The organism is Ruegeria sp. H3 (assembly GCF_056533095.1).
This window is the reverse complement of the sequence record NZ_JBQFOD010000004.1, coordinates 1-56,034: the sequence shown is the minus strand read 5'-3', so window position 1 is coordinate 56,034 and position 56,034 is coordinate 1. Positions and strand designations below refer to the sequence as shown.

General features: G+C 57.2%; 57 protein-coding genes (1 of these 57 only partly in view). 24 read left to right on the top strand and 33 right to left on the bottom strand.

Annotation, left to right across the window (positions count from 1 at the left end):
* On the bottom strand, positions 1-754 hold the 5' portion of the coding sequence (locus tag ACR0JE_RS06360; protein ID WP_480543704.1) for a ribokinase. 119 nt of this gene lie to the left of the window's left edge; 754 of the gene's 873 nt are visible here — the first part of the coding sequence; its start codon is at positions 752-754; its stop codon lies off the left edge, out of view.
* 3 nt (positions 755-757) lie between these two features.
* Positions 758-3,013 carry an NADP-dependent malic enzyme gene (locus ACR0JE_RS06355; RefSeq protein WP_480863549.1) on the bottom strand — a complete coding sequence of 752 codons (2,256 nt, stop codon included), beginning with the start codon at positions 3,011-3,013 and terminating at the stop codon, positions 758-760.
* Positions 3,014-3,174: 161 nt separating this feature from the next.
* On the opposite strand from ACR0JE_RS06355, the gene mutS reads away from it, so the two are divergent.
* A complete protein-coding gene (gene mutS, locus ACR0JE_RS06350; protein WP_480863732.1) occupies positions 3,175-5,787 on the top strand; it encodes a DNA mismatch repair protein MutS in 2,613 nt (870 codons plus the stop codon).
* A gap of 58 nt (positions 5,788-5,845) precedes the next feature.
* On the opposite strand, the gene ACR0JE_RS06345 is transcribed toward mutS, so the two are convergent.
* Complete coding sequence (locus ACR0JE_RS06345) at positions 5,846-6,409, bottom strand: nucleotide exchange factor GrpE (RefSeq protein WP_170534249.1); 564 nt, start codon at positions 6,407-6,409, stop codon at positions 5,846-5,848.
* A 10-nt stretch (positions 6,410-6,419) separates the two neighbouring features.
* Positions 6,420-7,484: a heat-inducible transcriptional repressor HrcA gene (gene hrcA / locus ACR0JE_RS06340; RefSeq protein ID WP_170534251.1), complete on the bottom strand. Its 1,065-nt coding sequence runs from the start codon at positions 7,482-7,484 to the stop codon at positions 6,420-6,422.
* Positions 7,485-7,596: 112 nt separating this feature from the next.
* Here hrcA and rph point away from each other — a divergent pair, with 112 nt between their 5' ends.
* From rph to ACR0JE_RS06320, 4 genes are read left to right on the top strand one after another with little or no spacing between them, the layout of a single operon-like run.
* Positions 7,597-8,310: a ribonuclease PH gene (rph, locus tag ACR0JE_RS06335; RefSeq protein WP_480863548.1), complete on the top strand. Its 714-nt coding sequence runs from the start codon at positions 7,597-7,599 to the stop codon at positions 8,308-8,310.
* Complete coding sequence (rdgB, locus tag ACR0JE_RS06330) at positions 8,307-8,921, top strand: RdgB/HAM1 family non-canonical purine NTP pyrophosphatase (RefSeq protein ID WP_480543706.1); 615 nt, start codon at positions 8,307-8,309, stop codon at positions 8,919-8,921. The genes rph and rdgB overlap by 4 nt, the downstream gene beginning before the upstream one ends.
* Positions 8,911-10,065, top strand: a complete 1,155-nt coding sequence (gene hemW / locus ACR0JE_RS06325; protein WP_480863547.1) for a radical SAM family heme chaperone HemW — start codon at positions 8,911-8,913, stop codon at positions 10,063-10,065. Before rdgB ends, hemW begins: the two co-directional genes overlap by 11 nt.
* Before the next feature lie 4 nt (positions 10,066-10,069).
* Positions 10,070-10,423: a YbaN family protein gene (locus tag ACR0JE_RS06320; RefSeq protein ID WP_480863546.1), complete on the top strand. Its 354-nt coding sequence runs from the start codon at positions 10,070-10,072 to the stop codon at positions 10,421-10,423.
* On the opposite strand, the gene ACR0JE_RS06315 is transcribed toward ACR0JE_RS06320, so the two are convergent.
* From ACR0JE_RS06315 to ACR0JE_RS06285, 7 genes are all read right to left on the bottom strand, one after another.
* Positions 10,413-11,309 (bottom strand): ParB/RepB/Spo0J family partition protein, encoded by an 897-nt coding sequence (locus tag ACR0JE_RS06315; protein ID WP_480863545.1) that lies wholly within the window; start codon positions 11,307-11,309, stop codon positions 10,413-10,415. The two genes, ACR0JE_RS06320 and ACR0JE_RS06315, sit on opposite strands and share 11 nt — an antisense overlap.
* A 21-nt stretch (positions 11,310-11,330) precedes the next feature.
* Positions 11,331-12,134 (bottom strand): ParA family protein, encoded by an 804-nt coding sequence (locus ACR0JE_RS06310; RefSeq protein WP_353008488.1) that lies wholly within the window; start codon positions 12,132-12,134, stop codon positions 11,331-11,333.
* A complete protein-coding gene (gene rsmG, locus ACR0JE_RS06305; RefSeq protein WP_480863544.1) occupies positions 12,127-12,747 on the bottom strand; it encodes a 16S rRNA (guanine(527)-N(7))-methyltransferase RsmG in 621 nt (206 codons plus the stop codon). The genes ACR0JE_RS06310 and rsmG overlap by 8 nt, the downstream gene beginning before the upstream one ends.
* Positions 12,744-14,612, bottom strand: coding sequence for a tRNA uridine-5-carboxymethylaminomethyl(34) synthesis enzyme MnmG (gene mnmG / locus ACR0JE_RS06300; protein WP_480863543.1), 1,869 nt, complete (start codon positions 14,610-14,612; stop codon positions 12,744-12,746). The genes rsmG and mnmG overlap by 4 nt, the downstream gene beginning before the upstream one ends.
* 12 nt (positions 14,613-14,624) lie before the next feature.
* Positions 14,625-15,911 (bottom strand): tRNA uridine-5-carboxymethylaminomethyl(34) synthesis GTPase MnmE, encoded by a 1,287-nt coding sequence (gene mnmE / locus ACR0JE_RS06295; RefSeq protein ID WP_480863542.1) that lies wholly within the window; start codon positions 15,909-15,911, stop codon positions 14,625-14,627.
* 30 nt (positions 15,912-15,941) lie between these two features.
* Positions 15,942-17,213, bottom strand: a complete 1,272-nt coding sequence (gene rho / locus ACR0JE_RS06290; RefSeq protein WP_170656900.1) for a transcription termination factor Rho — start codon at positions 17,211-17,213, stop codon at positions 15,942-15,944.
* 122 nt (positions 17,214-17,335) lie between these two features.
* On the bottom strand, positions 17,336-17,785 hold the full coding sequence (locus ACR0JE_RS06285; protein ID WP_480863541.1) for a CopD family protein: 450 nt from the start codon (positions 17,783-17,785) through the stop codon (positions 17,336-17,338).
* Between the two features lie 404 nt (positions 17,786-18,189).
* On the opposite strand from ACR0JE_RS06285, the gene ACR0JE_RS06280 reads away from it, so the two are divergent.
* From ACR0JE_RS06280 to dnaQ, 4 genes are read left to right on the top strand one after another with little or no spacing between them, the layout of a single operon-like run.
* The gene (locus ACR0JE_RS06280) at positions 18,190-18,789 is read left to right on the top strand and encodes a Maf family protein (protein ID WP_480863540.1); all 600 of its coding nucleotides are present in this window, start codon (positions 18,190-18,192) and stop codon (positions 18,787-18,789) included.
* Positions 18,786-19,619: a shikimate dehydrogenase gene (locus ACR0JE_RS06275; RefSeq protein WP_480863539.1), complete on the top strand. Its 834-nt coding sequence runs from the start codon at positions 18,786-18,788 to the stop codon at positions 19,617-19,619. Before ACR0JE_RS06280 ends, ACR0JE_RS06275 begins: the two co-directional genes overlap by 4 nt.
* Positions 19,616-20,209, top strand: coding sequence for a dephospho-CoA kinase (gene coaE / locus ACR0JE_RS06270; RefSeq protein WP_480863538.1), 594 nt, complete (start codon positions 19,616-19,618; stop codon positions 20,207-20,209). Before ACR0JE_RS06275 ends, coaE begins: the two co-directional genes overlap by 4 nt.
* Positions 20,202-20,924: a DNA polymerase III subunit epsilon gene (gene dnaQ / locus ACR0JE_RS06265; protein ID WP_480863537.1), complete on the top strand. Its 723-nt coding sequence runs from the start codon at positions 20,202-20,204 to the stop codon at positions 20,922-20,924. Before coaE ends, dnaQ begins: the two co-directional genes overlap by 8 nt.
* A gap of 24 nt (positions 20,925-20,948) precedes the next feature.
* On the opposite strand, the gene secB is transcribed toward dnaQ, so the two are convergent.
* Together secB and ACR0JE_RS06255 are read right to left on the bottom strand one after the other, a co-directional pair.
* Positions 20,949-21,449, bottom strand: coding sequence for a protein-export chaperone SecB (gene secB / locus ACR0JE_RS06260; protein ID WP_170534282.1), 501 nt, complete (start codon positions 21,447-21,449; stop codon positions 20,949-20,951).
* A gap of 54 nt (positions 21,450-21,503) precedes the next feature.
* A complete protein-coding gene (locus tag ACR0JE_RS06255) occupies positions 21,504-22,004 on the bottom strand; it encodes an FxsA family protein (RefSeq protein WP_480826167.1) in 501 nt (166 codons plus the stop codon).
* Positions 22,005-22,112: 108 nt separating this feature from the next.
* On the opposite strand from ACR0JE_RS06255, the gene ACR0JE_RS06250 reads away from it, so the two are divergent.
* The 3 genes from ACR0JE_RS06250 to ACR0JE_RS06240 are packed head-to-tail and all read left to right on the top strand — an operon-like array spanning position 22,113 to position 24,396.
* A complete protein-coding gene (locus ACR0JE_RS06250; protein WP_170534284.1) occupies positions 22,113-22,772 on the top strand; it encodes a Tim44/TimA family putative adaptor protein in 660 nt (219 codons plus the stop codon).
* On the top strand, positions 22,769-23,809 hold the full coding sequence (mltA, locus tag ACR0JE_RS06245) for a murein transglycosylase A (RefSeq protein ID WP_480863536.1): 1,041 nt from the start codon (positions 22,769-22,771) through the stop codon (positions 23,807-23,809). The genes ACR0JE_RS06250 and mltA overlap by 4 nt, the downstream gene beginning before the upstream one ends.
* Positions 23,809-24,396: a Smr/MutS family protein gene (locus tag ACR0JE_RS06240; RefSeq protein WP_480863535.1), complete on the top strand. Its 588-nt coding sequence runs from the start codon at positions 23,809-23,811 to the stop codon at positions 24,394-24,396. Before mltA ends, ACR0JE_RS06240 begins: the two co-directional genes overlap by 1 nt.
* Here ACR0JE_RS06240 and ACR0JE_RS06235 read toward each other — a convergent pair.
* The 3 genes from ACR0JE_RS06235 to hslU all read right to left on the bottom strand — a co-directional run bounded on the left by ACR0JE_RS06235 (position 24,393) and on the right by hslU (position 28,121).
* Positions 24,393-25,613 (bottom strand): MFS transporter, encoded by a 1,221-nt coding sequence (locus ACR0JE_RS06235; protein WP_480863534.1) that lies wholly within the window; start codon positions 25,611-25,613, stop codon positions 24,393-24,395. The two genes, ACR0JE_RS06240 and ACR0JE_RS06235, sit on opposite strands and share 4 nt — an antisense overlap.
* Positions 25,610-26,713, bottom strand: a complete 1,104-nt coding sequence (locus ACR0JE_RS06230; protein WP_480863533.1) for an alpha/beta hydrolase — start codon at positions 26,711-26,713, stop codon at positions 25,610-25,612. The genes ACR0JE_RS06235 and ACR0JE_RS06230 overlap by 4 nt, the downstream gene beginning before the upstream one ends.
* 100 nt (positions 26,714-26,813) lie before the next feature.
* Positions 26,814-28,121: an ATP-dependent protease ATPase subunit HslU gene (hslU, locus tag ACR0JE_RS06225; protein WP_480863532.1), complete on the bottom strand. Its 1,308-nt coding sequence runs from the start codon at positions 28,119-28,121 to the stop codon at positions 26,814-26,816.
* A 188-nt stretch (positions 28,122-28,309) separates the two neighbouring features.
* On the opposite strand from hslU, the gene ACR0JE_RS06220 reads away from it, so the two are divergent.
* A complete protein-coding gene (locus ACR0JE_RS06220) occupies positions 28,310-29,551 on the top strand; it encodes an MFS transporter (protein WP_480863531.1) in 1,242 nt (413 codons plus the stop codon).
* On the opposite strand, the gene hslV is transcribed toward ACR0JE_RS06220, so the two are convergent.
* The gene (hslV, locus tag ACR0JE_RS06215) at positions 29,543-30,100 is read right to left on the bottom strand and encodes an ATP-dependent protease subunit HslV (RefSeq protein ID WP_170334334.1); all 558 of its coding nucleotides are present in this window, start codon (positions 30,098-30,100) and stop codon (positions 29,543-29,545) included. The two genes, ACR0JE_RS06220 and hslV, sit on opposite strands and share 9 nt — an antisense overlap.
* 197 nt (positions 30,101-30,297) lie before the next feature.
* Here hslV and ACR0JE_RS06210 point away from each other — a divergent pair, with 197 nt between their 5' ends.
* Positions 30,298-30,492, top strand: a complete 195-nt coding sequence (locus ACR0JE_RS06210; RefSeq protein ID WP_170453333.1) for a DUF1127 domain-containing protein — start codon at positions 30,298-30,300, stop codon at positions 30,490-30,492.
* 61 nt (positions 30,493-30,553) lie between these two features.
* On the opposite strand, the gene ACR0JE_RS06205 is transcribed toward ACR0JE_RS06210, so the two are convergent.
* The 10 genes from ACR0JE_RS06205 to regB all read right to left on the bottom strand — a co-directional run bounded on the left by ACR0JE_RS06205 (position 30,554) and on the right by regB (position 43,166).
* Complete coding sequence (locus ACR0JE_RS06205; protein WP_480863530.1) at positions 30,554-30,916, bottom strand: Lin0512 family protein; 363 nt, start codon at positions 30,914-30,916, stop codon at positions 30,554-30,556.
* Complete coding sequence (locus ACR0JE_RS06200) at positions 30,913-31,263, bottom strand: Lin0512 family protein (RefSeq protein ID WP_480863529.1); 351 nt, start codon at positions 31,261-31,263, stop codon at positions 30,913-30,915. Before ACR0JE_RS06200 ends, ACR0JE_RS06205 begins: the two co-directional genes overlap by 4 nt.
* A gap of 75 nt (positions 31,264-31,338) precedes the next feature.
* Positions 31,339-31,659: a thioredoxin gene (gene trxA, locus ACR0JE_RS06195; RefSeq protein ID WP_170534304.1), complete on the bottom strand. Its 321-nt coding sequence runs from the start codon at positions 31,657-31,659 to the stop codon at positions 31,339-31,341.
* A 60-nt stretch (positions 31,660-31,719) separates the two neighbouring features.
* Positions 31,720-35,079: a double-strand break repair helicase AddA gene (gene addA / locus ACR0JE_RS06190; protein ID WP_480863528.1), complete on the bottom strand. Its 3,360-nt coding sequence runs from the start codon at positions 35,077-35,079 to the stop codon at positions 31,720-31,722.
* Positions 35,076-38,000: a double-strand break repair protein AddB gene (gene addB / locus ACR0JE_RS06185; RefSeq protein WP_480863527.1), complete on the bottom strand. Its 2,925-nt coding sequence runs from the start codon at positions 37,998-38,000 to the stop codon at positions 35,076-35,078. The genes addA and addB overlap by 4 nt, the downstream gene beginning before the upstream one ends.
* Positions 37,993-38,679 (bottom strand): nucleotidyltransferase family protein, encoded by a 687-nt coding sequence (locus ACR0JE_RS06180; protein WP_480863526.1) that lies wholly within the window; start codon positions 38,677-38,679, stop codon positions 37,993-37,995. Before ACR0JE_RS06180 ends, addB begins: the two co-directional genes overlap by 8 nt.
* A complete protein-coding gene (locus tag ACR0JE_RS06175) occupies positions 38,676-39,680 on the bottom strand; it encodes an aminoglycoside phosphotransferase family protein (protein WP_480863525.1) in 1,005 nt (334 codons plus the stop codon). The genes ACR0JE_RS06180 and ACR0JE_RS06175 overlap by 4 nt, the downstream gene beginning before the upstream one ends.
* On the bottom strand, positions 39,677-40,150 hold the full coding sequence (gene tsaE / locus ACR0JE_RS06170) for a tRNA (adenosine(37)-N6)-threonylcarbamoyltransferase complex ATPase subunit type 1 TsaE (protein WP_480863524.1): 474 nt from the start codon (positions 40,148-40,150) through the stop codon (positions 39,677-39,679). Before tsaE ends, ACR0JE_RS06175 begins: the two co-directional genes overlap by 4 nt.
* Positions 40,151-40,191: 41 nt before the next feature.
* Positions 40,192-41,700: a PAS-domain containing protein gene (locus ACR0JE_RS06165; RefSeq protein WP_480863523.1), complete on the bottom strand. Its 1,509-nt coding sequence runs from the start codon at positions 41,698-41,700 to the stop codon at positions 40,192-40,194.
* A gap of 68 nt (positions 41,701-41,768) precedes the next feature.
* Positions 41,769-43,166, bottom strand: a complete 1,398-nt coding sequence (regB, locus tag ACR0JE_RS06160; protein ID WP_480863522.1) for a sensor histidine kinase RegB — start codon at positions 43,164-43,166, stop codon at positions 41,769-41,771.
* A gap of 90 nt (positions 43,167-43,256) precedes the next feature.
* On the opposite strand from regB, the gene ACR0JE_RS06155 reads away from it, so the two are divergent.
* From ACR0JE_RS06155 to ACR0JE_RS06145, 3 genes are all read left to right on the top strand, one after another.
* Entirely contained in the window at positions 43,257-43,880 is a 624-nt protein-coding gene (locus ACR0JE_RS06155) for an SCO family protein (RefSeq protein ID WP_480863521.1), read from the top strand.
* Positions 43,881-43,963: 83 nt separating this feature from the next.
* Positions 43,964-44,518: an ActR/PrrA/RegA family redox response regulator transcription factor gene (locus tag ACR0JE_RS06150; RefSeq protein ID WP_480543736.1), complete on the top strand. Its 555-nt coding sequence runs from the start codon at positions 43,964-43,966 to the stop codon at positions 44,516-44,518.
* 232 nt (positions 44,519-44,750) lie between these two features.
* Entirely contained in the window at positions 44,751-45,977 is a 1,227-nt protein-coding gene (locus ACR0JE_RS06145; protein ID WP_480863520.1) for a CapA family protein, read from the top strand.
* Between the two features lie 14 nt (positions 45,978-45,991).
* Here ACR0JE_RS06145 and ACR0JE_RS06140 read toward each other — a convergent pair whose 3' ends face one another.
* Positions 45,992-46,585, bottom strand: coding sequence for an HD domain-containing protein (locus tag ACR0JE_RS06140; RefSeq protein WP_480863519.1), 594 nt, complete (start codon positions 46,583-46,585; stop codon positions 45,992-45,994).
* Positions 46,586-46,793: 208 nt separating this feature from the next.
* Here ACR0JE_RS06140 and ACR0JE_RS06135 point away from each other — a divergent pair, with 208 nt between their 5' ends.
* From ACR0JE_RS06135 to ACR0JE_RS06125, 3 genes are all read left to right on the top strand, one after another.
* On the top strand, positions 46,794-47,108 hold the full coding sequence (locus ACR0JE_RS06135; protein ID WP_480500812.1) for a hypothetical protein: 315 nt from the start codon (positions 46,794-46,796) through the stop codon (positions 47,106-47,108).
* Between the two features lie 104 nt (positions 47,109-47,212).
* Positions 47,213-48,601, top strand: coding sequence for an adenosylhomocysteinase (gene ahcY, locus ACR0JE_RS06130; RefSeq protein ID WP_480863518.1), 1,389 nt, complete (start codon positions 47,213-47,215; stop codon positions 48,599-48,601).
* A 13-nt stretch (positions 48,602-48,614) separates the two neighbouring features.
* Positions 48,615-49,364, top strand: a complete 750-nt coding sequence (locus ACR0JE_RS06125) for an extensin-like domain-containing protein (RefSeq protein WP_480863517.1) — start codon at positions 48,615-48,617, stop codon at positions 49,362-49,364.
* A gap of 31 nt (positions 49,365-49,395) precedes the next feature.
* Here ACR0JE_RS06125 and ACR0JE_RS06120 read toward each other — a convergent pair whose 3' ends face one another.
* Positions 49,396-50,472, bottom strand: a complete 1,077-nt coding sequence (locus ACR0JE_RS06120) for an L-dopachrome tautomerase-related protein (protein WP_480863516.1) — start codon at positions 50,470-50,472, stop codon at positions 49,396-49,398.
* Between the two features lie 92 nt (positions 50,473-50,564).
* Between ACR0JE_RS06120 and ACR0JE_RS06115 the strand changes: the two genes are divergently transcribed.
* The gene (locus ACR0JE_RS06115; protein ID WP_480863515.1) at positions 50,565-51,455 is read left to right on the top strand and encodes a LysR family transcriptional regulator; all 891 of its coding nucleotides are present in this window, start codon (positions 50,565-50,567) and stop codon (positions 51,453-51,455) included.
* 115 nt (positions 51,456-51,570) lie between these two features.
* Positions 51,571-51,912, top strand: a complete 342-nt coding sequence (locus tag ACR0JE_RS06110) for a DUF2853 family protein (protein WP_170534337.1) — start codon at positions 51,571-51,573, stop codon at positions 51,910-51,912.
* A gap of 228 nt (positions 51,913-52,140) precedes the next feature.
* Here the strand turns inward: ACR0JE_RS06110 and ACR0JE_RS06105 are convergent, their stop codons facing one another.
* The 4 genes from ACR0JE_RS06105 to tsaD are packed head-to-tail and all read right to left on the bottom strand — an operon-like array spanning position 52,141 to position 54,890.
* Entirely contained in the window at positions 52,141-52,563 is a 423-nt protein-coding gene (locus ACR0JE_RS06105; RefSeq protein ID WP_480863514.1) for an EVE domain-containing protein, read from the bottom strand.
* Positions 52,563-52,832: a YciI family protein gene (locus ACR0JE_RS06100; protein WP_480863513.1), complete on the bottom strand. Its 270-nt coding sequence runs from the start codon at positions 52,830-52,832 to the stop codon at positions 52,563-52,565. Before ACR0JE_RS06100 ends, ACR0JE_RS06105 begins: the two co-directional genes overlap by 1 nt.
* Position 52,833: 1 nt before the next feature.
* On the bottom strand, positions 52,834-53,796 hold the full coding sequence (locus ACR0JE_RS06095) for an NAD(P)H-dependent glycerol-3-phosphate dehydrogenase (protein ID WP_480863512.1): 963 nt from the start codon (positions 53,794-53,796) through the stop codon (positions 52,834-52,836).
* The gene (gene tsaD / locus ACR0JE_RS06090) at positions 53,793-54,890 is read right to left on the bottom strand and encodes a tRNA (adenosine(37)-N6)-threonylcarbamoyltransferase complex transferase subunit TsaD (protein WP_480863731.1); all 1,098 of its coding nucleotides are present in this window, start codon (positions 54,888-54,890) and stop codon (positions 53,793-53,795) included. The genes ACR0JE_RS06095 and tsaD overlap by 4 nt, the downstream gene beginning before the upstream one ends.
* 130 nt (positions 54,891-55,020) lie before the next feature.
* Here tsaD and ACR0JE_RS06085 point away from each other — a divergent pair, with 130 nt between their 5' ends.
* Complete coding sequence (locus ACR0JE_RS06085; RefSeq protein ID WP_480863511.1) at positions 55,021-55,701, top strand: uroporphyrinogen-III synthase; 681 nt, start codon at positions 55,021-55,023, stop codon at positions 55,699-55,701.
* Positions 55,702-55,755: 54 nt separating this feature from the next.
* Positions 55,756-56,025 carry a hypothetical protein gene (locus ACR0JE_RS06080; RefSeq protein ID WP_480863510.1) on the top strand — a complete coding sequence of 90 codons (270 nt, stop codon included), beginning with the start codon at positions 55,756-55,758 and terminating at the stop codon, positions 56,023-56,025.
* The last annotated feature ends 9 nt before the right edge of the window (positions 56,026-56,034 follow it).

Below are 56,034 nucleotides of genomic sequence, written 5' to 3'. Positions count from 1 at the left end.
TACCCCGATCCATTCCCGCCAGCACGTAGCCGGTGAAAGTATCGCCTGCCCCGGTTGTATCCACGGCCTGCACCTTATGCGCAGCAAAATCGACCGGATCGCAGCCTTGCTGTAGATACCGCGCGCCCTTGGACCCAAGCGTCACGATCACATGTCGTACAGGCAGTTCGGCCGCACTTAGACCTGTTTCCTGTTTCAACTGTTCAGCTTCAACCTCATTCAGGATCAGGAAATCCAGATAGGGCAGCACGGCCTGAACCGCCTCGGCCTCGAACGGGGCAGCTGCATAGCAAACGGTCAGACCAAGCTCGCGCGCCATGCGGGCGGCCTCGACCTGTGCGTTGGTTTCATTCTGAAAAACAAGCAGATCGCCGGTGTTGGCAGACGCAAGCGCCTGCCCGATCTGTCCATCTTCAAGCGCGTGATTGGCGCCCGGATACAGAATGATCAGGTTCTCACCCTGCGCATCGACCGCAATGATAGCATGGCCCGTGGGGCTGCTGACCTCAGCTATGAACCGCGTGTCGACGCCATATTCCGTCAACCGCTCTTGTGCCCAGCGCCCATCGGCGCCAACCGCTCCGATATGGCTGACGTGTGATCCCGCCCGCGCGGCAGCCACCGACATATTGGCACCCTTGCCACCCAGAAACTTCTCGAGCCCGCTTGCCGCCAGAGTTTCCCCCGGCGCAGGCAGATGCGGCAAGGCATAGACCATATCCGCGTTGATCGAGCCGAGGTTCCAGATTGTCATCGCTTACCCAATCTCACACGAGGCCAGAATGGCCATGTTCAGGATATCATTGGCTGTTGAAACCGTCGAACAAATCTGAATTTGCTTACCTATGCCGGACAAGATCGGGCCAATCACGGTGGCCCCGCCCATTTCCTGCATCAACTTGGTTGAAATGCTGGCCGAATGGCGCGCGGGCACGATCAGAATGTTGGCCGGGCCGGTGAGGCGCTGAAACGGATACGCCTCCTGCTGGTCCACATTCAGCGCAACATCGACGGTCATCTCACCTTCGTATTCGAAATCCACGCCGCGTTGATCAAGCACTGCGGGGGCCACGTGCATTTTCTCGGCCCGTTCCGAGACCGGATAGCCAAAGGTTGAGAAACTGACAAAAGCCACCCGAGGCTCTAGCCCCATATGGCGGGCCACGGCTGCAGCGCGCTCGGCGATATTGGCCAGATCATTTTCGTCCGGCCATTCATGAACCAGTGTGTCACCGATCAGAACAATCCGCCCCTTATGCAACAGCGCGGTTACACCCGCAGCGCCATGTTGCGCATCGGCGTCAAACACGTGGTTTATGCGATCCAACACATGCGCCGATTTTCGGGTCGCGCCAGTGACCAGACCGTCACCATGCCCGTGGGCCAGCATAAGCGATGAAAACACGTGCCGGTCCCGCGCCGCCAGACGATGAATATCCTTGTGATCAAAGCCTTTGCGTTGAAGGCGCTGATACAGGAAGTCCTTGTAGCTGTCCAAATGGGTGGTATTGGCCGCGTTGACAACTTCAAGCTCGCGCACCGCGTCACCCAGTCCAGCTGCTTCCAGCTTTTGCTTCACATCGTCTTGGCGGCCAACCACCATCGCTTTGCCGAAGCCAGAGCGCTGATACATCACCGCAGCGCGCAAGACGCGGGGATCGTCGCCCTCGGCAAAGATCATCCGGCTTTGCGCCTGACGCGCACGGGCGTTTAGACCGCGCAGGATGCTGGCGGTCGGATCCATGCGGGATTTCAGGCTCAGCTCATAGGCGTCCATGTCGATGATCGGACGGCGGGCCGCGCCTGTATCCATCCCAGCCTTCGCCACGGCGGGTGGGATACGGTGGATCAGGCGTGGGTCAAACGGCGTCGGGATGATGTAATCGCGGCCAAAGGTCAGCGACTTGCCATAGGCCATCGCGACCTCATCCGGCACATCCTCACGCGCCAGACGGGCCAGAGCATGGGCACAGGCAATCTTCATCTCGTCATTGATGGCCCGAGCGTGAATGTCTAAAGCGCCCCGGAACAGGTATGGGAAACCCAATACGTTGTTGACCTGATTGGGATAATCGCTGCGCCCGGTCGCGACGATCGCATCCACGCGGACCTCATGCGCCTCTTCCGGTGTGATCTCAGGGTCGGGGTTCGCCATCGCGAAAATCACCGGATTATCGGCCATGCTGGCAACCATATCCTGCGTCACGGCGCCCTTGACCGAAACGCCCAGGAACACATCCGCACCCTTCATGGCATCTTCCAGCGACCGCAGATCGGTCGAGATCGCATGGGCCGATTTCCACTGGTTCATCCCTTCGGTCCGGCCCTGATAGATCACGCCCTTTGTGTCACAGACGATGCAGTTCTCGTGCCGCGCGCCCATCGACTTGAGCAGCTCGATACAGGCGATCCCCGCAGCCCCCGCACCGTTCAGTACAATCTTAACGTCCTCGATCTTTTTGCCCGAAATATGCAGCGCGTTCAGCAGACCCGCCGCGCAGATCACAGCCGTGCCGTGCTGGTCATCGTGGAAGACGGGGATATCCATCTCTTCCTTCAGGCGCTGTTCGATGATGAAACACTCGGGCGCCTTGATATCTTCCAGATTGATGCCGCCAAAGGTCGGCCCCATCAACCGCACCGCGCGGCAGAACTCATCCGGGTCTTCGGTGTCCAACTCGATATCGATCGAGTTCACGTCCGCAAACCGTTTGAAGAGAACCGATTTCCCTTCCATCACCGGCTTCGAGCCCAGTGCACCAAGGTTACCCAGGCCCAGCACAGCTGTTCCGTTTGAGATCACAGCAACCAGGTTGCCCTTATTGGTATAGTCATACGCGGTCTCAGGTGCCTCGGCGATGGCTTCACATGGAACAGCGACGCCGGGGCTATAGGCCAGCGATAGATCGCGCTGCGTAGTCATGGGGACGGTGGCCTGCACTTCCCACTTGCCGGGGGTTGGGTCCAGGTGAAAGGCCAGCGCCTCTTCTTTGGTGATCTTCGCTTTGGGCATTTTGAACGTCGTTTCCATGACTTCGGGGCTGATGCCTCATAGCGCAGGCAGGCGCGCGCCTCAACGGGAATGAGTTTTCGGCTTTTACAGAAGATGCGGGGTTTGTAAGGTCGCGTCCGGAACACGCCAGAAGGGGGCCACTTTTGTCCACAGTCACGCCGATGATGGCGCAGTATCTTGAGATCAAAGAGGCCCATGCCGACGCCCTGCTGTTCTACCGTATGGGCGATTTCTACGAAATGTTCTTCGAGGATGCCGTAAATGCTGCCGAGGCGTTAGACATCGCCCTGACCAAGCGCGGCAAACACAATGGCGACGACATCCCGATGTGCGGTGTCCCGGTTCATGCGGCCGAGGGCTATTTGCTGACCCTCATCCGCAAAGGGTTCCGCGTGGCCGTCTGCGAACAAATGGAAAGCCCAGCCGAAGCGAAGAAAAGAGGCTCTAAATCGGTCGTAAAGCGCGGTGTTGTGCGTTTGGTGACTCCGGGAACGCTGACAGAAGACGCCCTGCTTGAAGCCCGCCGCCACAACTTTCTGGCCACTTATGCTGAGGTCCGGGATGAGGCCGCACTGGCCTGGGCCGACATCTCGACCGGGGCATTTCATGTGATGCCTTTAACCTCCGTGCGCCTCAGTCCCGAGCTGGCCCGACTCGCCCCTTCCGAGCTGATCGTTGCCGACGGGATGGAGCAATCGCTGAACGAAACCGTCCGCGACCTTGGGATTTCGCTGACGCCTGTCGGGCGGGCCAGTTTCGACAGTACCGCAGCGGAAAAACGCATCTGCGGGTTGTTTCATGTGGGCGCGCTGGAGGCGTTCGGGTCCTTTGGCCGGGCTGAGATTTCGGCCATGGGTGCCTTGATCGACTATCTTGAGATCACGCAGAAGGGCAAACTGCCCTTGCTGCAAACACCAATGAAGGAATCCGAAGACCGTGTGGTGCAGATCGATGCCGCCACGCGCCGTAATCTGGAACTAACCCGATCTCTGTCGGGCGGTCGCGCCGGATCGTTGTTGTCGGTGGTTGACCGCACAGTCACGCCGGGCGGGGCACGGTTGCTGGAACAACGCCTCTCAAGCCCGTCCCGCAATTTGGATGTGATTCATGCCCGTCTGGACGCTGTCAGCTTTGCCGCCGAAGACAGCCTGATCGCCTCGGACCTGCGCGAAGCCCTGCGCAAAACCCCCGATCTGGACCGCGCCCTGTCTCGCCTGTCCCTCGAACGTGGCGGGCCCCGCGATCTGGCCGCCATCCGCAACGGCCTGACCCAAGCCTCCGCAATTGCGGGCATCTGCGTAGGGCAGGATCTGCCTGTCCTGCTGGCAACCGCCTTGCAAAACCTCGTTGGTTTTGACGACCTTCTGAACCTGCTGGATGAAGCCTTGGTGGCCGAGCCCCCCTTGCTGGCCCGCGACGGAGGTTTCATCGCCCCCGGCTTTGACCCCGAACTGGACGAAGCGCGCACCCTGCGCGACGAAGGCCGATCTGTCATCGCTGGGTTTCAACAGAAATATGCGGAACACACCGGTATCACGTCGCTGAAGATCAAGCACAACAACGTGTTGGGCTATTTCATCGAAACAACGGCTACGCATGCCGAGAAAATGCTGAACCCGCCGTTTTCTGAAAAATATATCCATCGCCAAACCACCGCCAATCAGGTGCGGTTTACCACCGTCGAACTCTCGGAGATCGAAACCCGTATCTTGAATGCTGGAAACTTGGCGCTTGAGATTGAAAAGAGGCTCTATAAAAGGCTTTCTGACGAAATTTTGGCTCTCGCCGCCCGCCTCAATCAAGCCGCCCGAGGACTGGCCGAGCTAGATCTGACCACCGCTCTGGCCGATCTTGCACGCGGTGAGAATTGGTGTCGCGCACAGGTCGACACCTCGCGCGCCTTTGAGGTTCAGGGCGGACGCCACCCGGTGGTCGAACACGCGCTGCGCCAACAAAGCGGCGACGCCTTCGTCGCCAATGACTGCGACCTCAGCGCCGAAGACGGGGCTGCCATCTGGTTGCTGACCGGTCCCAACATGGCCGGTAAATCAACCTTCCTCCGCCAGAACGCCCTGATCGCCCTACTGGCCCAAATGGGCAGCTACGTCCCAGCGGAACAAGCACATATCGGCCTTGTCAGCCAGCTTTTCAGCCGCGTCGGAGCGTCAGACGATCTGGCCCGAGGCCGCTCGACCTTTATGGTCGAGATGGTCGAAACCGCTGCTATTCTGAATCAGGCCGATGATCGCGCCCTGGTCATTCTGGATGAAATCGGCCGCGGAACCGCCACCTATGACGGCCTCTCCATCGCTTGGGCCACGCTAGAACACCTGCATGCCGCCAACCAATGCCGCGCCTTGTTTGCCACGCATTACCACGAACTCACTGCGCTTGCCGGAAAGCTCAAGGGAGTCGACAACGCCACCGTCACCGTGAAGGAATGGGAAGGTGAGGTCATCTTCCTGCACGAGGTTCACAAGGGCGCCGCCGACCGGTCCTATGGTGTACAGGTCGCCCAACTGGCGGGTCTGCCTGCCTCAGTTGTTGAACGTGCCCGCATCTTATTGGATCAACTGGAAAAAACAGAGCGTGAGGGCGGTAAACAAAAATCCCTGATTGACGACCTTCCGCTCTTCTCTGCCACTCCACCACCGCCGCCTGCACCGAGAGCCTCACCGGTCGCGGACATGCTGAACGACATCCTGCCCGACGAGCTGACCCCTCGCGAAGCACTCGACCTGATCTACAAGCTGAAAGAGGCGGCCAAATCCTGACCGCCCCTTCTTCTGTTCAAAAATACCTCCGCCGGAGGCTTGGCCTCGCAGAGGCCAATCAGCTCGCAGGTGTCGACGACACGCCAACCTGCGCCGGGCGCAGCAAGCGGTCGTGCAACATGAACCCTTCAGCCGAAACCTGAATGATGTCCCCCGCGCGTGTTCCCGGTACTGGCGCTTCAAACATCGCCTCATGCACATTAGGATCGAACCGATCACCAACTTCAGGCGTGATCACCTCAATCCCATGCTTCTGAAAAACATCTTTCAGCGCCCGCATGGTCAGTTCAACACCTTCCAACAGGGGGCCAGCAACCTCTTTCTGCTCATCGGTCGCGGCCTCAAGCGCGCGCTTCATGTTGTCGTAAACCGGCAGCATGTCGCGGGCCAGCTTTGATCCGCCATACTGTTCTGCGTCTCGACGCGCTTTGTCGCCACGCTTGCGCGCATTCTCTGCATCCGCCAACGCGCGCATGAACTTGTCTTTGTAATCGTCCCGCTCAGCGCGCAGCGCGTCGACTTCCAACGCCTCTTCGCTGATATCCATCAGCTCTTCAGCCAGCTCTTCCGCTTCGGCCGTTGCGATATCGTCCAGAAAATCTTCGTTCTTGGGCTCTGCCATCTCTTACCCTCTAGCTCCGGTCGGATATCAGCTTGCCGACCAGTTGCGCCGTATAATCCACGATCGGTACGATCCGCCCGTAATTCAGACGTGTGGGCCCGATGACCCCAACCGCACCAATTATCTTACGATCAGCGTTCATATATGGAGACACCACCAAAGAGGAACCCGAAAGTGAGAAAAGTTTGTTCTCAGAGCCAATAAAAATGCGCACACCTTCGCCTTCTTCGGCCAATTCAAGGAATTCCGCGATGTCGCGCTTGCGCTCCAGATCGTCAAACAAGGACCGAATACGCTCTAGCTCTTCTTCCTGACCAGATTCACCCAACAGATTCGCCCGCCCGCGCACGATCAAACGGGCCGAGTCAGTCCCGTCACCATCCCAGGCCGCTATTCCGCTTTCGACCATCGCGCGGGCCAGAACGTCAATTTCTTGCCTGCGCGCATCGATCTGGCTTTGCATCTGCCGTCGTACTTCGCTGAGCGTACGTCCCTCAATCAGCGCATTCAGGAAATTCGCCGCCTCCCGCATTGAGCTTGGCGTCTGTCCTGGCGGCGGCGTGAAAAGCCGGTTTTCCACGTGACCATCGGCAAAAACCAGAACCACCAGCGCGCGATCATGAGCAAGTGAGACAAACTCGATATGCTTGATCTCGGATTCATGTTTGGGCGTCAAAACCAGTGACGCTCCATGTGTCACGTGTGACAATGCAGAGCCCACACGATCCAGCATCCCGCCGACATCGCCAGCGTTAGAGCCTAAAGTCTCATCCAGTTTCTGACGGTCATCCGCGCCCAGATCACCCACTTCCAGCAGCCCGTCCACAAACATCCGCAGCCCTTGCTGCGTTGGAATGCGTCCCGCGCTGACGTGGGGACTGTCCAACAGGCCCAGAAACTCCAGATCCTGCATCACATTCCGCACGGTCGCCGCGCTGACTTTTTCCGAAAGGGTGCGTGTCAGGGTGCGACTGCCTACTGGCTCACCGCTGTCCAGATAGCTTTCGACGATCAGTCGGAAGACCTCACGCGACCGGTCGTTCATCTCACTCAGAATTTTGCTCGCTTCGCTCATCCGCGCACCCTTACTGGACAGCCATTAAATAGCAGGCACAAGAAAGGTCAATCGGGGTTGCATCGTAACGCTGCACGGCGGTATCCCCAACCCAGCAAACAAAGGAATTCCAATGCGACCCTCAGGACGTGATCTAAACGAAATGCGCGCCGTCTCAATCGAGACCGGTTTTACCAAACATGCCGAAGGGTCTTGCCTGATCAAGATGGGCGACACCCATGTGCTGTGCACTGCCACCATCGAGGATCGCGTGCCACCCTTCATCAAAGGCTCGGGGCTGGGCTGGGTCACTGCGGAATATGGCATGCTGCCCCGCGCGACGAATACGCGGATGCGCCGCGAGGCGGCCAGTGGCAAGCAAGGCGGGCGTACTGTTGAAATTCAACGCCTGATTGGCCGCGCTCTGCGCGCCGGCGTGGATCGTGTTGCCCTGGGCGAGCGCCAGATCACCGTTGATTGCGACGTGATTCAGGCCGATGGCGGCACCCGCTGCGCCTCGATCACCGGGGGTTGGGTTGCTCTGCGCCTGGCGGTGAACAAGCTGATGAAGACGGGAGACGTTATTTCCGACCCTCTGGTCGATCCCGTCGCTGCCGTGTCTTGTGGTATCTATGCAGGCCGACCTGTACTGGATCTGGATTATCCGGAAGACAGCGAGGCGGGCGTTGATGGTAACTTTATCATGACTGGATCCGGCAAACTGATCGAAGTGCAGATGAGTGCAGAAGGGTCTGTCTTCAGTCGCACCCAGATGGACCAACTGATGGATCTGGCCGAAAAAGGCGTGGCTGAACTGTCCGCAACTCAGAAAGCCGCTACCGCATGACCCGTAAGTTCGACGGGGACAGGCTATTGGTCGCAACCCACAACAAGGGCAAGCTCGAGGAGATGGCACATCTGCTTGAGCCCTTTGGCGTGACCGTGGTTGGTGCGGCTGAGATGGAGTTACCTGAGCCGGAAGAGACCGAAGACACTTTTGTCGGCAACGCTCGGATCAAGGCCCATGCCGCCGCAAAAGCTACCGGTCTGCCTGCCCTGTCGGACGATTCCGGGATCACCATCGATGCGCTGAACGGAGCGCCCGGAGTCTATACCGCCGATTGGGCTGAAACCAGCAATGGCCGCGATTTCCTGATGGCGATGACCCGCGCGCATAGCGAGCTGGAAGCCAAAAACGCCGCGCATCCCCGCCTGGCTCAGTTCCGTTGCACGCTGGTTCTGGCCTGGCCCGACGGGCATGATGAAGTGTTCGAAGGCGTCGCCCCCGGCCATCTGACCTGGCCAATCCGTGGCAAGGACGGGTTTGGGTATGACCCAATGTTTGTCCCTGAAGGCCACGACATTACTTTTGCGGAAATGGATCGCTGGGAAAAGAATAAGATCAGCCACCGCGGCCGCGCGGTGGAAATGTTCGTGAAAGGCTGCTTTGGCGGATGATTGGCGCAACGGGGGCTTTGGCCTGTATGTGCATTGGCCCTTTTGCGAGGCCAAATGCCCCTATTGCGACTTCAACAGTCATGTTTCCCGTGAAATCGATCAAAAACAATGGCTTGAGAGCTATCTTAGCGAGCTAAAGCGTTCAGCCGCCGAAACGCCTGATCGGGTGCTGAACACGATCTTCTTCGGTGGTGGCACGCCCTCACTGATGGCCCCTGACACCGTCGCCGCCGTGATCGACGAGGCCCGCGCCCTCTGGCACCCGGCCAATGACATGGAGATCACGCTCGAAGCCAACCCCGGCTCTGTTGAAGCAGGCCGGTTTTCAGCTTATCGCGACGCTGGGGTGAATCGAATATCCATGGGCGTTCAAGCGTTGAACGACGATGATTTGCGCCGATTGGGCCGCATCCACACTGTCGCCGAGGCACGCGCCGCGTTCGATGTCGCTCGCACTTGCTTTGACCGCGTCAGCTTTGACCTGATCTATGCCCGGCAACACCAAACCTTGGGCGCTTGGAAAGCCGAACTGACCGAGGCCCTGTCGATGGCTGTTGACCACATGTCTCTGTACCAGCTTACAATCGAAGACGGCACTGCCTTTGGCGACCGATACGCGGTTGGCAAGCTGCGGGGCTTGCCCGAAGATGACAGCGCCGCAGATATGTATCTTGCCACACAAGAGATTTGCGACGCACATGGCCTGCCCGCCTACGAAGTATCAAACCACGCAAAACCTGGCGCCGAGTCGCGACACAACCTGATCTATTGGCGATATGGCGACTACGTCGGGATCGGTCCTGGCGCACATGGCAGGATCACCGTTTCCGGGCAGAAACTAGCGACCGAAACTTATCTGTCACCCAACGGATGGCTAACCGCGGCACAAAACGGGTCAGGAGAGAAAAGCCGCACCGCCTTACCCCTGCAAGATCAAGCAAATGAATACCTTATGATGGGTCTTCGTATTTCAGAAGGACTAGATATAGATCGGTATAGTGCGTTAGCCGGAAAGCCGCTGGAGCAATCCAAACTGGATCACTTGACGCAGATCTGCATGACCTCACAACATGGAAACCATGTGTCAGCAACCAAAGACGGACGCGCCGTTCTAAATGCGGTCATCCGAGAGCTATTGAGCTAGGTGCATGCGGTATCTTTGGGCCACATTCGGATTGTTCTGCGTTGCGCTGGCAATGCTTGGTGTTGTCCTTCCGCTACTGCCCACAGTTCCGTTTCTTCTGCTGGCGGCATTTTTCTTTGCCAAATCCTCATCCCGCCTCCACAACTGGCTTCTGACGCATCGGCTGTTCGGACCCATGATCGAAGATTGGCAGCGCTCCGGCGCTATTCGTCCAGCCGCAAAAAAAGCGGCAACTGTTTCAGTCGCCGCAGTATTTGGCATTTCTTTAATTCTATCCGCCCCACTCTATGTCCTGATCATTCAATCCATAGTCCTGAGCGCTGTGCTGACCTTTATCTGGACTCGCCCTAACGGCTAAGTTTCGCGCAGAGATCGTCGAGCTGATCCAAGTTTTCATAGGTCAGAACGACCTGACCGCTTTCAGTGCCCGGCTTGTGGTTGATCACCACTTTCATTGCCAGAATGGCCGAAAGGTCCTTTTCCAGCGCGCGCGTATCCGCATCCTTACCTGCATTCAAGTCGCGGGACTGAGGCGCTGTCCGGGTAGTATCCCCTTGCTGTTGCTTTTTCACCAGCGCCTCGGTCGCCCGAACCGACAAGCCATCTTTGACAACAAGTTTTGCCAATTCAGACGCATTTTCCGCTGTAATAAGCGCCCGCGCGTGACCGGCTGACAGCTTGCCTTCGATCACCAGCGCCTGGACATCCATTGGCAAAGACAGAAGGCGCAACAGGTTTGCGATATGGCTGCGACTTTTGCCCAAAGCCTCGGCCATTTTTTCTTGCGTATGGCCAAACCGGTCCATCAACTGCTTATATCCAGCAGCCTCTTCAACCGCATTCAGATCAGCGCGTTGGATATTTTCGATAATCGCTACTTCCAGCACTTCGGTATCGTCAAAATCACGAATTATGACTGGAATATCATGTAGTTGCGCCATTTGGGCCGCACGCCAGCGGCGTTCGCCCGCAACAATCTCATAGGCCCCTCCCTCAATCGACCGCACGATCAAAGGCTGGATAATGCCCTTTTCCTTAACCGAAGCCGCAAGCTCGTTCAGCTGTTCGGGCATAAATGTACGGCGCGGCTGGTCGGGGTTAGCTTTCAGCTTTTCAATCGGAACGGTCATGTCCGGGCGGCGCGGCTCTGACGGTGCGCGCCCATCGCTGTCCTGTGTCACATCCGCCATCAACGCAGATAGACCACGCCCAAGGCCCCTCGATTTTGTTTTCTTGGCGCTCACGTCGCCCTCCTGACTTGTCGCTTATGCGGCGACTTTGTTGTTCTTGTGCATGACTTCGCGCGCCAAGTGCCGATAGGCCATCGCCCCAAGCGACCCCGAGTCATACTGCAAAACCGGCAACGCAAAAGATGGTGCCTCACTGACCCGCACATTTCTTGGTATCTTGGTCTTAAAAACCATCTCACCCAGATTGTCACGCGCGTCTTTTTCGACTTGGCGGGACAAGTTGTTGCGGTTGTCATACATAGTCAACACAACACCTTCGATTCTCAGGTCCGGATTCGCAGTCTGACGAACCTCTCTGATCGTCAGCATAAGTTGCGAAAGGCCTTCCAGCGCAAAAAACTCACTTTGCAGCGGAACCAATACCGAATGCGCAGCAACCATTGCGTTTACAGTCAGCAAATTCAGCGAAGGCGGACAATCAATCAGAACGAAATCCAGATCGAATTCATCGATCGACGTCTGTCTTAGGGCGTCGTGCAACAAATAGCTGCGTTTTTCATTTGAAATCAGCTCGATATCAGCCGAGCTTAGGTCCACCGTGGCCGGTATGACGAACAAACCGCCGATCTCGGTTTCCTGAACAACTGCCTCAAGCGGTGCATCGTCAAGAATTAGATCGTAAGTCGTCCAATCCCGGTCTTCAACGCCCAGCCCTGTCGATGCATTCCCCTGCGGATCAAGATCAACGACCAAAACTCGGCATCCAGCCTCGGCGAGCCCAGCCGCAAGGTTTATTGCCGTCGTGGTCTTTCCAACGCCACCCTTCTGATTGGCAACCGCGATTATCCGGGGCCCGGAAGGACGAGACAGATCAACCACGTGATACTCCTTTGATCTTAAGGATAACGGCCTGAGGTTCAGTTAAACTTGTAATCGGCTCCGCGTCGAATTTCCATTCCTCGCGCGCCTCGTCCATCTCTTTTTTCCAATTTGCGCCTTTCGGCAACAAGGCTAGGCCGGATTCGCTTAAGTGCCTGTCACAAAATGACAAAAGCGTCTTGAGATCAGCCAAGGCCCGAGCCGATAGGATATCCACGCCCAGCGGGTCAACTGCCTCGATCCGCTTTGAGATCACCTCACAATGAACACCGCATTCCCGCGCGACATTGCGCAAAAAGGCCGATTTGCGCTGATCGCTTTCGACAAACTGAAAACGCGCCTGTGGCGCCTCGTCCGCAGCCATAATCGCGCAGACCATTCCTGGAAACCCGCCCCCGCTTCCGAGATCGACCCATGTTCGAAAGGACTTCGCGCAACGGAACACTTGCACTGAGTCCAGGACGTGCCGGTTCCAGATATCCTCCAGGCTCTTGCGGGAAACTAAATTGATCTTGGGGTTCCAACGCTTGACCAGCTCGACATAAGTTGTGAGGCGATCGAGTGTTTCACGTGAAACATCTAGTGCGTTGAACTCCGGAAATTCAGACGTCATGCCTGCCGCAGCCTCTCGTCACGACGAAGCCTTGCCAGCACAAGTGTCAGCGCCGCTGGTGTCACACCTTCAACCCGGCTGGCTTGTGCGATGTTGGCTGGGCGCGCGGCAGATAACTTCTGCTTCATCTCTGCAGACAGTCCATCGAGCGTACTATAGTCAAAACTCTGCGGGATTACGTAAGCTTCATCACGCTTCATCGCCTCCACATCACGCTGCTGCCGAGCTATGTAGTTGGCGTAGAGTGCGTCCCGCGAGATTTGCTGGCGAATTTCCGGTGCGGTATCATGCAGATCGGGGATTAAGGGGACTATGTCTTCAAAAGAGACATCCGGAAACGCCAGAATCGCAAGGCCGTCACGGCGGTTTCCATCCTGATTTACGTTGATGCCGGCGGCTTTAATCTCTTTCGGAGTGTAGGTGCGATCAGTAAGTATCGCTTTTGCACTCTCCAGCTTCGCCATCTTACTTTCAAAAAGCGCGCGCCTGTTTTCACCAACGCAGCCAAGCTGCACCCCGACCGGTGTCAAACGTTGATCCGCGTTATCCGCCCTCAGTGACAATCTGAACTCAGCCCTTGAGGTGAACATACGATAAGGTTCAGCAACACCCCGGGTTGTTAGATCATCGATCATAACGCCGATGTAGCTATCCGCTCGAGTGAAATGTACAGGTTCTTTCCCCTGCACCTCTAGCGCGGCATTCAGGCCAGCGACCATACCTTGGGCTGCCGCTTCCTCATATCCTGTGGTTCCATTTATCTGACCCGCAAGATATAGGCCTGGCACTGAAGCAAGCGACAGCGAGGCAGTCAGGATTCTGGGGTCCACATAGTCATATTCAATTGCATACCCAGGTTGCAGAATTTCGGCCTGCTCAAGCCCTTTGATGGACCTAACATAATCCTGCTGAACATCCTGCGGCAATGAGGTCGAGATGCCGTTGGGATAGATGGTGCGATCATTTACACCTTCAGGCTCTAAGAAAATCTGGTGTGAGGCTTTGTCAGCAAACCGAACAATTTTATCCTCAATGGATGGGCAGTATCTTGGACCAACACCATCAATATGTCCGCCATACATTGCCGATTTGCTGAGATTATTCTCAATAATCTCATGTGTCCGGGCATTCGTATGCGTGATACCGCATGAGATTTGGGGCGCAACTACAGATGTCGATAAAAATGAGAACAGTGTTGGCTCATCATCTCCATCTTGCCTCTCCAAATCCGACCAATCGATAGTCCGTCCATCAAGCCTAGGCGGTGTGCCAGTTTTTAACCTGCCAATGGGCAGTTCATAGCTGTCCAATCTCTGTGCCAGCTTCGTAGATGGTCGATCCCCCATACGGCCACCTGGTCGCGATACATCGCCGATATGAATCACGCCACGCAAAAAAGTGCCTGAAGTCAGAATAACCGCGCGAGCTGAAACCTCCGACCCGTCGCCAAGGATTACACCTGCAACGTGGTCCCTCTCCATTCTGAAATCGACAACCTCACCAATCAGAACGGTCAAATTCTCTTGCTGATCCGTTTCCGCTTGCATCGCCGCGCGATACAATGCTCGGTCAGCTTGCGTTCTGGGTCCTTGAACGGCTGGGCCTTTGCGGCGGTTAAGCAATCGAAACTGAATACCTGCGCGATCTGCGACGCGGCCCATGACCCCATCCAGCGCATCTATCTCTCGCACCAGATGACCTTTACCCAAGCCGCCAATCGCAGGGTTACAGGACATCACGCCGATATCGGTTGCTGACAGTGTCACAAGTGCAGTCGACGCACCCATACGTGCAGCCGAATGGGCAGCTTCCGTTCCCGCGTGCCCCGCGCCAATAACCACGACATCAAAACCTGAATGTTTCACGTGAAACACTCCTTATTTCCCAAGGCAGAAACTTGAGAAGATTTCATCCAATAGATCTTCGACACCTATTCTGCCCACCAAAGATTCAAGCGCCCGGATTGCAGTACGTATTTCCTCTGCTGCGATATCATACAGGTCCGGACCTGATTCCAGAACCGACATTGCACTGTCCAAAGCACGCTTTGCAGCAATCAGCGAAACCCTGTGCCGCTCTCGTGTCGCAATACCATGGCTAGTGGTACGACCATTCAACACACGCGATATGTTGTTAATCAACAGATCAATTCCCTGGCCGGTTTTCCCGGAAACTCCATTGTCAACATCTGGTCTAAGATCTGATTTCGGTCGAACAAAGATGTCCCCCTCTTGAAACGGTACGCCAAGTTCCGAGGGATCGTCAGAGAGAAAAACACGCAGATCGGCCGTTTCTGCACGTTTGCGCGCGCGTTCGATACCAAGGTTTTCAACGTGGTCTTCGGTTTCTCGCAAGCCAGCGGTATCCAACAGCGTTACAGGCAACCCCGAGAGGTCCATGCGTACCTCAATCACGTCCCGCGTGGTTCCTGCATATTCCGAAGTGATCGCTGCCTCACGCCCTGCAAGCGCGTTTAGCAGGGTTGATTTACCTGCATTCGGCAGCCCAATGATTGCCACTTCAAATCCGGTTCGAATACGTTCAGCAATCTGAACACCATCTGCCTCGCGCTGAAGGTCATCGATAACAACAGAAACCAACTGCCGAACTTCAGGAGTAACGTCGGTTGGAACTTCCTCATCCGCGAAGTCAATCACAGCTTCCAACAACGAAGCTGCCCGGATCAGGTCGCGCCGCCAACGTTCGGCAAGCTGCCCCAACTCCCCTGCTAGTATGGTTTGAGCTTGCTGTCGCTGTGCTTCGGTTTCAGCGTCGATCAGATCGGCAAGGCCTTCGACCTGTGTCAGGTCCATCTTGCCATTTTCCAACGCCCGACGGGTGAATTCTCCGGGATCGGCCAAACGCACGCCATCCACATCAGACAGGCATCGTATCACAGCGTCCACAGTAGCTGTACTGCCGTGAATTTGCAGTTCAGCAACGTCTTCGCCGGTAAAACTGGCTGGCGCTTGAAAGGTCAGAATCAACCCATCATCTAACCGAGAACCGCCGAGATCACGCAAAGTGCGAAAGGCCATACCCCGTGGTGACAGGGCACCGCCCGACATCTCGGCTGCAGCGCGATGTGCATCGGGACCCGAGAGGCGGATGACCGCCACCCCGGCTTTGCCTTGCGCGCTGGCCAAGGCGAATATCGTGTCCATTCGAAGGCCTCGCGTCAGTTAAGACCTGTGTCAGGTATTCATCGAATCGAAGAACTCGCCGTTGGTCTTCGTCTGTTTCAACTTGGACAACAGGAACTCGATTGCATCGGTCGTGCCCATCGGGTTGAGGATACGGCGCAGAACGAATGTCTTGGCCAGATCGCCCTTGTCGACCAGCAGATCCTCTTTCCGTGTGCCGGATTTGAGGATGTCGATGGCTGGGAACACGCGCTTGTCTGCAATTTTGCGGTCCAGAACGATTTCCGAGTTACCGGTTCCTTTGAATTCTTCAAAGATGACCTCGTCCATCCGGCTGCCGGTATCGATCAATGCAGTCGCGATGATGGTCAGCGAGCCACCCTCTTCAATGTTCCGCGCAGCACCAAAGAACCGCTTGGGCCGTTGCAGAGCATTCGCATCCACACCACCGGTCAGAACTTTACCCGAGGATGGGACCACAGTGTTAAACGCCCTACCAAGTCTTGTGATCGAGTCGAGAAGAATAACAACATCTCGTTTATGTTCGACCAAACGCTTGGCTTTTTCAATGACCATCTCCGACACGGCCACGTGGCGCGTTGCAGGTTCGTCAAAGGTCGAAGACACAACCTCACCCTTCACCGAACGCTGCATATCGGTCACTTCTTCGGGCCGTTCATCGATCAGCAGGACAATCAGATAACACTCCGGGTGGTTCTGCTCGATCGAATGCGCGATGTTCTGCAGGATCACGGTTTTACCGGTCCGCGGCGGTGCCACGATCAAGGACCGCTGGCCTTTACCGATGGGTGACACAAGGTCGATCACACGGGCCGACTTGTCCTTGATGGTCGGATCCTCGATCTCCATCTTCAAACGCTCATCGGGATACAGAGGCGTCAGGTTGTCGAACAGGATCTTGTGCTTGGCCTTCTCAGGATCTTCAAAGTTGATCTTGGTGACCTTGGTCAGGGCAAAATAGCGCTCATTATCATCGGGCGCCTTAATCTCACCTTCGACGGTGTCGCCAGTCCGCAGCGAATGCAGACGGATCATGTCGGGCGAGACATAGATGTCGTCAGGGCCCGGTAGATAGTTCGCCTCGGGCGAGCGGAGAAAGCCGAAGCCGTCTTGCAGGACCTCCAACACGCCGTCACCGCCAACGGTCCAGCCCTCATCTGCGCGTTCGCGCAAGATCTGGAACATCATCTCGCCTTTACGCATGGTCGAGGCGTTTTCGATCTCCAGCTCTTCGGCCATCGCTAGAAGGTCTTTGGGGCTTTTGGCTTTAAGGTCGGCCAGATTCAGGGATTCAGTTGTCATGATACATACCTTCACCGCTGATAGCGCGGCACGAAGTGGAATTTCAGTACGGAAAATACGCCGCCCGGACGGGCGTGTTGCGGTGTTGATAAGCGCTTAGCTGGAAAGAGTCAAACAGGCCGTCAGAACTTCAAAACAACCGACAGGACGATGATCACCATCAAAACGGTCGGAACCTCATTCATCATGCGATACTGACGCCCTGTGAGCGTGTTTCGGCCTGCAACAAAGTCCTTTCGGCGCGCCATGAGCCAATGATGAAACCAAGTCATCCCGATCACAGCCGCCCCTTTGGTCCAAGGCCATACGAAATCCCAACTGACGATGCCTGGTGTGAACACCATGATCAGCCCACAAACCCAAGCCACGATACTGGCCGGTCCCATGATCACCCGTAGTAGCTTTTCTTCCATTTCAAAGAAAATCTTTTGAGCGCCATCGACTGTTTGCGCTTTCTCCACGTGATAGACGAATAGTCGGGGTAAATAGAACAAGCCGGCCATCCAAGAGATAACGGCCATGATATGGAGCGCCTTCACCCACGGGTAGATCGTGAAAAGAAGATCAGTCATTCTGGCTCCGAACGTTGTTCGACCCTTTCCCTAATAAAAAAAGAAGAAAGAAGAAAGGATGATGGTTTTGTAGTGTAGGTAATTTTCGTGGATTACTTTTTTGCCCTTCAGTTTTCCCCAGGTGGACAATTTTATCGGAAATCGATCCTTTTCTGTGTATTTTAGAAATAATGAATATATTACAGATGGTTAGGTGAAATCCAAGCTACATGATCTGGGGATAACTGCCTGAATACATATTGGGATTTCAGTTATCCCTGGGTTTTGACTTATCCTTGTCCCGGCTGGACAGTGTTTGAGCGACTCAGGGAAGTTTCACGGGTTTTTCCTGGGCTTGCGTGTCAATCTGAAAACCATACAAAGCGTTCAAGACCGCTCATTGATTTGCACACGGGGTTTTCCACATGTCTGTCCCCATCATCCTGGCCTCGGGCTCAACCATTCGCGCGCAACTGCTGAAAAATGCAGGTGTGCCTTTTACTGTTCAAATCGCGCGCGTGGATGAGGATTCCATAAGGCGCGCATTGCTGGCCGAAGATACCTCACCCCGCGACATCGCGGATGCGCTTGCGGAAATGAAAGCGCGTAAGATCAGTGATAAATCTCCTGGCGCGATGGTGCTGGGGTGTGATCAGGTGTTGGGTTTTGAGGGGCAACTGCTGTCGAAACCACAAACGCCCGAGGATGCGTTGGCACAGCTCAAGGCAATGCGGGGCAAGCGGCATATGCTGTTGTCTGCAGCGGTGATTTATCAGGATGGAGAGCCGATCTGGCGGCATGTGGGTCAGGTCCGTCTGCGGATGCGGATGAGCTCAGATGCCTATCTGCGCGACTATGTTGACCGGAACTGGGATAGCATTCGCCACGCGGTTGGGGCCTATAAACTGGAAGAAGAAGGTGTACGCCTGTTTGCGACCATTGACGGCGACTACTTTAACGTTTTGGGTATGCCCCTGTTGGAGCTGCTCAACTACCTGGCTGTCAAAGGGGTGATCGATCAATGACGGACTATCGTGTTCCCCTGGCCGGGGTGATTGGGCATCCGATCGGGCATTCGCGGTCGCCCAAACTGCACGGGCATTGGTTAAAAACCTATGGCTTGCCCGGACACTATATTCCAATGGATGTGGTCCCAGCGGATCTTGAGACCGTGTTGCGAACACTGCCCAAGGCCGGGTTTGTCGGCGCGAACGTGACCGTGCCCCATAAAGAAGCCGCTTTGCGGATTGCTGATCATGTCTCTGACCGGGCAACGGTGATCGGGGCTGCGAATACATTGGTGTTCCGCGAAGATGGTTCAATTCATGCCGACAACACCGACGGCTTCGGGTTTATGGAAAACCTTCGCAACGGCGCGCCGGATTGGAACGCCAAGGATGGCCCGGCGGTTGTGTTCGGCGCAGGCGGCGCGGCACGGGCAGTGTTACAAGCGTTGGCGGATGCGGGGGTGCCCGAGATTCTGCTGACCAACCGCACCCGCACCCGCGCGGACCATCTGAAAGAAGAATTCGGTCAGCGCATTACCGTGGTCGATTGGGTTCAGGCCGGAAATGTCGTTGAAAATGCAGAACTTGTGGTGAACACAACCTCTCTGGGCATGCAGGGCCAAGCGGAACTGCGGGTGCCATTGGATGGGTTGCAGCCTGGTGCGGTGGTGACTGATCTGGTTTACGCGCCGCTGAAAACCAACCTTCTGAAATTGGCGGAAGAGGCCGGGTGCACCACGGTCGATGGGTTGGGCATGTTGCTGCATCAAGCGGTTCCTGGGTTCGAGCGCTGGTTCGGCGTTCGCCCAGAGGTCGACGCCGACACCCGCGCGGCGGCCCTGGCATGAGTTTTGCGCTTGGCCTGACCGGCTCGATTGGTATGGGCAAAAGCACCACGGCTCAGATGTTTGTCGACGAAGGCTGCGCGCTGTGGGATGCGGACGCGGCTGTGCACCGGCTTTATGCGCCGGGTGGTGCGGCGGTTGCCCCGATGGGTGCGGCCTATCCTGACGCCATCATTGACGGAGCGGTCAGCCGGGAGGCGTTGAAACAGATTATTTCACAGGACGGGTCTGCGTTGAGAGCCATTGAGGCCATTGTCCACCCTCTGGTCGCGGCAGACCGTGCCACATTCCGCGAAAACGCAACAGCGGATATTCTGGTCTTTGACATTCCCCTGCTATTCGAAACCGGCGGTAATGCGGCCATGGACGCGGTAGCCTGCGTTTCCATTCCAGCAGAGGAACAAAAGCGCCGGGTCATGTCGCGAGGCACGATGACCGAGGCGCAGCTCGAGCAGATCAGAGCCAAACAGATACCAAATGACGAAAAATGCGCACGGTCGGATTATGTGATCGTGACTGACACTCTGGACCACGCCCGCGCGCAGGTGCAGGATGTGGTCAGGCAAATACGGGCGGGGTTGGCAGATGCGTGAGATTGTACTCGATACCGAAACCACTGGCTTTGATCCCGAAAGCGGGGATCGGATCGTGGAAATAGGCGCAGTTGAATTGTGGAACCATGTCGCCACGGGTGAGACCTATCATGTCTACATCAACCCCGAACGGTCCATGCCGGAAGAGGCGTTTGGTGTGCATGGGATTGGCCCCGACCTGCTGGAAGCCCCGCGCCCGGCAGAAAAGGGTGAGGTCACGCTGAAAGACAAACCGGTTTTCGCCAAGGTCGGTCAGGGGTTTCGCGATTTTGTCGGTGACGCAAAGCTGGTGATCCACAACGCCTCATTCGACATGAAGTTCCTGAACGCAGAACTAAAATGGATGGGTATGGCTCCGCTGCCGATGGATCAAGCCATTGATACATTGGCCATCGCGCGGAAACGCTTTCCCGGCTCGCCTGCGTCTTTGGATGCGCTATGCCGTCGGTTCAACATCGATAATTCGAACCGGGTGCTGCACGGGGCCTTGCTCGACTCGGAGATCTTGGCCGAGGTCTATCTGGAACTGATCGGCGGCCGTCAGCCAGATTTCGGCCTGTCCACCTCTGCTGCCTCGGGTCCAGGTGGAGCAGATGATTGGCGGCCAAGCCCACGCGCAACACCGCTGCCCTCTCGGATCACCGATGAGGAACGCGCAGCGCATGAGGTATTTGTCGAGAAATTGGGCGACAGCGCCCTGTGGACCCGCGCCTGATCCATTCAGGCACGGGTCAGAACCTTAGGCGTCGGTCTTTTCCGCCTGAGCTGCCTGACGGCGCATCAACTCGTTGCGATACAGCGCGACGAAATCGATATTATCCAGGTTCACTGGTGGGAAGCCACCATCACGGGTAACATCGCTGACAATGCGGCGCAGGAATGGGAACAGCATCCGGGGGCATTCGATCATCAGGAACGGGTGCATCTGATCTTCTGGCACACCTTCCACATGGAACAGGCCGCAATAATCCAGCTCGCACAGGAACAGGACATCATCCATGCCTTTGGCTTTGGAGGTCAGGTTCAGTTTGATCGACACTTCGAACTGATGCTCGTTCGGGCGTTTCTTGGCATCCAGGTTCACCTGAACCTGAATTTCGGGCTGTACGTCACCCGACACGCCTTTTTGCGCCATCACGTTTTCAAAGGACATATCGCGGATGAACTGTCCCAGAACGCGCATTTGCACCTGAGGGGCAGTTTGTGCCGCAGTGTTTTCTGCAGCGTTTTCTTCGGCCATGGATCTACTCCAAAAATGAAATTCGCCACTGCTTATCAACTTGGGCGCGGCACCTCAATGCTCGTGGGGGCCTTCGACCCATTTCGATGGTTTTGAGGGGTCTTTCCGGGGGCGCACCTCGGTAAATTCTCCGTCAATCACATCACCCTGATCAAAAGGGCGATGTTGGGTATGAAAGCCCGCCCCGGACCCCATCTGGAATTGGGTGACTTTGACTTTGGACTTTAGATAGCGAAACACCGCGACCCGGACACCCGGGATAAGCAGTGCAAATCCAATGGCATCGGTGAAAAAGCCGGGTGTCAGAAGCAACGCGCCTGACAGCAAGATCATCGCGCCATGGGCCAGCGGTTCGGTCGGGTCATCCAGTTTGGCAAAGGATTGCTGCAACTGTCCCAGCGCCATGCGACCTTGTGTCCGCACCAAAACAGTGCCCAAAACCGCTGTAAAAACCACAATTCCCAGCGTTGGCCACAGGCCAATCAGACCACCCACTTGAATAAACAGAGCGATTTCGATGATCGGCACCAACAAAAATGCCAAGAACAGGTACATTTGCGCTATCCTTTCCATATGGCCCGGCTGTGGACTTGCCTCGCACTGTCACCTACATAGTGGCAAGAGGCCGCGTACACAAAGTCTTGGCTCTGAGAAGAGGATGAAATGAACGAACCCATGATCCAGTTGCTGGTCCTGGCCGGAATTGCCGTTTTCCTGATCCTGCGCTTGAAAAGCGTATTGGGTTCGCGTGAGGGCTTTGAAAAGCCACCTGTCCCGCATCAGCCCGATACAGGCTCGTCGCGCCGTGATTTTGAGGTGATCGAGGGCGGACCCGATCATGACATCACCGACCATGTTCCCGAAGACAGCGATCAGGCGCAAACTCTGGCCGCGATGAAGCGGATTGAGCCCAGCTTTTCCGTCAGCGAGTTTGTTCAGGGCGCACGCGGTGCCTATGAGATGATCGTGATGGGCTTTGAAAAGGGCAACCTGGATGAAATCCAACCCTTCCTGTCGGAAGAGGTGTTTGACACGTTTGTTTCGGTTGTTGCCGACCGCGAAGACAAGGGCCTTACGATCGAGGCGGAATTCATCGGCGTGCGTGAAACCACCCTGACGGATGTGAAGTTCGACAAGGACACCAACGAGGCCGAGATCACCATGAAGTTCGTGGGTGAGCTGACTTCGGTCGTGCGGGATCGTGGTGGCGACATCATTGAGGGCAACCCGAACACCGTCAAACGCCAAAAGGACAGCTGGACCTTTGCCCGCGTGATGGGCAAGGACGATCCGAACTGGCTGCTTGTTGCCACGGACGCATGATTGCAACGCTCCGGTCGCTTTTTCTGGTGGTTGCAATGACCACCGCCAGCGCCACCGGAGCAGAGGTGACGCGATCCATTCTGTCATTTGATGATTTGCAGGGCTGGGCCGAGGATGATCACGGCGCGGCTCTTTCCGTTTTTCTGAACACCTGCGGTGATCTGAGACATCCGGATTGGCGCGCGCTTTGCGGTGTTGCGCGCAGCTATGATGCGGATGCCGCACGTGCTTTCTTCGAACTGTTCTTTCGCCCGGTTCTGGTTGAGGATGGCGAGGACGCGTTGTTCACCGGGTATTTCGAGCCTGAACTCGATGGTTCGAGGGTCCGCACCGAACGCTTCAAATATCCGATCTACAAAATGCCGCCCGAAGCCCGAAGTGATGGGCCATGGTTGAGCCGTCGGGAAATCCTGACCAGTGATGTGATGCAAGGCCGTGGCCTGGAAATTGCTTGGGTTGATGATCCGGTCGAACTTTTCTTTCTGCAGATTCAGGGCTCGGGCCGGGTAAAGCTGCCCGATGGTGGCGCATTGCGCGTTGGCTATGGTGGTGCCAATGGGCACCCTTATCGGTCGATCGGCGTTGAACTGATCCGGCGCGGGATTCTGGGATCGCACGAAGTCAGCGCCCAGATGATCCGCGCCTGGGTGCGTAAGAACCCACAAGCCGGGGCCGAGCTGCTGTTTCACAACCCTTCCTATGTGTTCTTCCGCGAAGTGAGCCGCGTTGCGCCCGAATTGGGGCCGTTGGGCGCCATGAACCGGTCTGTGACCACCATGCGCAGTATTGCCGCCGATCCGGTGTATACACCGCTGGGTGCACCGGTCTGGGTCGAGAAAGATGGTGCAAACCCTCTGCGCCGATTGATGATTGCACAGGATACCGGATCTGCCATCAAAGGTGCGCAGCGGGCTGATATCTTTTTTGGAACTGGTGACGAGGCCGGACAAGCTGCGGGTAAGTTGAAAGATCCGGGCCGGATGATCCTGTTGTTACCCATTCAACGTGCTTACGCCCTGTTGCCGGATGAATTCTGATGACCCGGCGCAAGCTGACAAGTGACGAGATCGAGCTTTGGCGCAAGGTCACTAAACAGGCTGAACGGTTGCATCCCGAGATGCCTCAGACCGTGCGCCCGACAACCCTGCCCAAGCCGACACCCAAGAAGCTGCCGAAACCTCGGCTCGAAACCTTTGAACTGGGCCAGACCCATCAAGGCAGACCTTCCGGAAACAGTTTGAAGCCGTCGATAACGGAAACGTTGCGCGCTGCGCCAGTTCAGATGGACAACAAGGCGTTCGGTCGGATGAAGCGCGGCAAGCTGAAGCCCGAGGGCAAGCTGGACCTGCATGGGATGCGGATTGAAACAGCACATCCGGCGCTGGTGCGCTTTGTTCTGACGGCGCAGGCACAAGGCAAGCGGCTGGTGCTGGTGATTACCGGCAAGGGTAAGGATCGGGACGAACCCGGCCCTATCCCGACCCCGCGCGGCGTGCTGCGCAATCAGGTGCCGCACTGGCTGTCCATCCCACCGCTGGCGCAGGCGGTGATGCAAGTGACCCCGGCCCATATCAGCCATGGTGGGGACGGGGCTTACTACGTCTACCTAAGACGCATACGTTAGAAATCAGTTCTCGCGCGCCGGATACCGAACCCGATTAATGTGCAGACCAACAGGAAAAACGCTGCGATCCACAAGAATTGCAGGCTGAGCGGGACACCAATGTCGATCAAAACACCGGTCAAAACCGGACCGATGGCAGAGCCCAGCACCATCAGTGCTGTCGCCAAGGCTTTGATCGCCCCGATATGCCGGGTGCCGTAGAACTCGGCCCAAAACGCGCTGGGCAATGTGTTATGGGCCCCGCCGGTGATGCCCATGAAGATCAGGCCAATCAAAGCAATACCAATGGTGTCTGCGAAGGCCATGACGCCAAAGCCCATCGCCATTGGTATCTGATAGAATGGCATGATCCGGGCGGTGCCCCATTTGTCCAATGCCCATCCCGCCGCAAACATTGAGAAGATCGAAACGACGGTAAAGATCGGGAACAAGGCCACCAATTGGATATGAGCCCAGTCTTTGACCTCGGCCAAATGGACCTGATGGAAGAAAAAGGCCGTGATGAACGCCGAGGGCCCCAGAATAGCTGGCGCCATGCACCAAAACAGCGGATGCAAAAGCGCCTCACGGCGGGTCCAGTGACGGCCCTGCATTCCCGTTGACGCATATTCATCCGCAAGGCTTTGGGGTGTTCGCTCCTGACGCAGTAGACGGATCAGAACCGGAATACCCAGCAGGATCAGACCTGCCACCAAAACCCAAAGCCAGCGCCAATCCACAAAAGCCATTGCAGCAACAAAGCTGAGGGGCAGCAGAGCCTCACCGATGGAATAGCCCAGCGAGGCGATGGACAGGGCTTTGCCACGTGATGCGGTAAACCAGCGTGCCATGGCAACTTGTGCCAGATGGGTGCTCATCCCCTGCCCGAACAGCCGCAGCAGAAAGATGACCACCGGCAAAAGGGCGCCCCAGGTGTTCCAAGCCAGCGCAAGTGCCGCTAGGGCAAGCCCCGCAAGGACAACAGGCCCCAGAACGCGGACGCGGAACACATCTGTTAAACCTCCGGCCCAGATCATCACCCCTGCTGCCACCAAGGTGCCCAGTGAGTAAAGCCCGCCCCAGGCCCCATGGCTCAGCCCATAAGCTGCGCGGATTTCCCCAGCAAAGACCGAGATGAAGAATGTCTGCCCAAAGCTGGACAGGAAGGTCAACAGGACACCAGCGCCAAGCCAGGTTGCATTGTCATGAAGGAATTGACGCAGGTTGAACCGCGTCACGGCGTTGTCACCTCTGCCTGTCCGGTTTCGGTCAGCACAATTTCGGTTGCGCCATCGGGGTTGCGTTGATCTTCAGGCACCAGAGTGTTGATGCCGCGACTGCGCCCGTCATCTGGTCCGAACGTGCCGCTGACGCGCCGGACCGAGCCGAGAATCGCCAAAAGCGCTGGCGAAGTGGCTGCCACGAAATGCGAGGATTGCGCATCACTGTTGAACGCAGTTGTGTCGATCACGTTGATCGGAAACTCTTCCAGCGCTTCGATCGAACTGATGTTCCCCAAACGCTCACCTTCTGCGGTCCCGCGCAGGCGAGCCGAGATATTGAGTATCTTGTCCTTCTGCGACACCATCACGATGAACGGGTCGGGCGGGTTTGCAATCCGGGTCATCTGAGATCGAAAGAGATCAACATCCAGATCGGGTGAGATCAGAACAACACCCTCCAGATTTCTTTTGGCCCAGCCAGGTTCTTTCAACTCGGCCTGCCGCATCATCTCCATCGACAGCGCGCCGCCCATGGAATGCGCGACCAGAACAACGCGTTTCACGCCCATGGATTTCAAACTGCGAACCGTTTGTTCCAGCCCATCGCGCGCGAACAGCATGCTGTCCAGATCATAGGCATAGCCAAAACCCGTTGCGCGGCTTGGCCATGAATAAACCAGGATCGAGCCGGGTATACCGATATCATTCGACAGCTGCGCCGCCCGGAACAGGGTTTCAGTCTGGGTCGAGTTGTAGCCATGGACGAAAATCGTCACGTCATCCTGACCCTGCAGATGTTCTTTTAACCCGTTCGGGCCATCCAATTCAGTCACATTGGCCAGCACAAACTCTTTCTTCGGGTTTGCATTGGCGTATGAAAACTTAAGCGTCCCGGGTGTATGGGTCGGGGGGATCGAAACAGTGGTTTCAAGAAAGCGCAGGCTGTCACCGCGCCGGAACCCATAGGATCCATCAGGCTCTTTTGCGCGCGAGGTACTGGCGAACACCGTCTTGGGTGTGCCAATCGACAATGCCGAGGGCACCGTTTCTGTAACGGTTCTGTCGACACAGGCCCCAACCGAGAAAACCAGAAACAGAATGAGCAGATAGCGCAATGCACAAGACCTTTGGAAATGTTTTGCGCTAAGCTATCGATTTCTGCCCTCGCGTCCAGTGACACGGGGAATCTGCGGCGGCAAAATCCAGCTGAATCTGTTACAGAACGTAACGGCTCAGGTCGGTGGATTTGGTCAGCTCGCCCAGGTTTTCTTCGACGAAGGCGGCATTGACGGTGATCTCGGTCCCGGCCTTGTCGGGTGCGGTAAAGGACAGTTCCTCAAACACACGCTCCATCACGGTGTAGAGCCGCCGCGCGCCGATGTTTTCGACGCTCTGGTTCACATCCGCCGCGATCCGCGCCAGCGCCGCAATGCCGTCTTCGGTAAAGCTGACCGTGACCTCTTCGGTACCCATCAGGGCGGTATATTGGCGGGTCAGGGCGTTGTCAGTTTCGGTCAGGATGCGCACGAAATCTTCTTCGGTCAGCGCACGCAATTCGACCCGAATGGGCAAGCGTCCTTGAAGCTCAGGTAACAGGTCCGACGGCTTGGCGATGTGGAAGGCCCCGGAAGCGATGAACAGGATATGGTCGGTTTTCACCGGGCCATGTTTGGTGCTGACCGTCGTGCCTTCGATCAGGGGCAGCAGGTCGCGCTGTACCCCTTCGCGGCTTACATCGCCACCGCGCGCGTCTGACCGGGCGCAGACCTTGTCGATTTCATCCAGAAAGACAATGCCGTTTTGTTCAACCGACTCCAGTGCCACGCGGTTGACGGTTTCATCATCCAGCAGCTTGTCGGCCTCTTCGCCGATCAGGGCGTCGTAGCTTTCGGCGACGGTCATCCGTTTCTTGACGGTACGCCCGCCGAAGGCTTTGCCGAAGATATCGCCCAGATTCATCATCCCCATCTGGCCACCCGGTTGACCGGGAATATCGAACATCGGCATCGGATTTGCGGTTTCCGATAGCTCTAGCTCGATCTCTGTATCATCCAGATCACCCGCTTTCAGCTTTTTGCGGAACATCTCACGCGTGCCCTCGCGGGCGTCTTCGCCTGCAATGGCGGTGATTACACGATCCTCGGCGGCCTGATGCGCGCGCGCTTTGACGTCCTCGCGCATGTATTCACGAGTTTGAACGATGGCGGCGTCGGCCAGATCGCGAACGATCTGTTCAACATCACGACCCACGTAACCGACCTCGGTAAACTTGGTGGCCTCGACCTTGATAAAAGGTGCGCGCGCCAGCTTGGCCAGGCGGCGGCTGATCTCGGTTTTGCCCACACCGGTGGGGCCAATCATCAGGATGTTTTTTGGATAGACCTCATCGCGGATGTCATCAGACAACTGCTTGCGTCGCCAGCGGTTGCGCAACGCCACGGCAACGGCGCGCTTGGCGTCTTTCTGACCAATGATGAAACGGTCCAGTTCCGAGACAATCTCGCGCGGGGTCAGGTCGGTCAAGGCGCAGTCCTTTCAGTCGGCAGGTCAAACTTGGGCTTAGGTAATCATGTGCGGCATGAAAACAACCAAGTGGATGTATTGGCAGCGTTGGTTAGCAATGCACCACCCGGTTTGCAATGCTTTCTATAGGTGAAGCGCGCCCACTCTGTTACAGTGATTTCAATGCCTTGCGGGTCAGGAGCGCAGAGATGACGAAAATCGCCAAGATCACCCTGCTATTTGTGGTGTTTGTGGACCTGATCGGACAAGGCCTTGTTTTTCCGATAATCAACTCGCTGATCATGGAAACGAAATCGGGCTTCCTGCCTGACAGCACACCCGAAGGACAGCGGCATTTCTACTATGGCCTCGTGATTGGGTGCTTCTTCCTGTCCTGGTTTCTTGGTGTGGTCTATGTCTCGAAAGTCTCAGATTCCATCGGGCGCAAGAATGCCTTGCTGATCTGTCTGGGCGGGGCGCTGGTGGGCTATGCGCTGACTATCGCGGCGCTCTATATGAACAGTCTGATCATGCTGATTATCGGGCGGTCGATTACCGGGTTCACAGCGGGCAACCAGCCCATCGCGCAGGCAGCAATGATCGACGGCAGCACAGATGCAGCTGACCGCGACCGAAACATGGGGTATATCGTGACCGGCGTCAGCTTTGGCCTTGTGGGCGGCCCGATTATTGGGGCCGTTCTGTCAGATGCCGCCCTGCTAGGCAGCTACGCGACGCTGAAAACCCCGTTTTATGGCGCGTTTGTCCTCGTGCTGATCGCCATCTTCCTTGTGATGACATATTTCAAGGACACCCGCACCGAACGCGAGCCCTTTGTCTTTCGCCCGCGTGACATCACCGACAGCCTGATCGCCGTGCGCGGCCATCCGATGGTTCTGAAAATCATGCCGGTCTATGCGTTGTTCATGGTCGCCAACGTGACCTTCTATGTCTTTGTCGACAATTTCCTGACCAGCGCCTGGGGCTACGGCGTGATCGGCGGCAGCATGGCGATGGTGGTCATCGGTTTTGCGCTGGCCTTTTCCAGTACTTTCCTTGTCAAGCCGGCGCAGGAGAGATTCAGTAAGCACCAGATCATCTACACCTCATTGGTCATCATGGTGATCTGCGGCTTCGCTTTCGCCTTCAGCCCCAGCGGGGTGCTGAGCTATGTGCCGGTCTTCTTCTTCTACTTCTTCTTCGGCGTGTCCTATCCTACGCTGTTGGGCCTGTTTTCCTCCAGCGTTGCCGAAACGGATCAGGGTTGGGTCATGGGTGTGACCACAGCCGTCTTCTGCCTTGCGGGGGGCATCATGTCGCTGATCGGCGGCGGATTGATGAGCATCGATATCCGCCTGCCCTACTACATCGTGATCGCGACGGCCTTGATGGGCCTGATCGGGATGCACCTGAGGTGGAAAGGGAAAGAAATCAAGGCGCTGTTAGCCTGAGATTGTCTCGACCGTCAGGTTGCCGTTGGTGTAGACGCAGATATCCGCGGCAATCGCCATCGCTTCGCGCGCCACCTGCTCGGCCTCTTTGTCGCTGTCCATCATCGCGCGGGCTGCGGCGAGGGCGAAGTTCCCGCCCGATCCGATGGCAGCCACGTTGTGCTCGGGTTCCAGCACATCCCCTGCCCCGGTGATCACCAACAGGTCCTTTCCATCGGTGACAATCAGCATCGCCTCAAGCTTTTGCAGGTACTTGTCGGTGCGCCAGTCCTTGGCCAGCTCGACTGAAGCACGCGCAAGTTGGCCGGGTGTGGCTTCAAGCTTGGCTTCCAGCCGTTCCAGCAGTGTGAAGGCGTCTGCTGTTGATCCGGCAAAACCAGCAACCACCTCGAACCCACCGGGCGACAGACGGCGTACCTTGCGGGCGGTGCCCTTGATCACGGTCTGGCCCAGGCTGACCTGCCCGTCCCCGGCAATGACAACCTGCCCGCCTTTCTTGACGCCAATGATGGTCGTGCCGTGCCAACCGGGGAAATCGCTGTCTGCCATGAAAGCCTCCGTTCTGCTTGTCGCTATATATGGGCCGGGTGCTGGATCGGCGCAACCCGTTCTAAAACTGCGTAAAAGATATGCAATAGACGCAGATCGGGACTGTCAAACGAGCAATTGTGAGTCCGGGTCGCGCATCCTACATGAGGCTTACAACCGACAACGGGTCGGCTGTTTCAAATCCAAGGACTGCGCAAATGGCAACCACTGCAAATATTCATGCGCCGCTCGGAGCAGCTACCATCCTGCACGTAGTGGACGCGTTCACCAACGCTTTCGAAACCGTTGTCGAATGGAACGAGAGCCGTAAGACCCGCAAGCTTCTGTCGGAACTGAGCGACACACAGCTGGAAGATATCGGTCTGGTTCGCGCGGATATCGCGAAGCTCTGATCCATCGACCGGATCGTCAAATCGGAACAGCCGCCCGGATCCCCGAGCGGCTTTTTCTTTGTCATTTCAAAGCGTATTTCCCTAGCTGAGATGGCACAAAGGCCTCAATCGCGGCAGTAGCAACCACATGTCGCGTGCCAGCGGCCTTGTCCTCTACATCCTGTCCACCCAGAACCGCGCACACTTTGGCTTTGCCGCGTGGAAGATCAGCTGCGACCAGATCACAATCGACCTGGCCGGGGCTTTGCACACCAATCGTCACCTGGACCCGCATCTCGGTGTGATTGATTCCCAGGGTCGAGAACAATGTGATCGAGGAATGATGCAGTGCATCCTGCACCGCCCGTCGTGCAGCCTTGGTGTAATCCTGACCATACAGGTCGTTCCCCATCCCCATCTCAAGGATGATACGCTGTTCACTCATTGCGCGGCCTCCATATCAAACGAAACCGCCAATGCTGCATTGGCGATCACCGTTCGGCCCTGCCCGTCGGGCTTTTTGATATCAAGCCCACCCTTAGCGACCGAGATTCTGGGGGTACCATAGGGAAATACAGCCAACAGCTTGTCAGTATCCACCCGTTCGGGCTGCTGCACACCGATTTCGACATCTATGATCATCGCCTCTTTGGGAAAGCCGAACAGCTCGGCCATGTTGATCGAGTTATGCCACAGCGCGTCCTTGATCGCCCGTCGCGCGGCTTCGGTGTAATCCTCCCGGCGCAGGGAGGTTCCCATACCGAATTCCACCAAGACCCGTGTTTTGGCCATCTGCCCTCTCCGATTTTTCAACAAAAAAGGCGCCCGGGTTCAGGCGCCTTTGGTCTTTCTCTGATCTCAATCGGATCAGATAGATTCGTCGATCCAGCTTTGCAAAGCAGCCTTCGGCGCCGCGCCTGCCCGGTTCGAGACCACCTGGCCGTCCTTGAAGATGAACAGCGCCGGGATGCCCCGCACGCCCATGGCGGCGGCGGCGTTCGGGTTGCTATCTACGTCAACCTTGGCGATTTTTACCTTGTCGCCATACTCGGCGGCCAGTTCTTCCAGCGCGGGGCCGATCTGTTTACAGGGGCCGCACCATTCGGCCCAGAAGTCCACAACTACGGGAACGGCCGAATTCTTGACCTCGGCGTCAAAGGTGTCGTCGGTAACGGCAACGGTCGACATATTCTGTCTCCTGAATGGGGTAAACTTGGGATCAGAACGTAGGTGCCGCCGTAGGGAAGGTCAAGATATCTGGGTGCGGGCCAGCGCGTCCGTCACAAGATCGTGTGGCAGCCACATCAGTTCAGCACTGCGCGTCCAAAGGATCGCGGTGCGGATGGTCTTATCAGGATAGATCTGTGTCAGCGCCTGCGCATAAGCACCCATTTGACGCAGCAGACCTTCGGGGCAGGCTTCGGCGTTTGTGGGAACTGTAGCATTTGATTTGAAATCAACCACATGCACCTCGGTGTCGGTCACGATCAACCGGTCGACAACCCCACGCATGCGCTGTCCGTTTAGGTTGGCAGACACGGGAACCTCTGCCAGAGCATCGGGGGCGAATATTGGTTCCAGATGTGTGGCCGTCAGAACTGCTGTTGCTTCGGCCAGAAGCTCATTTCGTTCCCCGTGCTGCATATCGGGCAGAACGCGGGCGCAAAGCTTGGGCCAGCTATCCTGCGCCGTACCGGGCAAATGTTCCAGCAGCAAGTGCAGTCGGGTGCCGCGCAGCTTTGCGGTCTCTTCATCCTGACCCGCGTCACCAGGAAGCGCCTTGGCCCCGCCCAGATCAGATGGGCTGACGGTTTCAAGGGTCTCAGGCGCATCTTGCGCGGGTGATTTGTAGAATTCGGGCAGATTGAGGTTTGGTTCCTGCGGTTCTGAATGCGCGATAAGGGGCAAAGCATCCCAGTCGCCATGCGCCAATCGCTGCGTATTTGTTCCGTCCAGTTGTGTTGCCCCTGCCCGCGCCATCGCCGCCTCAACCATCTGATACCAGCTGGATCCATCCTTGCCGACATCACCCGCAGCCGCCACGATCAACCACTTCTCGGCCCGTGTTAGAGCCACATAAAGCAGCCGCAACCGTTCATTTTCTTCCCGGCTGCGCGCCTCGTCCCGCGCCCGAGAAATCAGTTTGGGTGAGGTATCCGCCGGAACTTTCCAAAGTGGCGTCCCGTCTGCGACCATGATCTCTGCATCATGTGGGGCCCGGCGCTTTTCGGTGTCGGGCAGGATCACAATGGGAGCCTCCAACCCTTTTGAGCCATGCACCGTCATGACGCGGATCATGTTGCCCACACCGCTCATCTGTCGTTTGATTTCCAGATCATCGGTCTCCATCCAGACCAGAAAGCCGGTCAGGCTGGGAATATCGGTGCGTTCATAGGCCAAGGCCTGCGATAGCAGGGCATTGATTCCATCCTCGGCTTCTGCCCCAAGCCGCCCGAGCAGCTTTCGCCGCCCGTCGTGGCGAGTCAGAATGCGCTCGATAAGGTCGTAAGGGCGCAGAAAGTCGATTTGGCTGCGCAAATCGTTGAGCATGGCGAGCGTTTCGGGGAATTCTTCCGCCCGGTTACGCAGCGCGGCCCAAAGATAGGTTTCCTGCCGTCGATGGGCCAGATCAAACAACGACTGTTCGGTCCAGCCGAACAGCGGGGATTTTAGAACAGTGGCCAGCGCCAGGCTATCCTCAGGCGTCGCAAGAAAGCTCAGCAATGCCGCAAGGTCTTTGACCGCCAGTTCTGCGCCCACTTTCAATCGATCCGCCCCTGCGATGGGCAGCCTTTTGGCCTTACACGCGCGTATGATCTCGGCAAACAGGTCCGAGCGACGCTGAACAAGGATAAGAAAATCACCCGGCTGTATTTTGCGGCGCACGAAAGTGCCGGGCTCTTGACCGTCCTCGGGGATCATTACATCGCCATCAATCATTTCCTGGATCGATGATGCAATCTGGTCGGCGAGAAGAACCGTGTGATGGCGCGATCCGGGCCGATCTACCGGGTCGGTCCAGTCGCCGTCTTCATCATCCTCAACCTTCTCAATTGCTGGCCAAAGATCGACACGCCCTGGCAGGCTTTCCTTGAAAGCAATGTGAAGCGCCTCGTCCTGAAAACCCGCTTCGGCGTGCTCTTCAAACAGAATATTGACTAAAGAAAGGATCGCGCTTGAGGAACGAAAGGAATAAGCAAGCTCAGATTTTTCCAACTTAGAGCCTGATTCCGCCAGTTTCCGCCCAAACTCTGCCTGCATCCGATCAAAGGCTTGCGGGTCTGCGCCTTGGAACGAATAGATCGACTGTTTTTTGTCCCCGACCACGAAAATCGTGCGTTCGACCCCCGAACGGGCCCCTTCCCCGCTGGTGAATTCCTGCGCCAGTTTTTCGATCACATCCCATTGATCCGGGCTGGTGTCTTGCGCCTCGTCCACCAGAATGTGGTCGATGCCACCATCCAGTCGATACAGCACCCATTCCGCCACGGCCGGGTCGTTCAACACTTGACGAGCACGAAGGATTAGATCGTCGAAATCCAGCCAGCCGCGCAGTTGCTTGCGGCGCTCATATTCCGGCAGGAAGGCGGCGGCAAATCGGTGCAGAACGGTGGTTTTCTGGGCGGCGACCAGCGCCAGGCGCTGTTCCCGAGCGGCTTCGACCCGCAACATCAGCGCCTCAAGCTGGGGCATGTGGTCGGCTAGAGCGCCTTCGCGCGCGGCTTTCGTGGGGAAGCTGCCGATTTTAGCAGAGAACGGGTCCTTTGCAGCCTTGCCTGTCAGCAAAATCCCTTCGAGCAGCGGCAGTTGCGTCAATCGCGCCTCGGTGAATCCGGCCAGTTTTATTGCTGCCTTGGCATTGTTGCCGCCGCTTTCCATAAGCGCAGGCAGGAGCGATTGAATCAACTCAACTTCACCGCCCATAAATACCTGGGACAGCAGACTGTTTTCATCAAACCCATTCGGCAGACCAAAGCGATCCAAAAGGTCAGGCCACTGCAAAGGCTGATCAAACAAGCTCCGCCTTTGGGTCACTGCCGCTGTCAGCCTGTCAAATCCGGTATCGGTGATGAACCGCGCGACGTCTTCGATCAATGGTGCCTGAGGGCCCTCGGCGAAATCTTCGATGATTTCCTCACGCAACAAGGCTGCGGCGCGATCTTCCATTTCCGCAAATTGCGGACTGACGCCAGCCTCCAACGGAAAACGACGTAAGAGCGAGGCGCAGAACGAGTGGATCGTCTGAATTTTCAGCCCCCCCGGCGTTTCGATCGCACGGGCAAACAAGGTCCGCGCCTGCGCCAACCGATCTGGGTCAATCGCCCCTGTTACTCCCAAATCGACCAATTCGCCTTCAAGCCTGTGGTTAGCCAGCATTGCCCATTCACCCAGGCGCTTGAACAACCGGTTTTGCATCTCGCTGGCCGCAGCCTTGGTGTATGTCAGGCACAGGATGTGCTGCGGCTGCACCCCATCCAACAAAAGTCTCGCCACGCGGTCGGTCAGAACCCGCGTCTTGCCCGAGCCCGCATTGGCAGCGAGCCAGGTCGAGGCGTCGGGGCGCGCGGCCTGTACTTGCCGCTCGGTCGCATCGTTGCGCGCGGTCATGTCAGATCCTCTGGCCAGGTCTCGGCAGAACGGTCCCATTCACCGAACCGCGCCAGATGATCATAGTCGCCAATATCGGTGTCTTTGTGCAGCATCCGGCGGGATGAAAACCCCTGATTAGGCTCTAAATAGACGGAAATGAGCTGTTTCAGCTCGGTCAGGACCTTCTCGGTCGGTTCTTTGACTAGGGGGGCTGCGACCTCTTTGTAGCTGCCACCCATCCCGATAAAGATCGCCTCGGCCACATCGGTTGGGTCGATCCCTTCAATGGCCCCTTGTTCGGCCATCGCCGCCTCGATCAGCAATTGCTTATCGAACTTGGCCTGTTGGCTTTCGCTCGGTGGCACACCGGTTTTGTAGTCGATGATCCGCAACACACCCCGGCTGTTGCGGTCAATCCGATCGGCGCGTCCGGCAATGGTGAAATCCAGTGGAGTCAGCGCCAGTTTCATTACCGCTTCAAATGCCACCGGTCCGCCATCACCGCGTCGGGCGGTCTCGGCGCGCAGAAAATCGTCGGCAATTCGGTCCAACCGCGCCAGCCAAAGCTTGCGCGCGGTGGGCCATGCGACGTGCTTTTCCAGCAAATCATGGGCGCGTTTCAAGAAATTCTCGCGTGTCAGCAAGGCGGTGTCCAACACGCTTTCCTTGACAAAATGCTCAAGGATTTCATGCACAACGATCCCCCGCAGCAGCGCATCCGGGGCTTGTACTAAGGGATCAAGGGGCCTTAGACGCAGCACATGTTTGGCGTAGATTGCGTAAGGGTCGCGGATCAGCCGCTTGATCTCGGTCACCGACAACCGGCGTGGTCGCGCAGCAACTGGAGGGCGCGGCGATGGCCGGTGTGCAGGGTCGATTCTGGGCGCGTGTTCCAATGTCTTGGCCCAACTCAGGTAGGTTTTCCCCCGCCCCTTCATGTCAGACAGTGCCGCTTGGCCCCCCTGATCTGGCAGGCCATTCAGCAGATTGGTCAGGCGGTTCAACCAGCGGGACGGAACGGTTTCCGCATCATCCGAGCGGGTTGCGCGGGTCAGCCAAACTTCGGGCGCGCCGATGGCCTGTTGAAAGTCATGCGCCGAAAGGCCGATCCGGCGTTCTGGCAGCAACAGGCCTGCCTTATCGCGCATCTGACGGTTCAGCCAGGGGTCCGGTGCCGGAGCCTCGGGCCAGCTGCCTTCGTTCAGGCCACCCAGAATCAGCAGATCAGCCCCTTGCACCCGTGCCTCAAGCGTGCCCCAGATCATGATATAGGGATGCGGTGCGTCGCGGTCGCGCACCTCTTCCCCGGCCAGCAAAGCCCCCAAAAGGTCTGCAAAGTCATGTGCTGTCATTGGGCCGCCATGTTGGGCCTCATCTTGCAGGGCAGCCAGGACGCCCAGCGCCTTTTGGCCTGCGTTTTTGTCCCAGAGCGTACCCTGTTCTCCGGCAGATCCAGCCGAGATCGCCTCGGCCAGATCCCATAACCGCCTGACCCAATCGGAAAGCGGATGCGTGCCCGAAACCTGCTGATCGCAGAAATACTGACCAACCCAGCCAATCCAGTCTGCGGATGCTTCGGTTCGGATGGACGACGCCGTTAGGCTGACACGATCCGGAAACGGGGGCCCATGGCGCCGCAGGTCCAGCTCCAGATCGCGGGTCTGTAGCAGATGGGTGCCACGCTCTCCACCATCATGGCAGAGGGGGTGTTTCAGAAGGGTCAACAGCGCCTCACCGTCCAGACGCCGGGCAAACAGGCCCGCAACATGGCGCAGGAAGCGGCCCGGAGGTGACAGCTGCAAGGGCAGACCCGCGCTGTCATCGGGCAAAATGTTCCACCGGTCCAGCGCTGCGCTGACTTGCCGGGTCAGCATCCTGTCAGGGGTGATCAGCGCGGCTGTCTGGCCAGTTTCTGCGGCCTCACGCAGGCGCAAGGCGATGGCCAGCGCTTCGGATCGGGGTGAATCCGCCTCGACCAGTGTCAGGTCTTTTGTTGCCTGATCCAGATCTGTCAGCTGCGGCCCTTCGGACATCCACGCATCGGTGATGGGTGCCGGGCGTAAGGCTAATGATACCAAACGGTTACGTGCGCGAGAGGGGGGCTCACCCCCTGTCCAAGACTGGATTTGATCTGGGGTCAAGCCCAGCTCTCGCATCAGTTTTCGGAACCGGAACTGCGGATGGTCTTCCGAAATCAGCGCCTCATCCAACCGATCCCAGACCGCCCGCGGCTGGTCGAAATCAAACCCCGGCAGGATCAGTGCCCCCTGCGGCAGTCTCGCGATGGCCTGCATCAGCATCAAAGTGGTGCCCCGCGATCCAGTTGAGCCCGCCAGAATGACCGGGTGCTGGGGAGGGGACTCTGCCCACCGCGCGATCAGGGCCTCAACCACCCGGCGTTGCCGGGTCTGTGCATCCATTGTTTGATCGCCCGCATCGACGAAATGATCTGCGATCCCGATGAAAGCCTGTGCGCGTGCCCAATGCCCGGACAAATCACTGACATCCAGCTGACGGATCGCATCGGGATGTACACCTTCGCCCTGCATCTCATCAATCAATGCGGCCAGGCTGTCGGACAAATCGAACAGCGAAGCCCGCGCTGCCAAATCCGGTTGTTGATCCAGCAGTTTAGCGACCAGCTGTGTCAGTTCCAAGCGCCGTCGCAGCGGCGGGATGGCGGGTGGAATTTGTGCCAGATCAGCGCTTTCGCCCAGATCTGTGACCAAAAACAGCCGTGGCAGCAGACAAGGCGGCCCCTCATCGAACAGGTCCCGTACGCGGCGCGCCATCCGGCGGGTATTGACCACCAGTTGCACGCGGGCCAGTGCTTCGGGCGGGCCAGCGCTGCGCTGGCGTAGCCCGTCAACCAGCGCTTTGGGAAAATCCGCGCCGGGTGGAACGGCAAAGACACGGGGCAGGGGGCTGGCGTCAAACATCGGCCAGCAGCCCCTCGGCCAGCGCGATCCCTTCGGGTCGCCCAACGTCGCACCAGCGGCCGGGATACTCGACCGCAAACAGGCGACTTTGCGCGTGCATCCGGTTCCAAAGCAGGTTCAGCGAAAAGGCCGGTTCAGCGAAATCCTGCAACCCGTCGGTCTTGATGATCTGCGCCCCGCCATAGACCAGCCCTGGCCCGCGTGTGATCCGACCGTCTGCATCGGCGGTGAAATCCCCGTCACCGCCGTGACCAATCGTGCGCCCAATCGGGATACACATCAGCAGCGCATCCATGCGCTCAGGATCCCACGCTTGTTGCAGCAATGTCAAAGGGTTCGGACCGGCCCAGATGGCATCTGTGTTCATCGTGAAAACCGGGTTCGAGCGCAGCAGAGGCAAGGCAGCACGCAACCCGCCGCCGGTCTCCAATATCTCGGGCTCTTCCCGCGACAGGAGCACACCCTTGGGTATCAGGTGCGCCGCCAGTTGATCGGCGCGGTAGTGCAGATTGGCCACAACACGTTCCGGTTCCAGCGCCTCAACATGATCCAGCGCGTGATCGATCAAGGCTTGGCCAGCCACTTCGATCAGCGGTTTGGGGCGATCCTTCGTCAACCCTCCCATCCGGGTGCCAAACCCGGCAGCAAACATCATGACAGCGGTTGGAGTGTCGGTCATGCGGCCCTCAGCTTGGCCAGATTGTCGGGCGTGGGTTCGGGCAAAGCGTCTCGCAGCAACTGGGCCACCGGGATCAGGGCAGGGTGTTCCAGATCGCGCATCAAATGAGACCAGGTGGCAGGGATCAGATCGATGTATTTCGGCTTGCCGTAATCCATCGCCAGACGAGAGAAACCGCCCAAAATGCGCAGATTTCGCTGAGCTCCAAGCACCGCATAGGCAGCTCTGAAGTCGTGATCGTTTGCACCAGAGGCCGTGATGTAGTGATTGATCATCTGCATCTCGGTTCCTGCCGAAACCGAGCGGCGCACATCCTGCAACAGCGACACCAGATCATAGGCTGGGTGCCCCAGCATCGCGAGTTGAAAGTCCAGCAAGCCGACACGTTGCACGCCGTCCCGGTCCGGAAACCAGATCAGATTCTCGGCATGATAATCCCGCTGGATGACAACTTTCTGACCCGAAGTTTCCTGATGCAGTAGGTCCGAAAACCGGGTTTGAAATCGGTCCATCGCTGCCTGGTCATAACCGCCCTGAATGCCTTGAGCGTATTTGGTGAACGACCGGGCCGAAAGGTCGGTCATCAGGGCAGGATCATACGACGGTAAAGAGAGTAGTGGCGCCTGATGCAAATGAACCAGAACATCGGTCGCGGCCTCATAAAGCTGCCGCTCTTTACCCGGATCATGATCCAGAACACGCGCAAACAGATCGTCGCCAAAATCCTCTAGCAGCAGAAAGCCGAACTCGGAATCTTCCGCGTAGATTTCTGGCGCATTCAGCCCGACCGAGCGCAGGTAGTTGGCCACACGCACAAAAGCGTCGACATCCTCACCTTTCTCAGGTGGTGCATCCATGAGAACGGCAGTCCGACCGGTCGCCGGATCGATCAGCCGTTCATATTGTCGGTTCGAGGCATCCCCTGCCAAGTGCGCGCGTTGGGCACCAGCCCATGGTGTCTGCGCGATCAGGGCCTCGGCCAATACGGCACGGTTTGTCATGTGATCGCCTCCAGCCTATGCGCCCATTTCGGGTCAGACCACGTAAGTGTCAGATGCCGCGTTTCGATTTCATTCGGATCTATCGCAAAGGACATGGTCAGCGCGGATTGTGGAGCTAATGGACCTAGCTTCTCGGGCCATTCGACAAGGCAGATTGCAGTTTCAAAGGCATCGATCAGGCCCAGTTCCTCAACCTCATCGACCGAGCTGATCCGGTAGAGATCGCAGTGCCAGATTTCACCTACCGTGGTGTTATAGGCCTGCACCAGCGTGAATGTAGGTGAAGGCACGTCCTCGGGCACCTGCATCAGAGATTGGATCAGGCTGCGTGCGAAATGGGTCTTGCCGCTGCCAATCGGACCTTGCAGTAGTAGAACATCGCCAACGGCCAATTCCGTCCCCAATCGGGCCGCCAATGCGAGCGTGTCTTCGGGTGAAACCAGGGTCATGGAATGGGGCGGCATTGTCATGCCGCCACAATGGCCCCACGTCTGGGCGGCTGCAACCCGGTTCAGGCGCTGATTTGTTCGATTGTAGGCTGCCTGCTGATCAGAGCCTCATAACCAAATCGGACAATGGTTGCACCGTTCTGCATTGGGGTTACGGTACAGTCCAATTTCGTGCCGTCGCGCATGCCAATCTCGGCCGACCATTCGGCCCGGTTATCGCGCATTTCGATGAAATCGCGAATCTCACCCAAAACAGGTGTTGCGACACAGTGCTCCTGCCATTTCCGGGTGACATCCATGGCTGTTTCCGCCTGAAACCCCGCATCCGCCGGATCGCCCCATAGCTGTTGATAAGCGTAGTTTGTAAAGGCCAGCGTGCCGTCATCGGCAAACACCGCGATTGCATCTGCCAGCTTGTCAAAGATGGATTGCATCAGGTCCATTTCTGACCGGAAACGGCGGGTCAACGTGATCTCGGCGGTGATGTCTTCGAACAAAAAGGCCACCGCGCCATCGGGATGTGGCCGTCCGCTGACCGAATAGACCGACCCTGAGGGCAAAGACCAGGTTTCCTGATAGTTTCCGCCCTCTGCCGCTTCGAGCAGATCGTTCATCTGATTGCGCCACGAACGGTAGTTCTTTGGCTCTGGCATCATGTGTTGTTCGCGCAGCATGTCAAAAAAGCTGGAGAGGCTGGGGCGACAGCTGAGAAAGTCAGGCGGTAACGTCGTCAGATCGATCAGTGCCGGGTTGAAAAGGGCCAGTTGGCGGTTGCGGTCGAAGATGGCCAGACCAATTGACAGCTGCGCAAAGGTTTTTGTCATCGTTTGAACGAATTTGCGCTGGGCGGTTTCAGCCTCGACTATGGCGTTGATGTCGACGGCGTAGCACAGGCAGCCCTGTTCGTCTTCGACCTGCGTCAGATCGAACCAAAGCTGACTGTCGCAATCATCAACCTTGACCGCGACACGCGCTTTGCCACTGGGCCCCGGTTTGTCATCCGCATTGGAAAACAGGGGCGCGGTCAGGTCCACGTCCGGACCACGCGCCTTGCGCGCGACAGCAATATAGGCGGTGTTGCACCACCTGACATGCCCATTGTGATCCAGCAACCAGACCGGATATGGGGCCTGATCCATCGCATGCCGGATCGGGTCATTGGGGTCGCGCATATGTGTTTCGGTTGGTCGGGTCGGTTCGTGCAGTTGCACCCGGACAATTCCGTCGATCCATTCGCACAAAACCTCGCGCTCGACCGTGCAGTCGATGGCCGAGACAACCAGATTGCCTTGATCGCGCACTAGGACAGGCGTTTCAGGGAAGGTGGGAAAATCCCTTTGCAACAGGCGGCGCAGACCGCTCCAGTTTTTGACATCGTCAAATCCGGCCAGAGCGATGTCCGAATGGCTGATCAACCGAGCCCCGTCGAACAGGAAGACGGCGTCAAACAAGGACGAGTTTGAAAACAGTCCATAGCTGTCATCCCGCCGCGGGCGCCGCGGCAATAGCCATTGAACGGCTAGACAACATGAAACCAAACTGATTGAGGCCAGGATGATCCAGTCAGCCATAGGAAACCCCATGCCAGATTACGTGCTGGGATCAGACTATTGCTCCGATTGGTTAACGCACTGTTAACTCACACCCGAATGCGCTGGTTGCTGCCGGATGGCACTGGCGTGTCACCTTTTTGCGCGTCAATCATTTTGCGCGGCCATGAAACGCGCACGATAGCCCCCCGATGTGCCGGATTATCTGACAAATGCTGATAGGGGTCTGCGCCATTGGCAAACTCAAGCTCGGCTCCACTGCGTTCCAGAAGGGTTTTGGCGATAAACAGGCCCAACCCCATCCCTTCGTATTCGGGGCGCGCGCGTTGGTCTGTCTCGGCCCGCCTTCGGCGCATGAACGGATCACCGATCCGGCCAATCAGGTGCGAGGGATATCCACGTCCATCATCCATAATGCTGACGGTGATCTGATCCGCGGTCCAATGCGCCTCGACCCAGACATTGGCGCGTGAAAAATCCACCGCGTTCTGGATCAGGTTGCGCAGCCCGTGAATGATTTCGGGCTTACGCAGGATCGAGGGCTGCTGCACATCCCCATCCAACGCTGGGCCTTCGATGAAATGCACCAGTTTGCCGCGTTCGATATGCGGTTCCGCGGCCTCGTGGATAACAGTCGAAATCGGGGCCTGGCGCAAATGCAAATCGTCCTTACCTGCCCGCCCCATATCACGCAGAATATCGCGGCAGCGATCAGCCTGTTCACGGATCAGGGCGGCGTCATCTTTCAGATCGGGGCGATCCTCAAGCTCTTCGATCAGTTCCGAGCTGGTCAGTTTGATTGTCGCCAGCGGCGTCCCCAGCTCATGCGCGGCGGCAGCGACAACGCCGCCAAGATCAGTCAACTTTTGTTCACGCGCCAGCGCCATATGCGCGGCCGACAGCGCCTCGGACATGGATTGCACTTCGGAACTGACACGATGCGAATACGCCCCGATGAAGACGATCGCAATGATGATAGCCGCCCAGTTGCCGAACAGAAGAATATCGGGGATGCGCAGAATGAACCCGATATCGGTGCGCAAGGGCAGGTGAAATTCGGCCAGTAAGGTGGCAAGGATGATGGCCACACCGCCCACGATCAGGGTAGAGCGCGTGCTCATAACATTGGCTGATATCGTGACGGGCCCCAACAGCAGCAAGGCGAACGGGTTGTTCAAACCACCGGTCAGATACAGCAGAAACGCCAGTTGCAGCAGATCAAACAGCACCATTAGGAAGTTTTCGAACTCGGACAGGCGCTTGTTCTGCGGAAACAGGAAGATCGCCGTCAGGTTGCCGAGGACCGAGACTCCGACGGCCAGATAGCACAGCCCGAGCTCAAGCTGCACATGATAGGTTTGCTGCGCGACCGTGATGGCGGTGATCTGACCCACGATGGCCACCCAGCGCAGCAGGATTAGTGTGCGCAGCCGGATCCAGCTGCTGCGCTCCTGGCCGCGCCAAAACGTCTGATTGGAATCTGCCATGGGTCGATTATGTCCTGTTGCATCAGCTGTTCATCTTGATAGGTGTCCCGGCCGACACGATCAACAATCCCTTGCGTATGGATATTCGTCATGACCCGCCTCTATGCAATTCTCGCAACTGTTGTCCTGGCTGTTGGCCTTGGAGCTATGTGGCTTTTGACACAAGGATCAGGGTCGGATGACAAATACGCCCAATGCCGGTCCAGCCAGATCGCAGGCGGGACCGCCGCGATTGGTGGACCGTTCGAACTGGTCAATGGTAAGGGCGAGACGGTCACTGACACAGATGTAATCACCGAACCGACGCTAGTCTACTTTGGCTACACCTTCTGCCCCGATGTCTGCCCGTTTGACATGTCCCGCAATGCCGATGCGGTGGATATTCTGGCCGAGCGCGGGCAATTGGTGACGCCCGTGTTCATCTCCATTGACCCGGATCGGGATACGCCCGAAGTGGTGGCTGACTATGCGTTCAACCTGCACGAGCGGTTGATTGCCCTGACCGGATCACCCGAACAGGTCAAAGCGGCCAGCCAGGCCTATAAAACTTACTACAAGGCCCACGACAAAAGCGACGAATATTATCTTGTTGACCATTCGACCTTTACTTATCTGGTCACACCCGAGGATGGATTTCTGGAGTTTTTCAAACGCGACGACACGGCCGAACAAATGGCCGACAAGATTGGTTGCTTTCTCGATCAGGCATCCTGAGGACAAGCCGGTTTGACCTTTAGTGCGGCGCTGCTATTACTCATGTTAAAGCCAAAGGCATGAAATAACCGAAAGACCCAAGAATGGCAGACCCTTCTCAGCTTGATATCGGCCCGGACAAAACCTTGCTTCTGGTGGATGATGATGAGCCATTTCTGAGGCGTCTGGCAAAGGCCATGGAGAAACGCGGGTTCGAGGTTGAAACCGCCGGTTCCGTTGCCGCCGGTCGCGCCATTTCCACTGCCCGTCCACCTGCCTATGCGGTTGTCGATCTCAGGCTTGAGGATGGCAATGGGCTCGATGTTGTCGAAGTACTGCGCGAAAAACGCCCCGACAGTCGGGTCGTGGTTCTGACCGGCTATGGCGCGATTGCCACCGCAGTGGCTGCGGTCAAGATCGGGGCGACAGACTACCTTTCCAAACCCGCTGATGCCACAGACATTACCAACGCGCTGTTGGCCAAGGGCGACGAGCTGCCCCCGCCGCCGGAAAACCCCATGAGCGCAGATCGCGTGCGATGGGAGCACATCCAGAGAGTCTATGAGCTGTGTGATCGCAACGTGTCTGAAACTGCGCGGCGTCTGAACATGCACCGCCGGACATTGCAGCGCATTTTGGCCAAGCGCAGCCCGCGCTGACGGATTCACATGGCCAGGCTGTCGTCTGGTCGAGCCACTACTGCCAACTTTTGAACATTGACCACGCGACCGTTTTGGTCGCGTTTTTTGGTCTGGGTGTGTGACGGATTTACAGTGCAACAATATTCTGAGTATCGTTTTGTTAACCCTATTTATGCTACCGCGATGACCTGTGCATGTTGGTGATCTGCATGCGTACTGAAGGTTCAGAATCGATAAGTGAGAGGCCCCAGTGTCCCTATTGCCAAACACGCCGTATGAGGTGCTGAAAACCTCCAATCCAGTTTTGAAAGGGATTGTCGCGCTGGTGACAAAATCGGCTGAAATATTCGGGTTTTGGGCGCGCCCGCGAAAGGGGGCGGCGGGTGAAGTCTCGGAGATGAATTTGTTGGATAATCTGTACTGGGTTTATAAAAGCAAAAATCCGGTGCAATTGCCCGAACCCGAGCTGCAAACGTCTGAGTTTATGAAATCAAAGCACGCTCAGCTTGCGCCGCGCGCACAGGGTGAAAAGGTCGAGACTCTCACGCTGAGTTTTGCCGGGGATATCCTGCGCACGCACCGGGCTGAGCCCGCGCAGGATCAGGTTTATGCACAGATCGAAGACCTGTTGTTCAAAAACGATGTTGTCATCGCCAACTATGAATCGCCTGTTACAACCCAACCTCTGGTGGATGAAGTAATCGGCGATGCCGGCCCTCCTGTTGAATGTGCGTCAGAGGATCAGTTCGATGCATTGACCTGCCATAAAGGTCGGGCGATTGATGTCTTGAATCTGGCAAACAATCATATCTTCGATATGGGCATCGAAGGCGTGGAAACGACACTGGCCACACTGGCCAAGCGGAACATCCTGCCGATTGGGGTGAGTGAAGCCCCGGCTGATCCGGACGCGGCTAACATCATCGAACGAAACGGGATCAAGATCGGTTTTGCGTCCTGCGCGTTTGGAACCAATGGTCAAACGCTGCCCGACGGGCATGGATACCATGTCAATCTGGCCAAGCTGACCTCCAAGCATCAGCCGCCAGATATCGAGCCGCTGAAAACGCAGATATCAAACGCAAAGGCCGCCGAGTGCGATTTGATTATTGCGATCCTCCATTGGGGTCACGAATTCGAGCTGTACCCGCGACGGGCGCAACAAGAAGCGGCCGAGGAATTGGCGGAATTTGGAGCAGATATCATCGTGTGCCACCACCCGCATGTGCCCCAGCCAATTCAGCTTTATCGGCCAAAGTCCGACGCAGTCAAAACAGTGCCTATTGCCTATTCGCTGGGCAGCTTGCTGTGGGGGTTCTCCCATGAAGATATCGCAAGCAGTGTGATATTGCAGGCGGAAGTTCAAAAGGCCGGAGGTAAAACGACAGTCACAAGCGTGACCGCCACACCTGTCCGGTGGTCTGCCCACGAGTCTGAAGGACGCATCATTCAGAAGGTTGAACAGCGGGCGGATTAGTTTGAACGCTGCGTTCAAAGATGGCCCAGCAGCTGTTGATGCCGCTGCGTGTATGCCATTCGTACCTCAACCGGTGGGCGCAGTGTGATCTTCAAACCGTCCATAATGGCCTTATCGGGCCGCCCGAAGAACTTTGTCGCTTCAGCTTCGGAAAATCCTGCGATCTGGGTTGCTTCCATCCACGCACTGATCTTGTCGGCCTTCTTGATCTGTCGTTTTATCGTCTTTGGAACCTCGGCGGGTAGCCCGAACCGGATGTGGATCGCCGCCATCAGGCGGTCATCCAGCGCGCCGTAGCCCGCGCCGACGGCGGATTTGACGGGCGAGATCATATCACCAATCACATATTCCGGCGCGTCGTGCAGCAGTGCGGCGAGCTTCCATTTCGCCGGTGCATTGGGCGCGATCCGGCCATAGAGTTCTTCAACCAAAAGGGAATGTTCGGCCACGGAATAGGCAAAATCGCCGTGTGTTTGCCCGTTCCATCGCGCAACAAATGCCAGCCCATGGGCGATATCTTCGATCTCGATATCCACCGGGGTCGGGTCCAGCAGGTCCAGCCTGCGACCAGATAGCATCCGTTGCCAAGCGCGAGGTTGTGTTGCCATTTTGCCATGCCTTGTGAAGTGGGACACATTAAAATCACGATTTTCTGCTATGATGTACCTGTCAGGATCACCAGCTGCCAACGTTTTCTTGAGCATTCGTGCTTTGAAATGAAACGATGCGATCCCGACATAAAAACCGAGGGGGGGCGCACGCTTCTCCCGGTGCGCTCCTCTCACACAGCGAAACGCGAAACGAAAGGAGTTTGCTATGTTTAAGCGTTTATTCGCCCTTACCCTGACCTTTGGCATGGCCGCTACAGCCCCGCCCGCCTTTGCCCAAACCTGTGCAGAGCGCGCGCATGTGATTGCCAAGCTGCAGAAAAGCTACTCGGAAGAGCTGGCTTTTGGCGGTTTGCAGAAAACACGCGGCGCGCAGTCGGTCATGGAGGTTTGGACCTCAAAAGAAACGGGCAGTTATACCGTTTTGGTGACCCAGGCGAACGGCATTTCCTGTATTGTCGCCGTTGGCACCGATTTTTTCGAAGCGATCCCGAAAGTCAAAGTTGACGGCACGCCAAGCTAGTATCAGTGGCGTAACATCCCGTTTTCGGACATCTACATTGCCACCTGCCCCAAGGGATGCTAGGGGCAGCCACAGTGTGATTGACCGGAAAAATGGAGCGCCAGATGGCCGGGGACTATATCGTTAAAGACATTTCGCTGGCCGGGTTTGGCCGCAAGGAGCTGGATATCGCCGAAACCGAAATGCCAGGCCTGATGGCGCTGCGTTCGGAATACGGTGAAAGCAAGCCTTTGTCAGGCGCGCGCATTGTTGGTTCGCTGCACATGACAATCCAGACGGCCGTTCTGATCGAAACGCTGGTTGCCCTGGGCGCGGATGTGCGCTGGGCGTCGTGCAACATCTTCTCAACCCAGGATCATGCGGCCGCAGCGATTGCTGAAGCGGGCATTCCGGTCTTCGCCATCAAAGGCCAGACGCTGGAAGAGCATTGGGATTATCTGGACAAATCCTTCCTGTTCGAAGACGGCCCGAACATGATCCTGGACGATGGCGGCGACGCGACGCTGTACATCCTGCTGGGCGCACGGGCAGAGGCGGGTGAAGACATCATCCCCGTTCCGGGTTCGGAAGAGGAAGAGGTGATCAAGAAGCAGATCGCCAAGCGCATGGCGGCCTCACCCGGTTGGTTCACCAAGATGCGCGATCAGATCCAGGGTGTCTCCGAGGAAACCACCACTGGTGTGAACCGTTTGTATCAGCTGGTGAAAGACGGCCACCTGCCGTTCCCGGCGATTAACGTGAATGACTCGGTCACCAAATCGAAGTTTGACAACAAATACGGCTGTAAGGAATCGCTTGTCGACGGTATCCGCCGCGCCACCGACACCATGCTGGCCGGTAAGGTTGCCGTGGTTTGCGGGTATGGCGACGTGGGCAAAGGCTCGGCTGCGTCACTGTCCGGCGCGGGTGCCCGCGTTAAAGTCACCGAAGTTGACCCGATTTGCGCCCTGCAGGCTGCAATGGACGGTTACGAAGTGACTCTTCTGGAAGACGAAGTCGAAACCGCAGATGTGTTCATTACCACCACCGGCAACAAGGACGTGATCCGCATCGAGCATATGCGTGCGATGAAGGACATGGCCATCGTTGGCAACATTGGTCACTTCGACAACGAAATTCAGGTGGCCAGCCTTAAGAACCACAAATGGACCAACATTAAGGAACAGGTGGACATGATCGAGATGCCTTCGGGCAACCGCATTATCTTGCTGTCAGAAGGTCGTCTGCTGAACCTTGGTAACGCCACCGGCCACCCTTCGTTTGTGATGTCAGCGTCCTTCACCAACCAGGTTCTGGCGCAGATCGAACTGTTCACCAAGGGTGATGAGTACAAAAACGATGTCTACATCCTGCCCAAGCATCTGGACGAGAAAGTCGCCCGCCTGCATCTGGATCGCATCGGCGTGAAGCTGACCAAGATGGACAATGAACAAGCGGCCTATATCGGCGTGAAGCCGGAAGGCCCCTACAAGCCGGAACACTACCGCTACTGATTGTTGTCTGACGATGACACAAAACTCTAGGCGCCGCCGATACCTGTTTCTGGCGGCGTCTTTCGTTTTTAGATTAGCCGTCGTTGCAATTCTTCTGGGTGGCGGTGGCTGGGCCCTTTTGGCACATCCCAAAACGCCCGTGCCGTCACATTGGAACCCTTTGCGCGATCTCAGGGTAAAGGCTCCGGTCACGCCGGTTACCAAATACCAGCTGAAACGCGCCCTTGCAGATAAGATGCAGTGCAGGTCTGCGCTGTCGGATGCAGGCGCCCGATTTGAGGCGATGGATGATCTGGTCGTCGATCAGAACTGCGGGATCACCGGGCGGGGGCTGTTGTCACAGCTAGTGACCTCTCGGATCGACGCGGTCGAGACCAGTTGTCGGACAACCCTGCGATTGGCGATGTGGGATCACCATGTCGTGCAGCCTGCGGCGCGTGATTTTCTGGGAACGGGTGTAGAAAAGCTACGTCATGCAGGCAGCTACAACTGCCGCCGTATGCGCACTGCACAAGGTCAATCCAGCCGATGGAGCAGCCATGCCACCGCCGACTCGATTGATATAGTAGGGGTCGAACTGACCGATGGGCGGACGCTTTCGCTGTTGTCAGATTGGAATGCCGCGGGGCCAGAGGCCGCGTTTCTAAGACAGATCGGGCAGGGGGCCTGTGATTGGTTCCGCGTGGTTCTGGGCCCAGAATACAACCGTCTGCATGCGGATCATTTTCATCTGCAGGGCCCCGGCTGGGGATTTTGCCGATAGCTAACCGGGGCCTTGCTGGGTTAGAGCGCGATCAGCGCCCACTGACAGCGTCAGCCAACGCTTTGAACCGAACGATCTTGTAGATACCTTGCGAGGCATCCTCGCCCCCGTTCAAGACGGGCGAGCGGTGCAGTTCGTTGATGGTGGCATAGACATAGCCATCCGTTCCGATCGAGAACCCGTCGGGCCAGGGCAATTCGTCATCCGACTGGTACAGCACCTCATAGCTGCCGTCCGGTTTCGTCACGCCCAGAGCGTTGTCGGTCATTGCTGTGATGTAGACATTGCCGCCAGTATCGACCGTGGACCCATCCGAGATCGGCTTGTCTCCATAGCGTTCCACCCGCGCTTCCAGGTCAGCATCGGACAAGCTTTCATCTAACAGGTCGGTGGTGCGGAGGCGATACATCGCGCTGGCAGTCATCGGAGCGAAATAGACCCATGTGTTGGTCGGATCGACCGTGATCGGGTTGATGCCGATTTTCGCAGGGTTGCCGCCCAGCGTGATCTCACGCCCGTCGATCACCATCGGCGTATCTTCGGGGATCGTGTATTTCGATCCTTCAAGCACGCGCCGCGCGCGACCGGTTTCCAGATCGACCACGATAATGGCCGAGTTCTGGCCGTCGCCCGTGTCTGAGATATAGATCGCCTCATGATCTCGATCCACGGCCAGATCGTTCAGGAACGAGGTAGGCCGCACCACCGGCGCACCGATGTAATGGATCGCATGCAAGGTTTCGGTATTGGTATCCCATCCCACGATCCGACCGGTCTGGTTCTCGCCCTGACCATCCAGCATCCAAAGAATGCCCTCCCGATCTGCCCGCAGACCCAGAACGCCGTTCAGCCCGTCCGCATCATCCTGTGGTGCGCGGGCCCATGTTTCTGTCGGGTAGGGTTTGGTCGACCCATCGGGCATCACTTCGACAATACGCAGTTCAGGCCCGTAGAATTCATGCACCGACATGAACATCCGCCCATCCGGCCCGATGGCCAGATTTCCGGGTGGGATCGATTTGTCGAATTCCAGATATGTCTCCAACCCGTTCGCTAGGGTCGGAGTTGCCAGCGTCATCGCGCAGACCGCTGCATAAAGTGATTTCATCGGGACCTCCTCTGATTGTGACAGAGCAGATATCATTTGATTTTTTCTTCGATAACTGCCTGAATTATGAAACCAGTGTTTGGAAATTTCGAATGTACCATGTGAATGATCTGCTGACTTTCGTCTCGGTCGCCAAAACTGGTGGTGTTGGGTCAGCGGCGCAGGCGCTGGGCATTTCGGCCGCGACTGTCAGCCACAGAATTGCGAAGCTGGAGGAGGTTCTGAACCTCAAACTCTTTCACCGCAACAGCCGCAGGGTTCAGCTAACCAACGAGGGGTTGATTTTTCTGGACCGGATCGAACCCCTCCTGTCGGATCTGCGCGAGGCCGAGCTGGAGGCCGGGAGCGGCAAAGGTGCCCTTCGCGGGCACCTGCGTGTCACCCTATCCCCGTGGATTTTATCCCGCTTTATCATGCCTTTGTTAGACGAGTTCCAGACCGAGCATCCCGACCTGACGATCGAGTTTCTGGCAGTGGATCGCTATGTATCATTGGTGGATGAAGGCATAGATTGCGCCATTCGTGTCGGAAAAATGTCCGACAGTAACTTGAGGGCGCGCAAGCTATGCGAAAATGACCGAATAATCTGTGCTTCGCCCGAGTTTTTTGCCCGTCACGGCACCCCGACATCTGTCGAGGATTTACGGCAAATGCGCTGGGCTTGTTTGCCTTGGCAAACCCGTTTCGACACCTATGAGGGACAGCTATCTGTAGCCCGGCGCATTGCGGTGTCGAATTCAGATATGCTGACAGATGCCGCTGTGCAGGGCTTGGGTCCTGCGGTCAAATCACGGTTGGCCGTTCAGCGGGAATTGGAAGAGGGTGCGCTGGTTGAAGTTTTGCCGGGGTTACTGAAATCTCCCGCAGCTCCGATTTCATTCGTTCACGCAGGCAGTAACACGCCCGGCCGCAAGGTTCGGGCTTTCTCTGACTTAGCGGATCAAGCGTTTCGTGCGGCTTCGCGAAAGCGTCTCTCCGCTTAGGGGGAAAGCTTGGAATTTTTCCCTTTGTGTTGAAAACACTTGTGATTAACCTTCCCGCACCTGTTTCAAGGATTTGAGTAACCGCAGCCAGGACTGCTGATAGGGAGACTGTTTAATGGGAAAACGCGACGACTTGATCGCCAAATATGCCGATGACCTGAAGAACAAATGTGGCATGGATCCGGATATGGACCTGCTGACCAAGGTCACAATCGGTTGTGGCCCTGCGATTTATGATGCGGATGCATCGACTGTTGCCGCCAGCCAGGACGGTGAAATTGAGACTGTCAAAAACAACTTCCTGATCAAAAAGCTGGGCCTGTCCGACGGTCCCGAACTGATGGAAGCGATCAACAAAGCCCTGGAAACCTATGGCATGTCCGAACGCAACAAATATCGCGCTGTTGTCTACTACATGCTGACCAAGCATTTCGGAAAAGAATCCGTATACGGCTGATCCGATCCAGCCAAAGATACAAACGCCCGCTTGTCCCCAAGGCGGGCGTTTTGCATTTGAGACAGAGTTTAAGGACTTGCCGTTTGAAACCGGGGTCTTGACCGGTCTATAGATAGTTCAGTGACCAGGACGGTCAGAACCAGATATTTCCAGATGCGTGTGGTGAGTAGGGAGCACGCGGGGTAGGGAAGGTTCTGCATCGATCAGGGCCTTCCCTTTTATTTGTTCCTAATCGGCCTGCGTATTCCCCAATGCGCAGATCACATCCCATTCCGCGTCGCTGACGGGTTGAACGGACAGGCGTGAGTTTCGCACCAACACCATCTCTGCCAATCGCTCATCGGCTTTGATCTGATCTAATGTAACGGCCTGCGAAAACGGGCGCACTGCTTTGATGTCTACGCATTCCCAGCGTGGGTCGTCGGTGGTGCTGTCTGGATGGGCCTCGGCGCAGACCTCGACAATCCCGACAATCGCCTTGTCCTTTTGCGAATGATAGAAGAAGCCGCGATCGCCGATGGCCATCTGCCGCATGAAATTCCGGGCCTGATAGTTACGCACGCCATCCCATTCTTCGCCTGCGTCGCCCTTGGCGACTTGCTGATCCCAACTCCAGGTCGAAGGTTCCGATTTGAACAGCCAATATGCCATCAGCCAATCACCCGTTTCCAGGGGATCAACTCGACCGTAGCAAACAGCCCGGCTTTGGCATAGGGGTCATTGTCCGCCCAAGCCTGCGCGGCGGTGACATCTTCGACATCCAGAATGACCAGTGATCCAATCATGGCGTCCCCGTCCAAAAGGGGACCGGCCTGTGAGACGACGCCTGTTTCCTCGATATAGGCCAGATGGGCTGATCGATTGTCCAACCGCGTTTGCAAGGCGCCGTCTTTGTCTTTGGCGATCAGGGCGATGAGCATTCTATTCCTCCTTCAGGGGTCGACCCAGCAATGACTGAATCGCTTGTGCCACACTGTAGGCACCGTCGCTGAGTTCTGCCACCGTTGTGCTAATGGGCATCTCCAGCCCTTCGGCTTTGGCAATCTTCGCCACAGCGCGTGCAGTAGCGACACCTTCGACTGTGGTGCCTGTGTCAAAAGGCCGATCTAGACCCAAACTTTGTCCAAAACGATAGTTTCGGGACAGATCAGACGAGCAGGTCAGGACCAGATCCCCCAGCCCGGACAAGCCCATCAAGGTCTCTGCCTGCGCACCGCGCTGGGTGGCAAAACGCTGCATTTCGGCAAAGCCGCGCGTAATCAGGGCAGCCCGTGCGCTGTCACCCAAACCCGCGCCGATGGCGGCCCCGCATCCAATCGCCATAACGTTTTTCAACGCACCGCCCAGTTCGGCGCCGGTGGTATCGGTTGTGCGATAAAGGCGCAGGTTGGCGGTGGTTAGTCTCGCCTGCAGGTCTTTGCCCAAAGCCGCTTCGGCGCAGGCCAGGGTCAGCGCAGTCGGCAGACCGCGTGCGATGTCATCTGCAAAGCTGGGCCCGGTTAGGAGCGCAGGTTGCGCGTCCGGGACGGTTTCGCGGATCACCGCCACGGGGCCAAGGCCGGTGGACAGTTCAATCCCTTTGCAGCAGGCGACCAAGGTTTTGCCTGCCAAGGCAGATTTATGCTGCTCCAAGGCCATACGCAGCTGTTGCATAGGGACGGAAACCACCAGCACATCCGCTTGACACGCCTGATCGATTCGCGCTGTCACGCTAATCTGGGGCGGCAAAGCCACGCCGGGCAGGCGTTGCGCGTTTTCGGCCGTTTCTTGCATCGCTCTCGCCTGCGCCTCATCGCGGGACCACAAGGTCACTGGCCCGTTACCCGCCAGTGATATGGCCAAGGCGGTTCCAAATGCGCCGGAGCCCAGTACAGAAACGCTCATGCCTTGGCCCCTTTTTTGCCGCTGCCCAACATGGCAGGGCTGGTTTGATCCAGAGGCCAGCGCGGGCGGGCCGTCAGGTCCAGACCGTCTCGCGCACCGGCGCGAAAGCGTTCCAATCCGGCATAGGCAATCATGGCTGCGTTGTCGGTGCAAAGGGCCAAAGGGGGTGCAGTGAACCTAGCACCCATTTCATTGGAAACAGACTCTAATGCAGCGCGAATGCCCGAGTTTGCAGCAACCCCGCCCGCCACAGCGATCACCGGCTCTGCGGGGGTTTGTTCAAGATACAGGCCAATGGCGCGGCGTGTTTTTTCAGCCAACGTGTCTACGACCGCTTGTTGAAATCCGGCGCAAAGGTCGGCGCGGTCCTGGCGGGTCAGCCCGCCGTTTTCGGCTACGATTTGATCCCGCATGCGCATCAGGGCTGTTTTCAAACCGGAGAAGGACAGATCGCAGCCGGGTCGATCCAGCAACGGACGGGGAAACCGGAACCGCTTGGGATCGCCTGACCGAGCCTCGGCCTCAACCGAAGGCCCGCCGGGTTGGGGCAAGCCCAGCAAACGGGCGGTTTTGTCAAAGGCCTCGCCCGGCGCGTCATCGATTGTGCCGCCAAGGCGGGTGAAGTTATCGGAACCATGGGCAATCAGGTATTGGCAGTGACCGCCCGAGACGAGCAGCATCAGATAGGGAAACGCGATTCCATCGGTCAGGCGCGGTGTCAGGGCGTGACCTGCCAGATGGTTGACGCCGATCAAAGGCAGCCCGGTCGCGGCGCTGATCCCTTTGGCGCACATCACGCCCGACATGACACCGCCGATCAGACCCGGCCCGGCGGTCACTGCGATGGCGTCCATGTTGCTCAGGCTCAAACCAGCGGCTTCCAGCGCCTGCATCACGCAGATATCCAGCTTCTCAGCATGAGCGCGCGCCGCAATCTCGGGCACGACACCGCCATACGCGCTGTGCAAATCGGTTTGACCATGCACAACCGACGACAGGATTTCAGCCGGTGTACCGTCAGTTTGCCGCACCACGGCTGCGGCTGTGTCATCACAGCTGCTTTCTAACCCAAGGATGGTTAGTGTTTGCACCATTGGCCCGTTCCGTTGCATCATGATTGGCATGCGGGGTATCACCCTGCGCGGATGCAAACAATCCCATGGCCAAAGGCGCAGATCGTTGTATTTGTTGATGACCCGCCCGCGTGCTGCCTCGGAGAGGTTTGTGGCGCAGCTGCCAACCCGCACCAGATCACGGGTCGAGGTCATTTATTCCCCTATTCTTGAAATCAAACCGCTGCCCGTTCAGGTGCAGACTGACGATATCCAGGGGTTGATTTTTTCCTCCGCCAATGCGGTGAACGCGGCGGCCTCGTTGGGGGTCAGGCGCGATCTGCCAGCCTTCTGTGTGGGTCCTACCACCACCGGCACCGCAAAGGGTGCCGGATGGGACGCCCAGATGATGGGGGCCACTGCCGAGGAGCTAGTGGCGACGCTGTTGCGTGTCCGGCCGACGAGCCCATTGTTACATCTGCGAGGAGAACATAGCCGGGGCAACGTGGCCGATCGGTTGACGGCACTGGGCCTGACCACCCGAGAGCAACCCGTCTATCAGCAGCTTCTGTTGCCGCTGAGCGACGAGGCCGCGGCAGCCTCAATCGGTGAAAGGCCGGTCATCGCGCCTTTGTTTTCACCCCGAACCGCGCGACAATTTGCCGACATTTGGGCCGGAACTGCCCCTTTGTGGCTGGCTGCAATCAGCGAGGCGACCTCAGAGCCCCTTAAAACCTTGGGGTTCCAGCGATTGAAGATTGCCAAAGAACCCACACCCAAACACATGCGTAAAGCCGTTAAAAAGCTTGTGAAACACGCGATGCGGGTTGAGGGCGAGCCTGGCGCAGACTAACTTGGACCAGTCTGTAGTTCTGGTGATTTTAGAATCGATAAGGGGAATGTGACGGTGGCGGGCAAAAAGAAAACCGATCAGAAACCGGCGGAAACCCCGAAATCGGAAGATCTGGTGGACGAAGGTGTTATCGAAATGGCTGAGCCTTTGGATGATGCACCGCTTGACCAAGACGCCCCTGGCGAAGACCTGACTTCCGAAGCCGAAGCCGAAGCCGAAGCCGAAGCCGAAGCCGAAGCCGAAGCCGAAGCCGAAGCCGAAGCCGAAGCCGAAGCCGAAGCCGCAGCCGAAGCGCCGGTGGAGGAAACACATTCTGCGCCGTAAAAACCTGTC

Bases quoted from the DNA above. Each gene is read 5' to 3' on its own strand.
- ACR0JE_RS06355 (WP_480863549.1), bottom strand. From the start codon at position 3,013: ATGCCCAAAGCGAAGATCACCAAAGAAGAGGCGCTGGCCTTTCACCTG.
- mutS (WP_480863732.1), top strand. From the start codon at position 3,175: ATGATGGCGCAGTATCTTGAGATCAAAGAGGCCCATGCCGACGCCCTG.
- ACR0JE_RS06345 (WP_170534249.1), bottom strand. From the start codon at position 6,409: ATGGCAGAGCCCAAGAACGAAGATTTTCTGGACGATATCGCAACGGCC.
- hrcA (WP_170534251.1), bottom strand. From the start codon at position 7,484: ATGAGCGAAGCGAGCAAAATTCTGAGTGAGATGAACGACCGGTCGCGT.
- rph (WP_480863548.1), top strand. From the start codon at position 7,597: ATGCGACCCTCAGGACGTGATCTAAACGAAATGCGCGCCGTCTCAATC.
- rdgB (WP_480543706.1), top strand. From the start codon at position 8,307: ATGACCCGTAAGTTCGACGGGGACAGGCTATTGGTCGCAACCCACAAC.
- ACR0JE_RS06320 (WP_480863546.1), top strand. From the start codon at position 10,070: ATGCGGTATCTTTGGGCCACATTCGGATTGTTCTGCGTTGCGCTGGCA.
- rsmG (WP_480863544.1), bottom strand. From the start codon at position 12,747: ATGACGTCTGAATTTCCGGAGTTCAACGCACTAGATGTTTCACGTGAA.
- mnmE (WP_480863542.1), bottom strand. From the start codon at position 15,911: ATGGACACGATATTCGCCTTGGCCAGCGCGCAAGGCAAAGCCGGGGTG.
- rho (WP_170656900.1), bottom strand. From the start codon at position 17,213: ATGACAACTGAATCCCTGAATCTGGCCGACCTTAAAGCCAAAAGCCCC.
- ACR0JE_RS06285 (WP_480863541.1), bottom strand. From the start codon at position 17,785: ATGACTGATCTTCTTTTCACGATCTACCCGTGGGTGAAGGCGCTCCAT.
- ACR0JE_RS06280 (WP_480863540.1), top strand. From the start codon at position 18,190: ATGTCTGTCCCCATCATCCTGGCCTCGGGCTCAACCATTCGCGCGCAA.
- ACR0JE_RS06275 (WP_480863539.1), top strand. From the start codon at position 18,786: ATGACGGACTATCGTGTTCCCCTGGCCGGGGTGATTGGGCATCCGATC.
- coaE (WP_480863538.1), top strand. From the start codon at position 19,616: ATGAGTTTTGCGCTTGGCCTGACCGGCTCGATTGGTATGGGCAAAAGC.
- dnaQ (WP_480863537.1), top strand. From the start codon at position 20,202: ATGCGTGAGATTGTACTCGATACCGAAACCACTGGCTTTGATCCCGAA.
- secB (WP_170534282.1), bottom strand. From the start codon at position 21,449: ATGGCCGAAGAAAACGCTGCAGAAAACACTGCGGCACAAACTGCCCCT.
- ACR0JE_RS06255 (WP_480826167.1), bottom strand. From the start codon at position 22,004: ATGTACCTGTTCTTGGCATTTTTGTTGGTGCCGATCATCGAAATCGCT.
- ACR0JE_RS06250 (WP_170534284.1), top strand. From the start codon at position 22,113: ATGAACGAACCCATGATCCAGTTGCTGGTCCTGGCCGGAATTGCCGTT.
- mltA (WP_480863536.1), top strand. From the start codon at position 22,769: ATGATTGCAACGCTCCGGTCGCTTTTTCTGGTGGTTGCAATGACCACC.
- ACR0JE_RS06240 (WP_480863535.1), top strand. From the start codon at position 23,809: ATGACCCGGCGCAAGCTGACAAGTGACGAGATCGAGCTTTGGCGCAAG.
- ACR0JE_RS06220 (WP_480863531.1), top strand. From the start codon at position 28,310: ATGACGAAAATCGCCAAGATCACCCTGCTATTTGTGGTGTTTGTGGAC.
- hslV (WP_170334334.1), bottom strand. From the start codon at position 30,100: ATGGCAGACAGCGATTTCCCCGGTTGGCACGGCACGACCATCATTGGC.
- ACR0JE_RS06210 (WP_170453333.1), top strand. From the start codon at position 30,298: ATGGCAACCACTGCAAATATTCATGCGCCGCTCGGAGCAGCTACCATC.
- ACR0JE_RS06205 (WP_480863530.1), bottom strand. From the start codon at position 30,916: ATGAGTGAACAGCGTATCATCCTTGAGATGGGGATGGGGAACGACCTG.
- ACR0JE_RS06200 (WP_480863529.1), bottom strand. From the start codon at position 31,263: ATGGCCAAAACACGGGTCTTGGTGGAATTCGGTATGGGAACCTCCCTG.
- trxA (WP_170534304.1), bottom strand. From the start codon at position 31,659: ATGTCGACCGTTGCCGTTACCGACGACACCTTTGACGCCGAGGTCAAG.
- addA (WP_480863528.1), bottom strand. From the start codon at position 35,079: ATGACCGCGCGCAACGATGCGACCGAGCGGCAAGTACAGGCCGCGCGC.
- addB (WP_480863527.1), bottom strand. From the start codon at position 38,000: ATGTTTGACGCCAGCCCCCTGCCCCGTGTCTTTGCCGTTCCACCCGGC.
- ACR0JE_RS06180 (WP_480863526.1), bottom strand. From the start codon at position 38,679: ATGACCGACACTCCAACCGCTGTCATGATGTTTGCTGCCGGGTTTGGC.
- ACR0JE_RS06175 (WP_480863525.1), bottom strand. From the start codon at position 39,680: ATGACAAACCGTGCCGTATTGGCCGAGGCCCTGATCGCGCAGACACCA.
- tsaE (WP_480863524.1), bottom strand. From the start codon at position 40,150: ATGACAATGCCGCCCCATTCCATGACCCTGGTTTCACCCGAAGACACG.
- ACR0JE_RS06165 (WP_480863523.1), bottom strand. From the start codon at position 41,700: ATGGCTGACTGGATCATCCTGGCCTCAATCAGTTTGGTTTCATGTTGT.
- regB (WP_480863522.1), bottom strand. From the start codon at position 43,166: ATGGCAGATTCCAATCAGACGTTTTGGCGCGGCCAGGAGCGCAGCAGC.
- ACR0JE_RS06155 (WP_480863521.1), top strand. From the start codon at position 43,257: ATGACCCGCCTCTATGCAATTCTCGCAACTGTTGTCCTGGCTGTTGGC.
- ACR0JE_RS06150 (WP_480543736.1), top strand. From the start codon at position 43,964: ATGGCAGACCCTTCTCAGCTTGATATCGGCCCGGACAAAACCTTGCTT.
- ACR0JE_RS06140 (WP_480863519.1), bottom strand. From the start codon at position 46,585: ATGGCAACACAACCTCGCGCTTGGCAACGGATGCTATCTGGTCGCAGG.
- ACR0JE_RS06135 (WP_480500812.1), top strand. From the start codon at position 46,794: ATGTTTAAGCGTTTATTCGCCCTTACCCTGACCTTTGGCATGGCCGCT.
- ahcY (WP_480863518.1), top strand. From the start codon at position 47,213: ATGGCCGGGGACTATATCGTTAAAGACATTTCGCTGGCCGGGTTTGGC.
- ACR0JE_RS06125 (WP_480863517.1), top strand. From the start codon at position 48,615: ATGACACAAAACTCTAGGCGCCGCCGATACCTGTTTCTGGCGGCGTCT.
- ACR0JE_RS06120 (WP_480863516.1), bottom strand. From the start codon at position 50,472: ATGAAATCACTTTATGCAGCGGTCTGCGCGATGACGCTGGCAACTCCG.
- ACR0JE_RS06115 (WP_480863515.1), top strand. From the start codon at position 50,565: ATGTACCATGTGAATGATCTGCTGACTTTCGTCTCGGTCGCCAAAACT.
- ACR0JE_RS06110 (WP_170534337.1), top strand. From the start codon at position 51,571: ATGGGAAAACGCGACGACTTGATCGCCAAATATGCCGATGACCTGAAG.
- ACR0JE_RS06105 (WP_480863514.1), bottom strand. From the start codon at position 52,563: ATGGCATATTGGCTGTTCAAATCGGAACCTTCGACCTGGAGTTGGGAT.
- ACR0JE_RS06100 (WP_480863513.1), bottom strand. From the start codon at position 52,832: ATGCTCATCGCCCTGATCGCCAAAGACAAAGACGGCGCCTTGCAAACG.
- ACR0JE_RS06095 (WP_480863512.1), bottom strand. From the start codon at position 53,796: ATGAGCGTTTCTGTACTGGGCTCCGGCGCATTTGGAACCGCCTTGGCC.
- tsaD (WP_480863731.1), bottom strand. From the start codon at position 54,890: ATGGTGCAAACACTAACCATCCTTGGGTTAGAAAGCAGCTGTGATGAC.